This window comes from Paraburkholderia sp. SECH2 (assembly GCF_030464795.1).
GTDB classification, from domain to species: Bacteria; Pseudomonadota; Gammaproteobacteria; order Burkholderiales; family Burkholderiaceae; genus Paraburkholderia; species Paraburkholderia aspalathi.
In genome coordinates, this window is the sequence record NZ_JALPRH010000028.1 from 1 (window position 1) to 56,128 (window position 56,128).

Consider the following 56,128-nt stretch of genomic DNA (forward strand, 5'->3'; position numbering starts at 1 on the left):
CCCCGCACAGGGGGAACGCTAATAAACCACTAACAATTCAAGGAAAGGCCAAAGCCCTACGAACACTGACAATGCCGCCGCAAAAGGCAAAAAAACCTTCACTTCCCTTCGGACAACCCACGCTCCAACGCCGCCACCCCAGCCGGCAACTCAACCTTAACCCCAAGATCAACCATAGTCCTCCCAAGCGCATGCAAAGTCCTGAACAGATTATGTTCCCGGCACTGCTCGCCCATCTGCCCAATCCGCACAATCGGCAAACCAAACGACCCCGAGATTTCCACCTGATGCTGCCGCGAGATATGACCGCAAATATCAGCAGGACTCAATCGCTCCGGCACAACAATGCCAACAACCGAATTCAAACGACAAGGCGCCGGCGCATACAACTGCAAACCCAACGCAGTAATCCCCGCCTGCAGCGCCACAGAACACTTCAAATGCCGCGCAAACCGCTTCTCAAGCGTCTCCGCGCACACAAGCCGCAACGCCTCGTGTAAAGCCAACACGCCCGACACGGGCGCCGTATAGTGATACCCCGCGTTGTGCCAGAAATTCTCCGCAAGCGAAGCGTCAAGACACCAATGCGCATTCGGCGCCGTGCGCCCCTTCACCCGCGCCCATGCCTCATCCGAAAACGCGATCAGCGAAACCCCCGGGATCGACGACAAGCCCTTCTGCCCGCCCGTAATGACCGCATCAATACCCCACGCGTCCATCTCCAGGGGCATCGTGCTCAACGTACACACCGCGTCGACGATGACCAGCGCACCGGCCGCTTTCGCGAGCGCCGCAATCTCCTTCAATTGATGGTTCCACACGGTGTTGGACGTTTCGCCCTGCACGATCGTCACGATCTCGGGACGCTCGCGGCGGATCGCCTCAGCCACCGTTTCGAGACTCGCCACGGTACCGTCTTCGACGTCGAGTATCGCGACCTCCGCGCCGACGCGTCGACCCATCTCCGCCATCCGTTCGCTGAAAAAGCCGTTCTTGATGCTCAGCACTTTCGTGCCTTCCCACGCAAGGTTGGAGATCGCCATTTCCATCGCGGCAGAACCCGGACCGGCTACGCCCAGCACCCACTTCGAATTCGTCTGGAACACGTAGCGCGCCATGGTCTTCACCTGGCCGATCACCTTCACCATTGTGCTGCCCAGGTGATTGATCACCACCGTATTGGCCTTGGCCACCGCCGCGGGAATCGGCACGGGGCCGGCCCCCATCATCAGCAACGGCTCTTCGGGAAGAATGGCGTCGAGCGATTCGACAACCGGACAAGGCACAGCGTAGGAAACCGGTGCGGCAGAGGTGGATGAAGTCGGCATGATCGGTACGTGAATGTCAAAGTGCAAGGGACAAGCGGCCCCGCCAGCTATGACACTGGCGGGGCCGCTTGACTGATCATTCACTGATCCGCGCAATTGCGCAAGTTTTTTGTCCATGCTGGATCCGCGCTCGAAGCCGAGTTCGAGCGCGGATCCAGCACAAATCAACCGTGAATTAAAGCCTCAATTCACGTTCACTTCACCTTGGACTTATCCAGCTTCTTGCCAGTGGCCGCGTTATACCGCTCCACATACTCCTCGATCAGCCTGCGCATCGCGCGGCCAATCTGCCGATAGTCCGACTCGTTCAGATTAGCCAGCGACACCCGTCCCGACGGATGCTGCGTACCGAAACCGCGTCCCGGCAGCAACACGACGCGCGCTTCGCGCGCGAGGCGGAACAGCAATTCCGAAGGCTCGGTGTTCTTCAGAAGCCACTCGACGAACTCGCGCCCGAACATGCGCTCGCCGAGGAACTCGATGTCGAGAATCGTGTAGTAGTCGACCTGGTTCGGATCGTCGTCTTCGAACGAGATGCCGACCTCTTCGTACAGCGCCTGCTTGCGCTTGCGGATCAGGCGCTTCAACGCGTTCTTGTACGCGTCGGGCGTATCCATCAGCGAAAACAACGAGAACAGCACCATCTGCACCTGCTGCGGCGTCGACAAACCCGCCGTGTGATTCAGCGCGACAGTGCGGCTGTCGGCGACCAGTCGATCGATGAACTTGAGCTTGTCCGGTTCGGTCGTGATCGATTCATAACGCTCGTGCAACTGCTTCTTCGCGTCCTTCGGCAACTCGGCGATCAGCTTGTCGAGCACGTTGTCGCGATGCGTCGCGATCACGCCGAGACGCCAGCCCGTCGCGCCGAAGTATTTCGAGTACGAGTACACGAGGATGGTGTTCTTCGGCGCGAGCGCGAACAGCGAGACGAAGTCGTCAGCAAAGGTGCCGTACACGTCGTCGGTCAACAGAATCAGATCGGGACGTTCCTTGACGATGTCCGCGATGTATTGAAGGCTCTCGTCGTCGATCTTCACCGAAGGCGGGTTGCTCGGGTTCACGAGGAAGAACGCCTTCACCTTCGGATCGCGCAGCTTGTCGAGTTCCTTCTTCGAATACTGCCAACCGCTTTCAACCGTGGCTTCGAGATTGACGACGTTCAGCTGATAGTCGTTCAGGCGTGGAATTTCGATGTACGGCGTGAAAATCGGCAAGCCCAGCGCAATCGTATCGCCCGGCTTGATCAGGTGATTCTCGCGCATGGTGTTGAAGATGTACGTCATCGCCGCCGTGCCGCCTTCCACCGCGAACACGTCGAACTCGCCGACAAACGGATGGTTGCCGATCATCTCCTTGCGCAAATACTGCCCAACAATCTGTTCGGATAGCTTGAGCATCCGGTCCGGCACCGGATAGTTCGACGCGAGAATGCCCTCGCACATTTCATAGAGGAAGTCGCCCGCGGAGAGTCCGAGCTGATCGCGCACGTATGACACCGCGCCGCGCAGAAAGTCGATGCCAGGCACGCCCTTGTTTTCGCGCAGGAACAGATCGAAGCGCTCCGTCAGCCCTTCGCGTCGCGGAAAACCGCCAACGCCTTCCGGCATGAACGCAAACGAACGCTCCGACTCGCGCATCGCAAACAGGCCAAGCTGCCAGAAGCCGTGGCGCGGAATCGTCGCGAGGAAGTTCGGATTTCCACGGCCGGCATTGAGCATCGATGCGTTGGCGGCACGCTCCACCGCGCCGCCGCCGGCAGCCTTGATCAGTTCGTCCTTGAGCTCGAACGGGCTGAGCGCCGCAAAGCCGGCTTGAGCCATGTCGCCTTGTTTCTTGCCGCTTTTCTCTTTTGCCATGATGCGTTCTCCAATGTGCAAGTGAATGACGCCGGCGTCGCGAGTGACCGTTCAGTTGCCGCCGGCGTAAGAGAGATCGATAGATGCGTACGCTAAACCGGGCTAAACCAGCCCGACTACAAGCGGTCCGAGCAAGGTCAATGCGACGTTCGCAATTGCATAGGTGATCGCGAACGGCACGGTGGGTACGGCGCTTTCCGCCTTGTCGAGCACACCGCCGAATGCCGGGTTGGCACTGCGTGAACCTGTCAGCGCGCCGGCCAGGATGGCCGCGTTGTTGTAGCGCAGCACGTAGCGGCCGAACAGCATCGTCAGTATCAGCGGCAGCACCGTGACAACCACACCGAGCAGGAAGATCGTCATACCGCTCTGCTTGACGGTCACCACGGCCTGCAGGCCCGAATTCAAACCGACCACCGCGACGAACGCCGCGAGGCCGAAGTCCTTCAGCAACTGCGAAGCCGCGGAGGGCATCGCGCCGTACATCGGATGCTTGCCGCGCATCCAGCCGAACAGCAGGCCGGCCAGCAGACAGCCGCCGCCGGAACCGAGCGTGAGCGGAACGCCGCCCACGTCGATCACGATCAGACCGATCAGCAGACCCAGCACGATGCCGACACCCATATAGATGAAGTCGGTCTTGTTGCTATACGGCAGCTCGTAGCCGGCTGCATCGACGGCGCGCTTGGTATCTTTAGGTGAACCGTAGAAAGTGATCACGTCGCCGTGCTCGAGCTTGGTTTCGGGCAGGATCGGCAGCGGCTGGCCGGCACGCGAGGCGCTCTGGATATAGACGCCGTGGCGCAAGTCGCGATCCACGACTTCGCGTGCAGCGGCGATCGTCGTGTGGTTCATGCCCTTGCGTGTGAACACGCCATCGCGTGTCTGCATCACGACGCCAATGTCGTCGACGCTGGCGATCTCGTTGCCGTTCGCGCCGAATGCGACCACCGCCTCCCGGCGGCCCACCACCAGCACTTCGTCGTTGAGTTGCAAGGTCAGATCGGGCGTCGGCTCGAGGTTCTTACCTTCACGCTTGATCCGCTCGATCGTCAACATGTCCTGATGCAGGGTCTCGACGGCCTTGACCGTTTTCCCGGCGCTGACATCGATCTTGTACGCGCGCCCTACCAGTTCGGGCAACGCACGAATTTGCCCAGCGCCGAGTGAGGACGAGCCCGCAGACAGTTCGCGCTCGGCTTCGATCGAGGCGTCGCGCAGACTCTGCCCCATGAACTTAGGCAGGATGTTCACGCAGACAATGATGGCGCCGAGCGAGCCGAACACGTAGGTCACCGCATAGGCAATCGCCACGTCGGACTGCAGCGACTTGACCTGATCGGCGGGCAGACCGAGACGCGCGATGGCGTCGCCGGCCGTGCCGATGATCGCCGACTGCGTCAACGCGCCGCCCGCGAGTCCGGCTGCGAGACCCTTGTTCAGATGGAACAGCTTCGCGCAGATCACCACGGTGATCAGTGCGGTGACGGCGAGAAAGATCGCCATTGCGATCTCACGCAACGTCTTGCGATTCAACGAGTTGAAGAAGCCCGGCCCGGAGTCGTAGCCGACCGCGTAAATGAACACGGCGAACATCACCGATTTCACGCCGTTGTCGATCGTCACGCCCGCCTGACTGATCAGGACCGCGGCCAGCAATGAACCGCCTACGCCGCCTAACTGGAATTTGCCGAAGTTGATTTGCCCGATGAAATAGCCGGCTGCAAGTGACAGAAACAGCGCAATCTCGGGTGATTTCTGAAAAATATGATGTAGCCAGTCCATCATGCCCTCGCTGGATAGTTTGCGGTACTGAGTACTGGGTGCTGCATGTGCATACGAACCTGACGGCATCCGTATGCGGTCGACTGCGCGCCACGCTGCGCGCAGTCCATCTGCCCCGCCTAGCCGAACTTCCCGGCGAGGCCGACCACGACCGGCCCCATCAACGGCAGCAGAATGTTCGAGAGTGCATAGGTGATCGTGTAGCCGATCACGGGTGTCGAATTGCCGGTTACGCCGACCAGCGCGCTGATCGCAGGCGTGCTGCATTGCTGACCGGCGATGGCGCCAAGCAGCATGGGCGCTTCGAGCTTGAGAAACGCGCGGCCGATCCAGAGCGACAACAGACCGGGCACGAGCACCATCAGGATGCCGGCGACGGGCAGCGCCAGGCCGTATTCGCGCACTAGCTTGATGGCATCGGGCCCCGCCGACAGCCCGACGGCGGCAATGAAAGTGGCAAGACCGAAGTCCTTAAGAATTTGCGCGGCGGCCGAAGGCAGCGAGCCGACTAACGGATGGCGCGAACGGATCCAGCCGAATAGCAATCCTGAGAGCAGGCAGCCGCCGCCCGTACCAAGCGCGATCGACACACCGCCGATGCGGCCGCCGAGATGGCCAATCGCCATGCCAAGCAACACGCCCAGGCCGAGATAGACGAAGTCGGTTTTCTGGGTTGGGGTGAGCACGTAGCCCAGATTCCGCGCGCCACGCTCGACGTCGGCTTTCGCGCCCACCAGCGTCAGCACATCGCCGCGATTGAGCTCGGTGCCGGGTAGCGCGGGCACCGTGGTTTCAAGCCGCGTGACGGCCGCGATGTAGATGCCGCGCCCGTCCTCCGGTTTTGCCCGTTCACGCAACTGCGCGACCGTCAGACCGTGCGCGTCGCTGCGCGTCAGCACGATGTCGAGCTTCTCCGCAATGATCTGGCCGAAGCCGGCATCCGCCACTTCTTCGCCGAGGCTGGCAGCCGCGGCCACCATCGCTTCGCGCCGCCCGCCCACGAGAATCAGGTCGCCGGTGGCCAAGGTCAGTTGCGGCTCGACCGGCACGTCCGCACCGTTGCGCCGAACCTGCTCGATGGTCAGGTTGAAGCCGTGCTTCTGTTCGAGCGCCTGGATCGTCGCGCCAGCCGCCGTGCCGACCCGGAACGCGCGGCCCACGAGCGCCGGGGCCGCGGCCCGCTGCCCCTCGCCGAAGGCGCCGTCGCCGCCGAGCTTGTGCCACACGCGCTCGGCTTCTTCGCGCAGATTGATGCGCAGCAGCAGGGGCGCAAACTGACTGGTGAACAGGACGATGGTGATCAGGCCGAACAGGTAGCTCACGCTGTACGCGGTCACGATGTTGGCCTGCAGGCGCAGCGTCTCAGCATCGCTGAAACCGAGCTTGGCGATCGCCTCCGAAGCCGTGCCGATCACGGCCGACTCCGTCGCGGCACCTGCCAGCAATCCGGCCGCCGTACCGGCGTCGAGCCGCATCACGAGGACCGCGATCATGATCAGCACCAGCACCGAGACGATCTCGACCACTGACAGCAAGCCATAGCGCCAGCCCCGGCCAATGTTGGCAAAGAACTGCGGTCCGCCGGTGAATCCCAGCGCAAAGATGAACAGCGCAAAGGCGATGTTCTTCAGATCGGGAGCCAGCCGCGCGCCCGTCTGCCCCAGCAGCAAGGCGACGATCAAGGTGCCGCAGACGCCACCCAGCTGAATTGGCCCCACGCGAAACGAACCAATGAAATATCCGATTGCAAGGCTTGCGAACAGCGCGATCTCCGGTTGAGACCTCAGCAATTCACCGATCATGTTGGCTCGCCGATTTACGGTTTATTAGCAGAAAGATGAAAAAATCTTTCTGGAATTTGAAATGAATTCGATCCGAGTCACCCCGACTCAGAAATTACTCATCCAGCATGATCGCATTCCATCGAATGGAAAGTTTATGGCAATGACATGACGCTCTCGGCGCCAAAGAAGGTATGCCGCAATGCAGCGACGATAGCGATAGTGAAATACTTTTCAGCAAGTTCGACAGTCACACTTTCCTCGCGAAGTTTGCCCGACGCCTTGAAAAGGGCATGCTCTGCTGGCGGCCGGTTCTCTCGTGGCATGATTGAACATGCTTTTTTGGGACTTCTTTTTTAATAAATATTGTAGTTCGGCATCGCTGTCAATATGATTTTCAATTGCGACCGTTTTCGCTTCGCAAAAGATGATCTTTAGTAAAGATCTGAATGGATTTCGAACTGTGCATCGTAAGCGGAGGTCACTGCCATTAAGTGCCGATATACTGACTTGCCTGCATGCCGCGTCGTGAATTGGCATTCGCCGCGCCGGCACTTATCCTTCGGAGCCACTCATGCGCATGATCCTGTTCAGCAGCCGCCAATACGACAGCGACACGTTCGGCGAGGCCAACGGTACGCATCGCTATGAACTGCACTTCCAGGAATCGCACCTCGATGTCGAGACCGCGATCCTCGCGCAGGGCTATGAAGTAGTCTGCCCGTTCGTCAACGACAACGTCGACGCTGCCGTACTGGAACGTCTCCACGCCGGTGGCACGCGCATGATCGCGCTACGCTCGGCGGGCTTCAATCACGTCGACCTGGCCGCGGCTGAACGTCTCGGCATAACGGTTGCGCGGGTGCCGGCCTACTCGCCGCACGCGGTCGCTGAACATGCGGTCGGTCTGATTCTGGCGCTGAACCGGCGCTTGCCGCGCGCGGTCGCGCGCACCCGTGAAGGCGATTTCTCGCTGCATGGGCTGCTCGGCTTCGATCTGCATGGCAAGACTGTGGGCGTGATCGGCACCGGCATGATCGGCCGCGTGTTCGGACGCATCATGGCGGGCTTCGGCATGCAGGTGCTCGCGCATGACCCCGGCACGCCGGCCGACGATCTACTCGCGCTCGGCGCGCGCTACGTGCCGCTCGACACCCTGCTCGCCGAAAGCGACGTTGTCAGCCTGCATTGTCCGCTGGTGCCGGGCACGTACCATCTGATCGACGGGCCCGCGCTCGCAAAGATGAAGCGTGGCGCGATGCTGATCAACACGGGGCGCGGCGGACTTGTCGAAAGCAATGCGCTGATCGGCGCGCTGAAAGATGGCCAGCTCGGCCATCTCGGGCTCGACGTGTACGAGGAAGAAGGCGGCCTCTTTTTCGAGGACCACTCGAACCTGCCGTTGCAGGACGACGTGCTGGCGCGTCTCTTGATGTTCCCGAACGTGATCGTCACCGCGCACCAGGCATTCTTCACGCGCGAGGCGATGAACGAGATCGCGCAGACCACGCTCGAGAACGTCGCGGCATGGCACGCCGGCACGCCGCGCAACGTCGTGCAAGCGCGCGGCTAGCCAGACCTCCGCCCGCTACCCGCTACCCACACCACCGTTGATTGTGCGAGGGAGGGGACTCGAACCCCTACACCGGCCTCGCATCTGCTTTATCGGAGCGGGCTGTCGCCGGCCACCGCGTCCGAGGCGCCATCCACCGTGGTCGGGCGGATTACCGTGCGGGCGTCGTCCGCTGCGCCGCATATCTCGCGCAGCAAGGCCGCCTCGCGTTCGTGCACTTCCACCGGAAACCAGCGCGCGCCCGCATCGGCCAGATAGCGCGCGCGATGCTGTCCGTTGCGAAACGCCACCACGCCCTCGCGTTCAAGACCGAACCAGCCCAGCAGACCCGGCGCGCGACGCGTCGAGATCGTCACATACGGCATCTGCGGAATACGCGGATTCTCCGGATCGAGAAACTCGCGAATACCACGCACCTTGCCCGAATGCCATTCGGCGACCGGCTTCAACACGTAATCGGTGTTGTCGCGATCCGCGCATTCCAGCAACTTACGCGCGTCGACCATGACCACCTGATGGCGCGTGCCGTCCGTCACAAAGACGCGTTTCAGGCGCACATGGTCGTACCATGGATGTTCATGTTCATGCAGAGGGACGTTCCAGACCATCTCGGCACTGGCCGGCGCGGTTTCGGGCGATGAATTGGACAAGGGCAAAAGCAGGCTCGATAAGCTGGCAAAAAAACGCCAGCGCGTTAAAAGAGCGCTAACGCTACGAGCCGATTGTGAAAGATGCATGACAACCAACGGTATTAGTCGCACTGCATGAGCGCAGCACATGAACCTCCGGCATGAGCAGCCGGATGCGAACCTTTACGGACACTACGATGATAACCACGCAAAATCTAAATGAACATGTGTGCATCGAAGCCAATGAGGACACCGGCGTCGCCACTATCGTGCTCTCACGACCGGCGCAGCGCAATGCCGTCGACCGTCCTACTGCCGAAGCGCTCAGTGCCGCCTTCCTCCGCTTCGAAGCGGAGCCGGCATGGCGCGCGGCCGTGCTGTTCGGTGCGGGCGGCACCTTCTGCGCCGGCGCGGATCTCACTGCGCTCGCGGATGAGGCCCGCCGCAATGAACTGCACGCCGACGGAAGCGGTCCCGGTCCAATGGGACCGACGCGCATGAGCTTCAGCAAACCGGTGATTGCCGCGATTGCCGGCTATGCGGTCGCGGGTGGTCTCGAACTGGCAGCGATGTGCGATCTGCGCGTCGTCGAAGACGACGCTGTGCTCGGCGTGTTCTGCCGACGTGTCGGAATTCCGCTAATCGATGGCGGTACGATCCGCTTGCCGCAACTGATCGGTCTGTCGCGAGCACTCGATCTGATCCTGACCGGCCGCGCGGTGAATGCGCAGGAAGCGCTCAGCATCGGTCTCGCCAACCGCGTTGTGCAGAAGGGCGAGGCACGCGCCGCGGCAGAACAGTTGGCCGCTGAACTCGCGGCCTTTCCGCAAGCGGCGCTGCTGGCGGACCGCCGCTCCGCATTGGAAAACAGCACGCTCGAGGATCTCGCTCTCGCCCTGCAACGCGAAGGCGCCGGCGGCTATCAGGCAGTATTCGACGAAGGCGTTACAGGGGCCGCGCGTTTTGCCAAAGGCGCAGGCCGTCACGGCAACACTTTCAAGTCAGACGAAAGCACGCCATAAAACAGCACCATTCCACGGCGATGTGCAGTCGCGTGCATGGCCAATGCACGCTCCAAGGCGCGCTTTCAGCAAAAAACAACAGCCTGCTTGACGCTCAGCAAGCGTGTTTTGACTTAGGTAGAATCCCCTACTGTTTTCCCCTCGCATGGCGCATGCGTTCTCGCCCCGAAAAATGCGCGCCTGCCGCACGACGCTTCCCGTCGTGCTGATTCACGCTCCGTCACCATGCCTTTGCCCCTGCTCGCCCTTGCCGTTGCCGCTTTTGGAATCGGTACCACCGAATTCGTGATCATGGGGCTGCTGCCCGATGTCGCACGCGATCTGTCTGTGTCGATCCCGGCAGCCGGCATGCTGGTGTCGGCTTATGCGCTCGGCGTCACCATCGGCGCGCCGATCGTTGCGATCGCCGTGGCCAACATGCCGCGCAAGAAGGCGTTGATGAGCCTGATCGGCGTCTTCATCGTCGGTAATCTGCTGTGCGCGGTCGCGCCGGGCTACGCGGTGCTGATGGCCGCGCGCATCGTCACGGCGTTTTGCCATGGCGCGTTCTTCGGCATCGGTTCAGTGGTCGCGGCCGGTCTGGTCGCGCCGAACCGTCGCGCGCAGGCCATCGCGCTGATGTTCACCGGCTTGACGCTCGCCAACGTGCTCGGCGTCCCGCTCGGCACCGCGCTCGGCCAGGCGGTGGGCTGGCGCGCGACCTTCTGGGCCGTGACCGGCATCGGCATTCTCGCTGCGGGCGCGCTCGCCGTGTGCCTGCCGGCGAAGATCGAGATGCAGAAGGCGAGCCTGATCCATGAATTCAACGTGCTGAAGAACCCGCAAGTGCTGATGGTGCTCGGCATCAGCGTGCTCGCGTCGGCCAGCCTGTTTTCCACCTTCACCTACATCACGCCGATTCTCGAAGACGTGACCGGCTTCACGCCGCACGCGGTCACCTTCGTGCTGCTGCTGTTCGGCCTCGGCTTGACGGTGGGCAGCACGCTCGGCGGCAAGCTCGCGGACTGGCGGCTGATGCCTTCGCTGGTCGCGTTTCTGCTGGCGATCGTCGTCATCCTGACTATCTTCGCCGGCACGATGCACGCCGAGATTCCGGCCATGATCACGATCTTCGTGTGGGGCATTCTGGCCTTCGCGATCGTGCCGCCGCTGCAAATGCTGATCGTCGACCGCGCGAGCCATGCGCCGAATCTGGCGTCGACTCTGAATCAAGGCGCGTTCAACCTCGGCAATGCAACGGGAGCGTGGCTCGGTGGCATGGCGATCGGCGCGGGTGCGCCGCTTACCACGTTGCCGTGGGTCGGCGTGGCGACCTCGATCGGTGCACTGGCGCTGACGCTGTGGTCGGTGTCGATCGACCGGCGCGCACAACGGATGGCCGTAGCCGGATAACCGAGGCACGCGCGCGCAGACTGCGCGGACGGCGTCAGCCAGGACAGGTTTCGTATCGCCGCCGCCGGCGAGCGGCGGGCATCACCTCGACAGCAAGCGAACGCGGCCCTCGACCGCGTTCATGCAATCCGCACACAGGTGCGAATGACTCGTGGCCGTAGTAGCATCTGGCCCGATGAAAGTCATCTTCACTCGCGATTTCCTCGCTTTGATCCTTAGTGTTGCCGTCGTCGGACTCGGCAGCGGCGCCACGCTTCCCCTCACTGCCCTCGCGCTGACGCAAGCCGGCTATGGCACCGACGTGGTCGGTCTACTCACCGCCGCGCAAGCGGGCGGCGGCCTGCTCGTCGTGCCGGTGGCCGCCTGGATCGCCGCGCGCTGCGGCGGCCGCCAGGTGATCGTCGGCGCGGTGCTGACGGTTGGGGCCGCCACCGCGCTGATGCAATTCACCTCGAACCTGTGGCTATGGGCCGCGTTGCGCGTACTCTGCGGCGCGGCGCTGATGCTGCTCTTCACGATCAGCGAAGCATGGGTCAACCAGCTCGCCGACGACGCCACCCGCGGCCGGGTCATCGCGATCTATGCGACCAACTTCACGCTATTTCAGATGTCGGGTCCCGTGCTGGTGAGCCAGATCGCCGACTTCACGCACTGGCGCTTCCTGATTTGCGGCGCGATCTTCCTGCTGGCATTGCCCGCACTCGCCAGCATCCGCAAGACGCCGCAAGCGTCGAAGGATGAACACGCCGCGCACGGCAGCTGGCGCCATGTATTGCCGCAGATGCCGGCGCTCGTGATCGGTACGGGGTTTTTCGCGTTGTTCGATACGATCGCGCTGTCGCTGCTGCCGCTCTTCGCCATGTCGCACGGCATCACGAGCGAGGTGGCCGTGTTATTCGCGTCCGCCCTGCTGCTCGGCGACACGACGATGCAGTTTCCGATCGGCTGGCTCGCCGACCGGCTCGGCCGCGAACGCGTACATATCGGCTGCGGCGTGATCGTCGTTATATTGCTGCCGTTGCTTCCCTGGGCGATCCATATGCCGTGGCTGTGCTGGCCCTTGCTCTATGTGCTCGGCGCGGCGGCTGGGGCGATCTATACGCTGTCGCTGGTCGCGTGCGGCGAGCGGTTCCGCGGCGTCGCACTGGTGTCGGCAAGTTCGGTGGTGGGGGCGTCGTGGAGCGCGGCCAGTTTCGGTGGACCGCTTGTGGCCGGCGCGTTGATGAAGGGGGTTGGTAACGACGCGATGGTCGGTGTGCTGCTGGTTGCTGCGCTTGCGTTTCTTGCTGCGGTTTGGTGGGAAAAGCGACGTGCGCCCGCGCGTGCAATCGGCTGAGGGTACGGCTGCGCTGTTGTTGCGTTGAGGCGTCGAACCACCCTCGCCTCGGGATACGAAAACGGAGAAGCCTCGATGGCTTCCCCGTTTTGCATAGCGCTTCCTTCCGCGTGATTTCCGCGCTACCTCTGCTCTACTTCCGCGCCGGCAGAATCTCGCCAACACACGTGCCGAAGCCCACACGATACCCATCGCCCTGGCACCATCCGGCGAGCGTCAGTTCGTCGCCGTCTTCGATAAACCCTCGTGTGCCGCCTTCCTTCAACTCCAACGGATTCTTGCCGTTCCAGGTGGACTCGAGGAGGCTGCCGCATGAGTCGGCGGTCGGGCCGCTGATCGTGCCCGAACCCATCAGATCGCCAACCCGCGTGTTGCAGCCCGATACCGTGTGATGCGCGAGCTGTTGCGCCATCGTCCAGTACATGTGCTTGAAGTTGGTCCGCGAGATCGTGGTGGGCTGCTTTGCCGTCTGCGGCCGCAGTGTCACTTCCAGCGAGATGTCGAACGCGTGCTTACCTTCGTGGCGCAAGTACCCCAGCGGCTGCGGCTCCTGCACGGGCTGCTCGACACGGAACGGTTCGAGTGCGTCAAGCGTCACGATCCACGGCGAGATCGTGGTTGCGAATGTCTTCGCGTTGAACGGGCCGAGCGGCACGTATTCCCATTGCTGAATGTCGCGCGCGCTCCAGTCGTTCAGCAACACCATGCCGAAGATGTGCGCTTCGGCATCGGCACAGGCAATCGGCTCGCCCAATGTATTGCCGCTGCCGATCACGAAACCCGTCTCCAATTCGATATCCAGCTTGCGGCATGCGCCGAATACCGGACGCTCCTGGTCCGGCAGTTTCAACTGGCCGTTAGGACGCCGCACGGGCGTGCCGCTCACGACCACCGATGACGCGCGTCCGTTGTAGCCGATCGGCATTTCGGACCAGTTCGGCAACAGCGCATTCTTCGGGTCGCGGAACATCGAGCCGACATTCGTCGCGTGCTCTTTCGACGAATAGAAATCCGTGTAACCCGGAATCTGCACTGGCAGATGCAGTTGCGCATCGGACTGACGCACCAGTGCTTTCGCACGCAAGGCGGAGTCGTCGCGCAAAGTCGCAGTGTCCCGCGCCAGCAGATTGCTCAACTGGATGCGCACACTGCGCCATGCATCGCGGCCAAGCGAGATGAAATCGTTGAGTGTGTCCTGCTCGAACGCCCGGTCTTTCGTTGCAGTGAATTGATCGGCAGAGGCGAGCGGAAGCTTGAGCAAGCCGGCGGACTTGAGAACGCTCAGATCGACGATCTCATCGCCAATCGCGACTCCCACGCGGCGCGCGTCATTGTTCTTATCGCTGAAAATACCGAACGGCAGATTCTGGATCGAAAAATCGTTAGTCGAATCGTTTGCCGACTCGACCCAGCTCTTACGCGACGGATCGAGCGTCGCCTGAAGATCGCTCAATGCGCTCATCGTTGCTCCGGGTTGAAGTGTTTCTTGAGACCTTGCCAGCACTCGTAGTAATGCGCCTGCAGTTGCGCGGTTTCGAGCGCGAAACGGGTCGGCTTGATCAGCGTGCGCGTTTCGAACATGAAGGCCATCGTGTCGCCGACTTTCTTCGGCGTGGATGTATCGCCATGCGACGCTTTCTCGAAGGTGTCCGCGTCCGGCCCATGACCCGACATGCAGTTATGCAGGCTCGCGCCGCCCGGCACAAAGCCTTCGGCCTTCGCGTCGTACACGCCATGCACAAGGCCCATGAATTCGCTCGCGACGTTGCGATGGAACCAGGGTGGGCGGAACGTATCTTCGGCCGCGAGCCAGCGCGGCGGGAAGATCACGAAGTCGATCGTGTCGACGCCCGGCGTATCGCTTTGCGATTGCAGCACGAGAAAGATCGACGGGTCCGGATGGTCGAAGCTGATCGAACCGATCGTGTTGAAGCGGCGCAGATCGTATTTGTACGGCGCGTAGTTGCCGTGCCACGCCACCACGTCGAGCGGCGAATGACCGATATCCGCGCGCCACAGGTTGCCGTTCATCTTGGCGACGAGTTCGAAGTCGCCTTCGCGGTCTTCGTAAGCAGCTTGCGGCGTGAGGAAATCGCGCGGATTGGCGAGGCCGTTCGAGCCGATCGGGCCGAGGTCCGGCAGACGCAGCAGCGCGCCGAAGTTCTCGCAGATATAGCCGCGCGCGGTACCGTCCGGCAGGCTCACCGCGAAGCGCACGCCGCGCGGAATCACTACGATCTCGAACGGCTCGACATCGAGTCGGCCCATTTCGGTGGCGATATGCAGACGGCCTTCCTGCGGCACGATCAGCAATTCGCCGTCGGCGTTGTAGAAGAAACGATCCTTCATCGAGCGGTTCGCTGCATACAGATGGATCGCGCAGCCGTTCATCGCTTCGGCTGCGCCGTTGCCCGCCATCGTTATCCAGCCATCGACGAAATCGGTCGGCTCGGTGGGCATCGGCAATGCGTCCCAGCGCAACTGGTTAGGCGGCGTTGGCGGCACCTCGGCGAAGTTGGCGACGAGCCGGTCCGAGGGCAGCAGCGTGAACGGCTTGTGAACTGCTGCCGGACGAATCCGGTACAGCCATGAACGGCGGTTATGTCCGCGCGGCGCGGTGAACGCGGTGCCCGACAGTTGCTCGGTGTACAGGCCATAGGCCGCGCGTTGCGGCGAGTTGCGGCCCTCGGGCAGCGCGCCCGGCAAAGCCTCCGTAGCGAATTCGTTCGCGAATCCCGACTGATAGCCCGGCTCGATTTCGAGTCGCGAGCTGGCGGTATTCGGCGTGCGGGTTGAGGTATCCATACAAGGTTCTCCGTTGATACTTGATCTGTCGACGTGCGCTGTCTGTCTCAGGCCGCCTGGGGCTCTGACGGGTTGCCGCGTTGCCGCGTGGCGGCGGCCAGCGCGATCACCAGCAACGCGGAGCACAGCACCGGTACCGCAGCCGCATGAAACAACGATTCATTCGACCAGTTCAGCGCGATCAGTTGTCCACCAACCAGCGGCCCGATCACCGAGCCAATGCGGCCGATGCCGAGGCTCCAGCCGATCCCTGTGGAACGCAACGTGGTCGGATAAAAATGGCCGGCCAGCGCGTTGACCGCCGGCTGTCCGCCGACCACGCAGAAGCCGCCCGCGAATACGACAAGCAACAGCCACGGCAGCGCATGCGCGACCGTTCCGATGGTGCCGACCGCCAGCGCCGCGCCCGCGAAACACACGAACAGCACACGCACAAAACCAAAGCGCTCAATGAACCAGCCGAGCAACAAGGTGCCCACCACGCCGCCCGTCTGCAATACCCTGCCGACGATCACCGCCGTGCTCGGCGAGTAACCGGCATCGCGCATCACGGTGGGCAGCCAGTTCGACAGGAAGTAAAGATCGATCAGGTTCATGAAGCTGATCGCCCACAAAATCAGCGTGACCGGGCCACGACCCGCGCGGAACAGTTCGGCGACGGGCGCGCCGCCGTTGCCCTTTTCACGCACAACGATACGTGTATTCGCGTCAATCGGTAGCGCCGGATTGAACTTCGCGAGCCAGCGCAACGCGCGATCGCTGCGCCCTTTGAGGACCAGAAACTGCAGCGACTCCGGCAATGCGGCCAGCATCGCGAACGCGAGCAGCAAAGGCACGGCGCCGCCCACCCAGAACACCGCGCGCCAGCCGTACGCTGGGATCAGCGCGGCGCTGATGAAACCACCCAAAGCCGCGCCCAGCGTGAAGCCGCACGACACCAGCATCATGCGCTTGACGCGATGCGCGGGGGTCGAGAATTCGCCGACCAGCGCCATCGCATTCGGCATGATGCAGCCGAGTCCGAGGCCCGTGATGAAGCGCAGCGTGATCAATGCGGGGATCGTCTCAACGAAGGGCGTGGCCAGCATCGATAGCGCGAAGAAAAACGTCGCGCCAATCAATACCGGGCGCCGGCCAATGCGGTCAGCCAGCACCGACAAGCCCAACGCACCCAGCAACATGCCGAACAGACTGGCGCTGAACACGGGCCCGAGCGCCGCCTTCGAGACATGCCATTCACCGATCACGCTCGGCGCGACGTAGCCCATCGCTTGCGCGTCGAAGCCGTCGATCACGAGGCATAGCCCGCATAGCGCGAGCAGCATCAACTGGAATGCCGGGTGATGCGTTTCGCCGAGCACGCGCTCGACTTCGATCACATTGGCGGCGGCCACGGCCGGTTTGGCGCTCATTGGGTCGTCTCGTCCTGACTGGATTGTTTGGGTTTGGTCGCGGCGCGCGCCCGGTCGGTCCGCGGTCAGGGACCACGCCCTTTCCCGCAAAGGAGACACAAACACGCCCGCCATCGCAGCCGCGCTGCAATTTACGTATAGTAAAACGAATTACGTATAGTGAAATTAACGTATACCCTGGAAACTCGCCGCGAAATCCGCGGCGGCCTGTGCCGACAAGCGTTCGGCCGATAACGTTATGAGCATTTTGTTCAAGTGCGCGCGGCGCGGACTGCTACCATCAATGGATGCGGCAACCGAGTCGCGTTGCCGAGCGCCGAGTGCGCACCTATCGCCATCCATTCGCCTACATGATTCCGCCGACCATCCCCAACCTGATTGCACGCGCCGCCGATCACCCATTTCTCGGTGAACATCTGGTGATGGGGACCGGCGTGCATAGCGATGTCGCGCTGGCGCAGTTCGACGGCTTCGAGCTCGCCAGTGCCTATGAGCCGATCTTCGATATCAGCGTGCATGCGTTGGCGCAGTCGTTGTCGTCGGGCGCCGAGGGCGTGGATCGTTTCGGCGATGAGCTCGGGTTCCAGGCCGTCACGCAGCGCCTCGACGGCGCGCCCTTCGATGCCTTCGATCCCTTCGACCGTATTGCAGACGATCAGGAACTAGTCGCCCTCGACCGCATGTCACGCGCGCTGCACGCCATCAATTTCTTCGGCGCGCAACGGCACGGCTTGCTATTTCTGCGCGTGCACGAGCGCCTGCTCAAGAGCGTCAAGTACGACCATGGACGGCATTTTTCGAGCGTGCTGCTGTCGTTCGGACTGAACCCGTCGCGTGTGGTAATCGAGTTGCCGGCGTCCGCGGTCGCACATAAGACATTCCTCGGCTATCTGACCACGAGCTATCAGCGCTATGGCTTCAAGGTGGCGGGAAATCTTTCGAACGCGGGGCAGATTCTGTCGGTGTCGGAAACCGCGCGGCTCGACTTCATCAAGATGGATGCGGCGGTCGCATTGCGCGACGCGATGGTGAAGCCGCTGGTCGGCTATGCGAGCCGGCTGCGGGTTCCGCTGATCTTCAATCGGGTGATGGATGAGCCGCAGTTCCTCGCGCTGCAGCAGTACGACGTGCGCTTCGTGCAAGGGCCGTTATTCACGGCCCATTATCACGATCGGGCGGTGTGAGTATTTCTTGTGCTGACGCTGCGCGGGCCGGTACTTCAGCCGGTATCGCCTAATCGCCGCGCCAATGCCTTCAGCCGCGGCGCGACGCTTTCCCGGAACACCTCCTCCCCCATCGACGACGCCGGCCCGCTGCAACTGAGCACCAGCCAGCGGCCTTCGCGCGGCTCGCGAAACGGCACCGCGACCGCGTTCACGTCGTCATGCCAGGCGCGGAACGAATAGCAGCAGCGTTCCTCTGCAAAGGCTTCGATTTCCTTTTCGGCATCGGCCAGCAACGCAGCGCCCTCTTTGCCCGCCAACTTCTTGAGCTCGGCCAGCAAGGCGGCGCGCACGTCCAATGGCTGGACCGCCAGATACGCGCGCCCCATCGAACTGGTCAGCATCGACAGTTTCGAGCCCGAGGCGAGTCCGAGCGTCAGCGCGGTTTCACTGCGGATCGTCTCCAGATAAATCATGTCGAGGCCGTCACGGCATCCAAGCGACACCGCCGCGCCCACTTCGCGCGCGAAGGTGCGCATGTGCGGACGCGCGAGTTCGAGCGTGTCGGTGCCCGAGAGCAGCGCGAAACCAAGCGAGAGCACGCCGGCGTCCAGCGCATATTTGCCAAGTGTTTCGTCGAGCCGCAGATAGCCGAGCACGGTCAGCGTGTAGGCCAGACGGTTGACGGTCGCCTTCGGCAAGCCCGTGCGTTCGACGAAATCGCGATTGCCGAGCATCGTTTCGCCCGGCTTGAACGCGCGCAGCAAATCCAGCCCGCGTGCGAGGGCGACGACAAATTTGCGCTCGTCGAGCGGTTCGGAGAGAGTGGATATGGGCGTCATGTGGTGATACACTCGGGCGTGGTTTGCAAAACATTGTTTCGCATAGCGGAACTTAAGTCAAGCTCGAACACGTTTAACGAACACGTTCAAGTCAAGCAGGAAATCAGGAGATACGTCATGGCAGAGGCCGCGCAGTTTCACTGGGAAGACCCGCTGCTGCTGGATCAGCAGCTCACCGAAGACGAACGCATGGTGCGCGACGCCGCCGCCGCGTACTCGCAGGACAAGCTGCAGCCGCGCGTGCTCGAAGCGTTCCGTCACGAGAAGACCGACATCGAGATCTTCCGCGAAATGGGCGAGCTCGGCCTGCTCGGCCCGACGATTCCCGAGCAATACGGCGGCCCCGGTCTGAACTACGTGGCGTATGGTCTGATCGCGCGTGAAGTGGAGCGTGTCGATTCCGGCTACCGGTCGATGATGTCGGTGCAGTCGTCGCTCGTTATGGTCCCGATCTACGAATTCGGCTCGGAAGCGCAAAAGCAGAAGTACCTGCCGAAGCTCGCCACCGGCGAATGGATCGGCTGCTTCGGCCTGACCGAACCGAACCACGGCTCCGATCCCGGCAGCATGATTACGCGGGCGAAGAGGGTGGACGGCGGCTATTTGCTGTCGGGCGCGAAGATGTGGATCACCAATTCGCCGATCGCCGACGTGTTCGTTGTGTGGGCCAAGCTCGAAGAGGACGGCAAGGATTCGATCCGCGGCTTCATTCTCGAGAAGGGATGGAAGGGGCTGTCCGCGCCGACCATCCATAGCAAGGTGGGTCTGCGTGCGTCGATCACCGGCGAGATCGTGCTCGACGACGTGTTCGTGCCGGAGGAAAACCGCTTCCCCGAAGTCAGTGGCTTGCGCGGCCCGTTCACCTGCCTGAATTCGGCGCGCTACGGTATTGCCTGGGGCGCGCTCGGCGCGGCGGAAGCGTGCTGGCACACGGCGCGTCAGTACGTGCTGGATCGCAAACAGTTCGGCCGGCCGCTTGCCGCCAACCAGTTGATCCAGAAAAAACTCGCCGACATGCAAACCGAAATCACGCTCGGCCTGCAAGGCGTGCTGCGTCTCGGCCGCATGAAAGATGAAGGCACGGCTGCCGTCGAAATTACGTCGATTATGAAACGCAATTCGTGCGGCAAGGCGCTGGACATCGCACGGCTCGCGCGCGACATGCTCGGCGGCAACGGGATCTCGGACGAGTTCGGCATCGCGCGTCATCTGGTCAATCTGGAAGTCGTGAACACCTATGAAGGTACGCACGACATTCACGCGCTGATTCTCGGGCGCGCGCAGACGGGGATTCAGGCGTTTTTCTGAGGCACTGAGCTGAGTGCTTCGATGGCGGCGTTTCGTGCTGGCCGCTGAGTTGAAGATCGAACAGTAGAAAAGGAAAGGCCGGTTCTTTTGAACCGGCCTTTTTTTGTTGCGCCGCCTTGGTGCTAACGATGCGCTTCGTGACGCGTCAGCCGCTTACTTGTTCGGCTGCGGTGTCAGACGCAGATACGGGCGCAGGGCCTTGTAGCCCTTCGGGAATTTCTGCTTGATGACTTCTTCGTCTTTCAACGACGGCACGATCACCACGTCGTCGCCCTGCTTCCAGTTGCCGGGCGTTGCGACCGAGTGGCTGTCGGTGAGTTGCAGCGAGTCGATCACGCGCAGCACTTCGTCGAAGTTGCGCCCGGTGCTGGCCGGGTAGGTAATGGTCAAACGCACTTTCTTTTTCGGATCGATCACGAACAGCGATCGGACCGTGAAAGTTTCACTGGCGTTCGGGTGGATCATGTCGTAAAGCTCAGCGACCTTGCGATCGCCGTCGGCGAGAATCGGGAAGCCGACACTGGCGGCTTGCGTCTCGTTGATATCCTTGATCCATTCCTTGTGCGACTCGGCGCTGTCGACCGACAATGCAATCGTCTTCACATCGCGCTTCTCGAATTCGCCGGCCAGGTTCGCCGTCAGACCCAGTTCGGTCGTGCAGACCGGCGTGAAGTCAGCAGGGTGCGAAAACAGCACACCCCAACTGTCGCCCAGCCAGTCGTGGAACTTGATGCGGCCGACACTCGACTCCTGCTCGAAATCCGGTGCGATATCGCCAAGACGTAGACTCATATTGCAGCTCCTTGATTGTATTCGGACATTCCGCGCGAGCATTCGCTCGCGACGCGCAGCAAAAATACAGCATACGGGAGTGACAGTGAACAACTAACCAACATCGCGTCACTACTTTATGCGTTTTTGTAATTTTCACCGATTTAGTGGAAACTTTGCGGGACAGATCAACTCCATCTTATGCAAACTTCGCAACCCCGTGCCGCAAGGGTGGAGTTTTTAAGGTCTTGCTTCAACCAGGAACGGTTCGTGCGATTGTTCATGAATCGAGCGCTGCGCTCGCCAGCAGCCGTTTCTTTGGTTACGATTCACGCGTGGCGTGAGACGAAGGGGAGCTGTCAATGTCGGAAGTCAACAAGGAGAGATTGATGTCGGATATCAAAACCGTCCTCGCGGACGCTGAGGATTTGCTGAAACAGGCCGCGAGCGCAACTGGCGAGCGCGCTTCGGAACTGCGTGAAACGGCGCTTACGCGCCTGAAGCAGGCTAAGGAAAAGGCGGCTGACGTGCAGGTCGTGGTGGTCGAAAAAGGCAAGAAGGCCGCACGCGCCACCGACGACTACGTGCATGAGCATCCGTGGGCATCCATCGGCATCGCCGCGGGCGCCGGCGTATTGCTCGGGCTGTTGATCAACCGCAAGTAACACTGGTGAGGCTGCCGGGGCGATTCCGCCTCCGGCACATCAGCGAATCGAGTTGACCGGCGCACGTTTGGCCGGTCCGCTTCTTTTGGCGCGCTCGTTTTCACGCGCCGGTTAAGCATTCACGCGCAACGCCCAAAGCCATGACGATCGAAACACAATCGCAGCACGGCGAACATAGTCCGTTGCGCCGTATCATCGGATCCGTGTTTGCCATTTTGCAAACCCGGCTTGAGTTGGTCGGCATCGAACTCGCCGAAGAAAAAGACCGTCTGCTCGGCGTGCTGTTCCTCGGCCTCGCGGCCATGATGCTCGCGACGATGGCCTTGATCGCATTGACGGCGCTGATCGCCATCGCATTCTGGGACACCTACCGGTGGCAAGCGCTCGCCGGCATCACGGTGGTTTATGCCGTCGCGGGGATAGCCTGTGCACTGAAAGCGCGCAGTGGTTTGCGCAATGCTCCCATGGTGTTCGAAGCCACGCTTGCCGAGTTCGAAAAAGACCGCGACGTGTTCCGCAAACCGTGACGCAGCAGGCATAACAATGGGCTCGTGGGCGGATGTCAACTGCCCTGCGCCTTCGAAGAGACTTCGCCAATACCTCGAGCGATTTGCAGCACAGTTTTACTGCCCCACCTCCACTGCCGCCGACACGCCATGAGCCAAACCCATTCCGATACCGCATTCCGCAACAAACGCCACCAGGTCAGAGATCTGAGTGCGCCGCACCTGCGAGCGCTACGCAAGGAACTGCTGCTGGTACGCGCGGATGTCGAGCGCATGGAACTCGCTCAGGCAACCATCGAATTGCGGCAGGCCGTCACGCATTTCAGCTGGCTCAAATTCATTCTGCCGGGCTTCGGCGGCATGCGCGTGGGCCGCGGATCGAAGGCGGGCTTCCTCAACGCGGGGAGCATAGGCGCGCTTCTCAAACAGTATCCGCTCGTCAGTTCGATCGCTTCGCTGGTGTTGGCGAAGCCGCTGCGCGCGACCATTGCAGCAGGTGCAAAACCCGCACTCAAATGGGGCAGCCTTGCACTTGCCGGCTGGGAAGCGTATCGAATCTGGAAGCAGATAAAGAGTGATTCCGCCGCGTCTGCCGATGACAAGAAAGAGACGGTTGATAGCGGGTACTGAAGCGCGGGGATAGTCGACCGGTTCCTGCGTGGGGCTTGCAGCAGTAGCGTGTCGCTTGGCCCTAAGGTTCGCAGGTACTAGAACGCCTCGAGTCGCCAACCCTCGTTCTGCAGTAAGGGGCCCTAGCTTGTATTCCAACATTCGCGGCTTGCCGGTGCTGTGCCGTTTGTTCCGCTTCTATTGCCTCGCAGCCCTGTCGCATCCAGCGTGAAGGTACCGCAAGCGTCGTCTCGCATAGGGCTGGTTTCGATGGGCACGGCCTCTACCGAATAACCACCGTTTGCATCGTCTGCCGGCAGCACTTGCAACCGGTAGATCGGTGTGCCGAACTGGGGAGCCTGATCCAGGCCCATCGGCAATGTCGCGGGGCCATCGCTTGCCGATCCCTCGACGAATTGCGCCGCGCGATAAAGGGCTGACGCAGCGTCGACCCGATGTGCTCTCGCGACATGGCTCCGATACGAGGGCACGGCAAACGCAAGCAGCGTGGCGGCTATTGCCAGCGCGATCATCAGTTCCAGTAGCGTGAATGCGGATGTACGCGGTCTCGCCATAAACCTCCCGTCAAAATGGGTGTGCGGCAACGCGACGCCAATGGCGCTCGATCTGCTCGCCTGTGATCACGAGCTCCATCTGCAACCACACCTGCGACTCTCCGGTCCGGCCGAAGCCACGCGAAGTCAGCAAATAAGCTCGGGCATCGGCGCGAGTGCCCAGACGCCACGCTTCGATCAAACATTGCGGCGCTCGCAGCGATCCGGGCCATTGCGCGACGGGCGTGACGGCGCCGGCTTCAAAGGCGGCTTTGTGTGTCCATTGCGTCGGCTCGCCGGGTGAGAGCGATGCCACCGGTTGCGGCTCGAAAGCAGCCGCGGCGGCGACGCTCCTGGCGCATAAGGTCAGCGCCGAATCCGCGGCATGAAATGCCTGCAAATAGTCACGCACGTTGCTGGCGCCGCGCGCCGCTGCAAGCGATGTCTCAAACCAGGCCGCGGAGGTGGTCAACATCATCGCGGAAATCAGCAAAACGATCGGCAGGACAGTGCCGCTATTGAGAGCGCGTGAGCGACAACCCGTGCAGGTAAGACGCGTCAAATGTTTCGACGACGCGCGGCGGTGCGTTGGATTGCAAAGTCTTTCCGTCACAGGAGATCCTCCGCGTGATTGCGTATCGCCACCCGCCGCCAGAAAGCCTGCCGCGCACGCGTGTCGGCGCCAAGCACGCTCGCACCGTCGCAATCTATGTAGCGCATACGCCGTCCTTGCGGCGCTCCCCGGACGAGCACGCAGAGATCAACCGCGACGATCTTTGCCCATTGGCTGTCCGTCACCGCCGACGCATCTATTGCGGCCAGGCCACCGGCCAACCAGTACCTGAATCGCACGCGCTCGACGCCTTCGACCAAGGGTTGCGCGGACCCTGCCTTTCCGTTGCCTTCGCAGTAAAGCTCCGGCTCACCTGTCGACGCGCTGACTCTCGCGAAGTATCGGTTGACCACCAATACGCCCCGCTCGCCGAGTGCCGCGTTGTTGTTCGTTACAGCCTGGCCGAGACAGTCGGTCGTTTGGCCGGTCGCTGACGGCCACGTCGAAACGGCGTCCCCGACATAACGAACCACAATGCCATCCGAGCGACCCGGCAACGCCTCGCAGGCGACGCTGTCGTCCGCGCCGGTCGGGCGACCGCCAGAACAACCGAACAACGGCGGTGGACTATTGAACCTCACGACGTCCGCGGGCACGAAGCCGGCCATTTGAATTTGCTGGCCCATCAGCGTAAGCGCGCTCAGGCCGGCTTCGCGGATCCGCATCGCATCGCCCGCGCGCTCGAACACGTTACGCTGCGTTGTATAAAGCGCGACCGCGCCGGCGGTCACCACCAACCCCAACGCAATTGCGATCACGAACTCGACGAGCGTATGCCCACGCGCGGTAGCCATACGTCGTGTCATTTTGCGAACGCCAGCACAACGCATGAGGAGCCCGCTGGAACATCCACCCCACCGCACGACTCGGGCTTGTCGATGACATCGCCGGCGCGTGGCGTGTCACGCAGGGTCGCCCACGTAACGCGTGCGGCAGATACACCGCCACTCTCGCCTACCGAAGCCTCACCATGCGGTAACAAAGTCGCTGCACACGCGCTCCATTGCCTGATCGCAGAATCGCCTGCCGAAGGCTCGCGCATTGCTTCGACAACGGAATCGGCTATCCATGCTGCGTGCTCGCGCATTGCCATCGCACGGGCTTCGCGCGCAGTCCACAATTGACCGGCGATCAACCCGAGCGCCGTCACTGCCATCAAGGCAACGGCGAGCATTACTTCGATCAGCGAACTACCCCTATGTCTCGTTGAACACGTTGCTGCGCAATTGCGCACCCGTGAGTTGGACGGATATCGGCTCACGACGCCGCTCCACACGCGCCCTCGACAATCCGCACGCGCCCGCCAGCCGCGATGCGGATGCAGCGCCGCCACTTGTCGCCTTGCGTCGCTTTCGACGGCACGCGCGGCGCGATCTCAAAGCTGCGAAAGGTGCCGATCAACTGCCCCGCCGGCGGCGTAAACGTGAGATTTGTCTGCGTCCCGGTGATGCTGACCGCAGCGAGCAAAGGATGCGCGCGCAGCAGTGAGAGCGTGCCATTCCGTTCGGCCAACACAGCCCAGCCACACGACCAGTCCGTGACGCCGTTGCCACAAGCTTGCCCTGCGGCAAGACAACGACGTGCCGCGTCGATCCGGCACACAGTGACGCGGGCACCGAGGCGCAATGCCTCGCTGCGCGCATAGGCGAGCGTCGAGGCAAGCGCTTTCGCACGCGCGTCCACCTGGTCCCGCAGGTGCCACGCAACGAACGACGGTGTCGCCATCACGGCGACTATCGCCAGCAGCGCGACAACAGCCAGTGTTTCAACAAGCGTAAAGCCGTGGCGCGGCCGCAAACAGACTGCATCCCATTTCATCTGCATCCCTGATCGTTTCAAAGTATGCAGCCAATCTAGCGATTCGCAGGCGGGTCAACAATCGGCCGAATGGCCAGGTGGCGCTCGGACGCTATCCCGCGCAAAAATGCACGCGTGACGAACCATAACGGGAGCGGAGATGCAGATGCGCGAACCTACGCAGCGGAAAACAGAACCTGGCGCGCAACTTCAGGCGCGACAGAAATCAGCGCTTGCGGGACGGCTTGGGAGGAGAGGAGGCGCGGCGAAATTCCTCGATCACGTCCTCGAATTCGGAGACGTCTTCGAAGCGCCGGTAGACAGAGGCGAAACGAACATAGGCAATCGTGTCGAGCGCACGCAACTCGTTCATCACGAGTTCGCCGAGGCGCTCGCTGCGCACCTCGCGCTCGCCGCTGCCGAGCAGTTGATACTCGATGCGGGCGACTGCCGCGTCGATCGCGTCCGCTGCCACTGGCCGCTTACGCAGCGCCAGTTGCATGCTTGCGACGATCTTGCGGCGATCGAATTCCGTGCGGCTGCCGTCCTTCTTGACGACCGACGGCAACGCCAGCTCAACCCGCTCATACGTCGTGAAACGTTTGTCGCAGGCCGGGCAGCGGCGGCGCCGGCGAATCGTCGCGCCGTCTTCGGATACGCGGGAATCCACAACTTGCGTATCGGCGTGACGGCAGAAGGGGCAGTGCATGGCGGCTTAGCGGTAAACCGGGAAGCGCTGGGTCAGCTCGGCGACTTGCGCGCGCACACGTTCGATCGTGGCTGCGTCTTCCGGGTTGTCCAGCACGTCGGCGATCAGGTTACCTACCTGCTCCGCTTCCTTCACGCCAAAGCCACGCGTGGTCATGGCCGGCGAGCCGAGACGCACACCGCTCGTAACGAACGGCTTTTCCGGGTCGTTCGGAATCGCGTTCTTGTTGACCGTGATGTGTGCCGCGCCGAGCGCCGCTTCCGCTGCTTTGCCGGTGATTTTCTTCGCGCGCAGGTCGACCAGCATCACATGGCTTTCAGTGCGACCGGAGACGATGCGCAGCCCGCGCTTGACCAGCGTTTCCGCCAGCACGCGCGCGTTCTCGACGACCTGTTGCTGATACGCCTTGAACTCCGGCGACAGCGCTTCCTTGAACGCGACGGCCTTACCGGCGATCACGTGCATCAGCGGACCACCTTGAATGCCCGGGAAAATTGCCGAATTGATCTGCTTTTCGAACTCGGCCTTCATCAGGATCACGCCGCCGCGCGGGCCGCGCAGGCTCTTGTGCGTGGTGGTGGTGACGAAATCAGCGTGCGGCACCGGGTTCGGGTAGACGCCAGCGGCGACGAGGCCGGCATAGTGCGCCATGTCGACCATGAAATACGCGCCGACCGACTTGGCGATCTTCGACATCCGTTCAAAGTCGATGCGCAGCGAAAACGCCGACGCGCCGGCCACGATCAGCTTCGGCTTGTGTTCCTGAGCCAGTTTCTCAGCAGCGTCGTAGTCGATGTCTTCGGCTTCGTTGAGGCCATAGCTCACCACGTTGAACCACTTGCCCGACATGTTGACCGGCGAACCATGCGTGAGGTGACCGCCGTGCGCGAGGCTCATGCCCATGATCGTGTCACCCGGCTTGAGCATGGCGAAGAACACGCCCTGGTTCGCCTGCGAACCGGAGTTCGGCTGCACGTTGGCGGCGTCGGCGCCGAACAGTTGCTTAACGCGGTCGATCGCCAGCTGCTCGGCGACGTCCACGAACTCGCAACCGCCGTAGTAACGCTTGCCCGGATACCCTTCGGCGTACTTGTTGGTGAGTTGCGAGCCTTGCGCAGCCATCACGGCCGGACTCGTGTAGTTTTCCGACGCGATCAGTTCGATGTGCTCTTCCTGACGGCGGTTTTCCTGCTCGATGACCTTCCAGAGTTCAGGATCGACGTTGGCGATGGTGCTTTGGGCTCTATCAAACATACGGATTCCGTTGAGTGTGTGCAGGTTGACCGGATCGTGCGCCGAATCTTGCGTAGAGGGTACGCAGCGCTGCTGGCGGCTGGGCCAGCCCTGACGTGGCGGATGGAGAGTCGCCGCACACGCGAGGCAGGACAGCCACCGTCAGCGCAGATCAATGCGCGCGGATCACGGCTGCCCAGGCGAACGGCAAAACGGCTCCCTGCGCTTCACGGTGGGTTGCTCCACCTTGAACCCGATTGCTCGAATCGGTTCTATCGCCAGTCACGCAGGGATGAGCGCGTTAGTTTATTGGAAGAGGATCGAATAGGCAACCGGCTTCCTGCCGGGCCCGCGGATGCTCGCGAAGCCGGTCCTGGCGCCGCTGCGAGCGGCACACAAACGTCTGATGAAAGCGCGCCCGGAAGCCGCTCCGCGTCATTGCCGCAGCCACTCGTGCGACTGGTTCATCCTTGCCGCAGCGCCGCATTGGAAGTAGGCTTGGGGCCTTTCTCTCCTACCAACCAGGGAACTGCAATGATCGTGTTCGTCACCGGAGCGTCCGCAGGATTTGGCGCCGCTATCGCTCGTGCTTTTGTCAAGGGCGGCCATCGTGTCGTCGCCACCGCGCGCCGCAAGGACCGCCTGCAGGCACTCGCCGACGAACTCGGCGATGCCCTTCTGCCGTATGAACTCGACGTGCGCGACCGCGCCGCCGTCGAGGCCGTGCCGGCCTCGCTGCCCGCCGATTTCGCCGCACTCGACGTGCTCGTCAATAACGCCGGCCTCGCGCTCGGCATCGAACCGGCGCAAAGAGCGAGTCTGGACGAGTGGAACACCATGATCGAGACCAACTGCACAGGCCTCGTGCAGGTCACGCATGCGCTCCTGCCCGGCATGGTGGAGCGCAACCGCGGGCACATTTTCAATCTGGGCTCGGCGGCCGGCAGTTGGCCTTACGCGGGCGGCAACGTGTACGGCGCAACCAAGGCGTTCGTGCGCCAGTTCAGCCTGAATCTGCGGGCCGATCTGGCCGGCACGGCACTGCGCGTGACGGACATCGAGCCGGGCCTGTGCGGCGGCACCGAGTTCTCGAACGTGCGTTTCCGCGGCAACGACGAAAAAGCGGCCAAGATGTACGAGAACGTACAACCGCTGACACCCGAAGATATCGCCGACTCGATCTACTGGATCGCCACGCGTCCCGCTCACGTCAACATCAACACGATCGAGCTGATGCCGGTGGCCCAATCCTTCTCCGCTTTGTCCGTTCATCGCGGCTGAAATCCCGGCTGAGGCCCGCCAGACGGGGCGCACATCTTGAAACAGACCTCGGGGTGTGCGTTCCGGTAAAATGCGCCGCATGAATATGTCGACCAGCCAGCCCGGCACGGAAATCGGCTTCACGTGGCCAATCCGCGTGTACTACGAAGATACCGACGCCGGCGGCATCGTGTTTTACGCGAATTATCTGAAGTTTTTCGAACGTGCGCGCACCGAATGGCTACGCGCGTGCGGCGTCGACCAGAACCGTCTCGCCGGCGAATCGGGCGCAATTTTCATCGTGCGCAGCACCGCAGTCGACTATCGGGCACCGGCCCGGCTCGACGATGTCGTCAAAGTGGTGAGCCGAATCGAACGTCTTGGCCGCGCGTCGGTCGATTTTGCGCAGGAAGCATGGCGGGACGGCACGCTGCTTGCTACCGGTTCCATCCGGGTCGGCTGCGTCGAGCGCATTGCGCTGCGGCCGGTCGCGATTCCTCCGCCGGTTCTCGCGGCTTTGCGGCGTGGGCCGGGCGTGAACGACGGTGGCATGTCAACGGACAACGACTGAACCCCGTTGTTACGGGGCCAGTGAACTCGTATCGATCAAGCAACACAAAGCATGGTTCGGCTTGCAATATCGCCGATGCTTCCGTTTTGCTCACGGCAAGCTTCGAGTGACCTTGCAGCCGGACGCCCCCTTCCGGGACGTTAAAACGAACCTTTATGAACACTACACAAGATCTGTCGATCGTTTCTCTCGTACTCAATGCGAGCCTGCTGGCGCAGGCCGTCATGGCGCTGCTGCTTCTGCTGTCGCTGTTGTCGTGGACTTTCATCTTCCGCAAGTGGTTTGCGATCCGCCGGGCGCGCGCGCAAACTGAACGCTTCGAACGCGATTTCTGGTCGGGCGGCGACCTGCAGGCGCTCTATCAGAGCGCCGCGAACAACCGCCACACGATCGGCGCACTGGAACGGATTTTCGAGTCCGGCATGCGCGAATTCCTGAAGGGCAAGGAAAAGCGCCTGAACGATTCGGGCGCGATTCTCGACGGCGCACGCCGCGCCATGCGCGCCGCGTTCCAGCGTGAAATGGACGTGCTCGAGGCAAATCTGGCATTTCTCGCGTCGGTCGGCTCGGTCAGCCCGTATATCGGTCTGTTCGGCACGGTGTGGGGGATCATGAATGCGTTCCGCGGCCTCGCCAACGTGCAGCAGGCTACGCTTGCGAACGTAGCTCCAGGCATTGCCGAAGCGCTGACCGCCACCGCAATCGGCCTGTTCGCGGCGATTCCCGCCGTGGTCGCCTACAACCGCTACGCACACGACATCGACCGTCTGGCGATCCGCTTCGAGACCTTCATCGAAGAGTTCTCGAACATTTTGCAGCGTCAGGCACAGTAAGGAGTCCACGATGGCAGGCTCTTCCTCCAGCATGCGCGGCTCCCGTCAGCGCCGCGCGATGGCCGACATCAATGTCGTGCCGTACATCGACGTGATGCTCGTGCTACTCGTGATCTTCATGGTGACCGCGCCGCTCGTCGCCCCGTCGATCGTCAATCTGCCGACCGTCGGCGGCTCCGCGCCTCAGCAGCAGACCCCGCCGGTGATCGTCAATATTCGCGCGGACGGCAATATGAGCGTCAAATACAAGGACGACGCGGGCGCGCAGCAGCAGGAAGACATGACCAAGGCCGATCTGCACGGCTTTATCGCGGACCGCGCGCAGTCGCACCCTGACCAGCCTGTCGTGATCGCCGCCGACAAGACCGTGAAGTACGAAGTCGTGATGAACGTGATGTCCGAGTTGAAGGCTCAGGGTGTCAAGCGCGTTGGATTGCTCGTCAAATCACAATGATCCGCAAGAATTCCGAATACCCGCTTCAGCCGCCGCGTGAACGCGGCACCTGGCGAGCCTTTGTGTTCGCCCTGGTGATGCACGCGCTGCTCGGGTTCTTCCTGTATCACGGCATTCAATGGCAGAACAGCACGCCTGAAGGCGCGGAAGCAGAACTGTGGACCGAGGTGCCGGATTCGGCTATTCCGCGCCCGCCCCCACCGCCACCCGTTCCTGTCGCCCCTGCCCCGCCGCTGCCGGATGAACAGGCCGACATCGCGCTGCAGGAAAAGAAACGCCAGCAGCAGGAAGCGGCCCGTCAGGCGCAACTGGCCGAGCAACTGCGTCAGCAGAAGCTGCAAGCCCAGCAGGAAGCCGAGGCGAAGCGCCAGCAGCAACTGGCAGCCGATCAGGCTGCGCAAAAAGCCGCGGCGGCCAAGCAGAAACAGTTGCAACAACAGCAACAGCAGCAGGCCGACAAGCTGAAACAGCAGCAATTGGCCGATCAGCAAAAGCAGCAGCAGGAACAGCAGAAACAGGCCGACGCTGAGGCGCAGAAGAAGGCTGATGCGCAGAAAGCGGCGAAGGCCAAGGCGCAGGCCGATGCAGCGGCGCAAGCCAAGAAGCTGGACGCGGAACGTCGTGCACGGCTGGCCCAGATGCAAGGTTCGGCGGGCGCTCCTGGCTCGACCGGCAATGGACTTGCGAAGAGCGGCACAGGTAGCGGCTCGGGTGGCACGGCGACATCGCCGGGTTACGCGGACAAGGTGCGCCGTGTGGTGCGTCCGAACATCTCGTGGGGTGGCGAAACGGAAGGTCTGGAGACAGTCATCTCCGTGCGCTGCTCGCCGACAGGCACGCTGCTGGACGCGCAGATCGCGCACAGCAGCGGTAACTCGGCGTGGGACGATGCGGCACTGCGGGCCGTCCAGCGTTCCAATCCGATGCCTCAGGACATCGACGGGAAGACGCCGACCAGCTTCAAGATTACGTTGCGCCCAGCAGGTTGATTGCAACAGTTTGACAGTCAGTTGACAGCAGACGCCGCGCCCCGCCCAGCGCGGCGTGGCCGGGAACGAATTAGTTGTTTTCGGGTCTCTCTGCTGTCATGAAGTGTTAGTAAAACCGTTTTTGGGGAAACCATTCAGCATGAGTTTGATGACCAAGCTAGGCCTGCGGACACTTGTAGCATCGTGTTTGATCGCCGTCGGCGGCGCCGCCCACGCACAACTCAACGTCCTCGTGACAGGCGTCGGGTCCACCCAGTTTCCAATCGCAACGGCGAATTTCGCCAATGAAGCGAACTCGCCGCAGCAGGTCAGTACGATCGTGCGTCAGGATCTGCAACGCAGCGGCAAATTCACGAATATCGACGCGGGCAGCACGCCCGTCGCAGAAACCGATTCCGTCGACCTCGGCAGCTGGAAGGCCAAGGGCGCCAACGCGTTCGTGTCGGGCAGCGTGAACCGTTTGCCGAACGGCCAGTACGAAGTGCGCTTCAAGCTGTACGACACCGTCAAGGGCGAAAGCCTGGGTGGCCTCGTGCTGGTGAGCCCGGAAAGCGGCTTGCGCATGAGTGCGCACAAAGTCGCGGACTATATCTACGCGAAGCTGATGGGCGGCCGCGGTGTGTTCGCCACGCGCCTCTCGTACGTCATCAAGACCGGTGGCCGTTATCAGTTGCAGATCTCCGATTCGGACGGCCAGGACGCGCACATCGCGCTGTCGAGCCCCGAGCCGATCATCTCGCCGGCATGGTCGCCTGACGGCACCAAGGTCGCTTACGTTTCGTTCGAAAAGAAGAAGCCGATCGTCTACATCCACGACCTGCCTACGGGCCGGCGCGTGGTCGTATCGGACCAGAAGGGTAACAACAGTGCGCCGGCATGGTCGCCGGACGGCCGCACGCTAGCCGTCGCGCTCTCACGCACCGGCAACACACAGATTTTCGCCGTCAATGCAGACGGCAGCGGCCTGCGGCGCCTGACGCAAGGCAGCTCGATCGACACCGAACCGTGCTTCTCTCCTGACGGCCAGTCGATCTATTTCACCAGCGACCGCGGCGGTCAACCGCAGATCTACAAGATGTCGGCCCAAGGCGAAAACGCCGGCGCCGCGCAACGCGTGACCTTCACGGGCAGCTACAACACCAGCCCGCGCGTAAGCCCGGACGGCAAGCAGCTCGCCTATATCTCGCGCGTCGGCGGCGGCTTCAAGCTGTATATCCAGGACCTGCAAGGCAACACGGCAACGGGCCTGACGGACACCACACACGACGAATCGCCGAGCTTCGCGGCGAACGGTCAGTACATTCTTTACGCCACAGAGGTGAACGGCCGTGGCGTGTTGGCCGCAGTATCGACCGACGGTCGCACTCGGCAGGTCCTGTCCGTTCAGGGTGGCAGCGTACGCGAGCCATCCTGGGGCCCGTTTATGCAGTAACGTTCATGCAACAACACAAGGAGAGTAACAAAATGATGTCAAAACTTCGTTTCGCATTTGCCGTATTGATGGTCGGTGCGCTGGCCGCATGTCACTCGGGCGTCAAGCTCGACGAAAACGCTAACAAGGGTGGCGCAGTTTCGACGCAACCGAATCCGACCGATGTCGCTCAGGTCAACGTCGATCCGCTGAACGATCCGAACAGCCCGCTCGCCAAGCGCAGCATCTACTTCGACTTCGACAGCTACTCGGTCAAGGACGACTATCAATCGCTGCTGCAACAACACGCGCAATACCTGAAGAGCCATCCGCAACGTCACGTCCTGATCCAGGGCAACACCGACGAACGCGGCACCAGCGAATACAACCTGGCACTCGGCCAGAAGCGTGCAGAAGCGGTTCGCCGTTCGCTGTCGCTGATGGGCGTGACGGACTCGCAAATGGAAGCCGTGAGCCTCGGCAAGGAAAAGCCGCAAGCTACCGGTCATGACGAATCGTCGTGGGCACAAAATCGCCGCGCCGACCTCGTGTACCAACAGTAAGTAACAGGTGATGAGCCGAATGACGCATCGTTTCTCCTGGCTGCGGTTTGCCGCAGCGGCCTGCGTCGCGGGCACGGCCTTCGCGGCTGTGCCCGCGCATGCAGGCATCTTCGACGACGATCAGGCCCGTCAGGCCATTCTCGATCTGCGCTCGAAGACCGATAGCCTGTCGAGCCAGCTGTCGGCCGCACAACGCACGATCCTCGATCAGTCCAACCGCCTCGATCAGCTGAATCAGCAGGTCGCGACGTTGCGTGGGCAGAACGAAGATATGGGCAACCAACTCACCACGCTGCAAAAACAGCAGAAGGACTACTACACCGACCTGGACACGCGCCTGAAGAAATTCGAGCCGCAGCAACAGACGGTGGACGGCGTCCAGGGTGAGGTGCAGCCGGGTGAAACCGATTCGTTCAACGCGGCTTCACAGCAGTTCCGCAACGGCGACTTCAAGAATGCGGCGGCGTCGTTCCGCAGCTTCATCGCCAAGTTTCCGAACAGCCCCTACCAGCCGACCGCGCAGTACTGGCTCGGCAACGCGCTGTACGCGCTGCGTGACTACAAGGGCTCGACGGCGACCTGGCAAGGTGTGGTGGCCAAGTATCCGCAGCATCCACGTGCGCCGGAAGCGTTGCTCGCGATTGCGAACAATCAGCTCGAGCAAGGTCAGAAGGCTGCGGCCAAGAAGACGCTGGAGCAGATCGTTGCGCAGTACAGCGGCACGGACGTCGCGCAGTCGGCTCAGAGCAAGCTGTCGCAGATCAAGTAGTCAGTCGTACAAGGTTTGGCAGTTGATGTAACGCGCAGTGGCCACGCAGTCTTCAAATCAATAGTCACGCGCGCCTCTCGCTGGAAAGCCCAGGGTAGCGATACCTTGGGCTTTTCACTATCTGAAGTGCAGAAAATTCGACCCACCACCATGGGTTGACAACCTGCGGGTGTCATCGCTATAATCTCGCTTCTCTTTTGGGTCGTTAGCTCAGCTGGTAGAGCAGCGGACTTTTAATCCGTTGGTCACAGGTTCGAATCCCGTACGGCCTACCAAAAGATTCAAGGGCTTGCACGCGTCAGCGTCGCAAGCCCTTTTCTTTTTGCGGCTCGAATCCGCGCGAGGTCCGGGCGAATCACGCCCTCACCGTTCACACCGTATCGCTCGCATCACCCCGACCGAATGACGTCGCGAAAACGCCGTTTGAGTGATGAGCGAAATCGGTGAAATCGAAACGATATCGCCGCACCCTTTACACGCGCGCGAAGCATTCTCACAGCGTCAATCACAAAACCTCACGCAACCACGAGACCTCTCTTACATCACGCCTCTCCGATCCTGAACAGATACAACGGACTCCGAACATTGATATTTATTGAGACATAAAGACGTGCAATGATCGCCGCCGATTCTGCGAATCACGCTGCAACGCTGCGTGAGCAAACGCTTTGGCAACGCCACATACCTCTGCGCTTTCATTCCGTCAACATGACCAATTTTCTGTTCGACCTCGTCTCAAACCTCGTTTTGCTCGCTATCGTGCTGAGCGCATGTCATCTGTGCAACCGGCTCGTACCCAGCGCTGCGCTCAATGGCGCGCACATTTTCGTAGCGCTGGTTTCTGCCGCCTTGCTACTCGACGCCGCGCTGACCTTCCTCGTGTTCGCCGATGCGCAGAGCCGCTACGGCAGATTCAGCACGCCTACCGCGTTCTTCGAACGCGCCGGCGCGTATGCGCTTGCAGCCATTGCCGCATTGGCGTCGCGCTACGTGGCACGTCGCGCGCGCACCGTCAAAACTAACCACAACACGCTGGTCATTCGAACGTCCCCGTATTCCGAATCTCATCTGCCGATGTAAGCCCACGCAGCCCGCTTTCTTCCATTACGCAATCCGCATCATCAACAGGAACGGACCTTGCGGTTGCGCGCGCCGTCGCGTATAACTTTCGAAGACCGAGATTTACCGTGTGCGCCCGTCGCCGGGCATTTGCCGCTGTATTGCACTACCGCCGTTCAATCAGTCGAAGGCAACTCAACCAGCGAGGAACATCTTGGATCTCGAAACCGTACGCGTATTCATCATGACCCGAGGCATCGACCTCGGCACCAAGGTACTCGGCGCAATTGTCTTGTGGATCGTCGGCCGGTGGGTCATTGGCCTCATCACCGGCTTGCTTCGCAAACTGTTGTCGAAAAACGGCCGCGTCGATCCAACACTCGCTCATTACCTCGGTTCGATTCTCGGCGCACTGCTGAACCTGCTGCTGATCCTTGCAATCCTGCAGGTGTTCGGCGTCCAGACTACTTCGTTCGCCGCGTTGCTCGCCGGCCTCGGCCTTGCAATCGGCACGGCGTGGGGCGGCTTGCTCGCCCATTTCGCGGCAGGCATCTTCATGCAGGTGCTGCGGCCGTTCAAGGTGGGAGATTTCGTGATGGCGGGCGGCGTCACGGGCACGGTCTCGGAACTGGGGCTATTCGGCACGACCATCGTAACGCCCGACAACGTGGTAACCATTGTGGGCAACAACAAGATCTTTTCGGACACAATCTCGAACTACAGCGCATTGCCGGTGCGGCGCGTCGAGCTGACCGCGAAGATTGCGAACGGCGTCGATCCTACGGATGCGATGGTCCGGTTGAAGGCGGCTGTTACGCAGATCCCCAACGTGGCCGAGAGTCCCGCACCGGATATCGAAGTACTAAGCTTCACGCCAGAAGGACCGCTACTGTGCGTGCGGCCCTACACGCACACCGACCACTATTGGCAGGTCTACTTCGACACCAACCGCGCGATCATCCAGACCTTCAAGGATGCAGGCTATCCGACACCGGAAACACCGATTGCACCGCGCATCGTCAGTTGAGCATGATCGGGGTTTAGTAGGTCTCTAGATCCAGCCCGACGTCCGCTAAGGTGAAGCGTTCTTCGCTGTCTCAGCGCTTCAACCGATCAGACGCCAGAGCGCAAAACGAAAACGGCGTCGCGAGATTCGCGACGCCGTTTGTTCGTTCAGCTTCTTACTAGGTGAAGCGTTAGTGGCTACCCGGCTTGGCCGCGGCGTTTTTACGTGTCATCTTCCATACCGCGCCGAGCACAACCGGCACCACGGCCGCGCCGATACCCACCAGCACGATCAGGTTCAAATACTGACGGATGAACGGAATGTTGCCAAAGAAGTAACCGAGAAACACTAGCAACAACACCCAAAGCAGCGCACCCAGAATATTGAAAAGCTGGAACCGGCTAACCGTCATCTCCGACGCGCCCGCCACGAATGGCGCGAAAGTCCGCACCACCGGAATGAAACGCGCCAGCACGATGGTCTTGCCGCCGTGTTTTTCGTAGAAGTTATGAGTCTTCTGCAGCGCGCTGCGGTCGAGGAAGCGTTCAAGGAAAGGGATGTGCGAGTTGAACACCCGAGGCCCGATAGACCGCCCGACCATGTAGTTCACCGTGTTGCCGACGACCGCAGCGATGAGCAGCAGCACGATCAGCAAACCGAGATTCATCTCACCGGTCGCGCAAAAAGCGCCACCGATGAACAGCAGCGAATCGCCCGGCAAAAACGGCAGAACGACCAGCCCGGTTTCGCAGAACACGATCAGAAACAGCACCGCATAAACCCAGGCGCCGTACTCGTGAATAAAGACTCCCAGAAACTTGTCGATGTGCAAGACAAGGTTGGCGAACTGTAGCAGCGTGTCCAAAAAGCGTCCTTTATTAAGCGAATGTGAGCGTGCCGGGAGCGGCCGCGTCAGCAGCCTTGCGGGCGATGCGCAGCGAGCGCGTGCTCGCCGCCGGAAATTGACCGCGTCATGATACCGAAAGTGCCCGGCTGCGATTAAAAAACTGCCGCATGCGGGCAATTTCGGCGCCGCGCAGCGATTCGGCAGTTCTGTGGTCCCCGGCCGCAAGACCGCGGCGATTCCTACCTTCGGCCCGCATCCAGCCTGTTCGCGCCGAATCGCTATAATTTCGCCATGTCAGAATTCTCCGAAACGCCTGCCGGCACCGCCGACGCGGCCGCAGTTTCCGCCGCAGCGCCCGTCCCACGCCCGTTGCGGGCGATCCAGCCCCTGCCCGATCAGTTGATCAGCCAGATTGCCGCCGGCGAAGTGGTCGAGCGGCCGGCCTCGGTGGTCAAGGAATTGCTGGAAAATGCGCTCGACGCCGGCGCGCAGACGCTGCGCATCCTGCTCGACGAAGGCGGCGTCAAACGCATCTCTATCACCGACGACGGCTGCGGCATCCCCGAAAACGAGCTCGCGCTCGCGCTGATGCGTCACGCGACCAGCAAGATCCGCTCGCTCGCCGAACTGGAAGCGGTTGCCACGCTGGGGTTTCGCGGTGAGGCGCTGGCGTCGATTGCATCCGTCGCGCAGATGGCCATCACGAGCCGCACGGCCGACGCACCGCACGCCGTGCGCGTCGACGCGCAGACCGGAGTGCTCAGCCCCGCCGCGGGCACCCAGGGCACCACGATCGAAGTCCGCGAGCTGTACTTCAACACGCCCGCGCGCCGCAAATTCCTCAAAAGCGAGCAGACCGAACTCGGCCATTGCCTCGAACAGATTCGCCGCGCTGCGCTGGCGCGGCCGGATGTGGCGATTTCGGTCCTACACAACGGTAAGGCGGTCGAACACTGGAACGCCAGCGAACCGCCCGCGCGGGTTGCCAAGATCCTCGGCGAGACCTTTGCGACGGCTCATTTGCCGCTCGACGAATCCGCTGGACCCCTCGCCGTCTACGGCTGCGCCGGCTTGCCGACCGCGAGCCGCGGACGCGCCGATCAGCAGTATTTCTTCGTCAATGGCCGGTTCGTGCGCGACAAGCTGCTCACGCACGCCGTGCGCGCCGCCTACGAAGATGTGCTGCACGGCGACCGCTATCCGTCCTACGTGCTGTTTCTCGATCTGCCGCCAGAAGCGGTCGATGTGAACGTGCATCCGTCGAAAATCGAAGTGCGGTTTCGCGATTCACGCTCGATTCACCAGTTCGTATTCCACGCCGTGCAGCGTGCGTTGGCGCGGCACGCGGGCGCGTCGCCGGAAACGACCGCCGGTGGGCACGCGGCGCATCTGGAAGCGTCTCTGGGTGGTCCGGCTTCGTTCGGCGCTACACCGCTCGGCGGCGCGGGCGTTGGAAGCGGCGGTGGCTTTGGCACCGGTGCTGGCGCAGGCGGCTTCGGCGGCGGCTTTGGTGGCGGATCCTCGCAGCCGGGCAATACCTGGATGCGTCAGGCGCGCATGACACAAGGCACGCTACCGGTTGCCCAACCGTTGGCCTTCTACGACGCCCTTTTCGGCCGTAGAGACACGAACACCGGCACAGCGGAAGGCGCGACGCTCTTCGAAGCGCGCGACTCGGCTACGGAAGCGCCGTCCCCGTACAACGCCTCAGGGCCGTACACATCGCCTGCGTTCAATGTCTCGGACGAGCAGCCGCTGGGCTTTGCCCTCGGCCAGATTCACGGCATCTATGTGCTCGCGCAGAACGCGCATGGCCTCGTGATTGTCGACATGCACGCGGCGCACGAACGCATCCTGTACGAGCAGTTCAAGAACGCGCTAGCCGATCGCACGATTGCCGTGCAGCCGCTGCTGATCCCGCAGACCATGCAGGCCGATCCGATCGAAATCGGCACGGTCGAAGAAGAGCGTGACACGCTGGACGCACTCGGCTTCGACCTCGCCGTACTGTCGCCAACTACGCTCGCGATCCGTGCCGTCCCCGCGTTGCTGAAAGACGCCGATCTGCAGGCGCTGGCCCGTGCGGTCCTCACGGACCTGCATGCGTTCGGTGGTTCACGCGTATTGACCGAGCGTCAGCACGAACTGCTCGGCACGCTCGCCTGCCATCACGCGGTGCGCGCGAACCGGCGTCTGACTCTCGACGAAATGAACGCCCTGCTGCGCCAGATGGAGGCGACCGAGCGCGCCGACCAATGCAACCACGGGCGTCCGACGTGGTATCAGTTGACGCTGTCCGATCTCGATCGGCTGTTCATGCGTGGGCAATGACGGTGCGCCTGATTACGTTGATTTGGTGCGCGCCGTCTTGCCCATGACCTCAAGCATTTCACGCACACCCACGCCGATCCCTTGCCTGCTCGGCCCGACCGCGTCCGGCAAAACCGCTGCCGCGCTGGCGCTGGCCGCACGGCGGCCGGTGGAAATCATCAGTGTCGATTCGGCGCTGGTGTACCGCGAGATGGATATCGGCACCGCCAAGCCGACAGCGGAAGAACGCGCGGTGGCGCCGCATCATCTGATCGACATCGTCGATCCGACGGACGCATATTCGGCGGCGGAATTTCGCAGTGACGCGTTGCGCCTGATCGGCGAGATCAGCGCGCGCGGACGGCTGCCGTTGTTGGTCGGCGGAACAATGCTGTACTACAAGGCGCTCACTCAAGGGCTAAACGACCTGCCCACCGCCGATGCCGATGTTCGCGCGACACTCGACGCCGATGCCGCACGCGACGGCTGGCCGGCAATGCATGCGCGGCTTGCCGCTGTCGACCCCGTTACGGCCGCACGCCTCGCGCCGAACGATTCGCAGCGAATTCAACGCGCGCTCGAAGTTTTCATGCTGACAGGGCAAGCAATGTCCACTCTGCTAGCCGCGCCCGCACAAACGGATGACGCCGCTTTGGCTTGGCGCTTTGTGCCCATTGCGCTCGAGCCATCCGATCGGAGCTGGCTGCATGCGCGCATCGAAAAGCGCTTCGACGCCATGCTGGCTGACGGCTTTATCGACGAAGTGGTGAAATTGCGCGAGCGCGGAGATTTATTGCCCGAGATGCCGTCCATGCGCTGCGTGGGATATCGGCAGGCCTGGGAATATCTCGACGGAGCGGTCGATTACTCGACCATGCGAGACAAGGGGGTGTTTGCTACCCGGCAATTGTGCAAACGACAGCTCACATGGCTGCGCAGCATGACAGAGCGGGTTGTTGTTGATTGCTGCGACCCCAATGCTACTGGGCAGGTCGTGAGTTTGATTGAAGAGCTAACTTGAGGTTTCACCCGCGCGGCGCGTTCTTTCTGTACGCCGCGCAGGCAAACCAGCCTTGGGTCAAGCTGAGGCTGGTTACACGACTACCGTCTGCGCTTCACCGGGCGCGCTTTCGCGAATCACGCCGATTTTCCAGACCTGCTCGCCAGCCGCCGACAAAGATGCGATCGCAGCGTCAGCATCCGCAGCTGCAACCACCACCGCCATGCCGATCCCGCAGTTGAACACACGGTGCATTTCCGCATCCGCCACGCCGCCGTGCTTCTGCAGCCACGAGAACAGCGGCGGCATCGGCCAGCTATGCTGATCCAGCTCAGCCGTCAGACCTTCACGCAAAACGCGCGGAATGTTCTCGACCAAACCACCGCCGGTGATATGCGCCATACCCTTCACAGCGATCTGCTGCATCAAGGCCAACAAAGGCTTCACATAAATATGCGTGGGCGCCATCAGCGCATCGGCCAGCGAGCGGCCGTCGAAATCCGCATTCAGATCCGGCTGTGCGCGCTCGATGATCTTGCGCACCAGCGAAAAACCATTCGAATGGATGCCGCTGGAGGCCAGGCCCAGCACCACATCGCCGGGGGCGATCGTGCTGCCGTCGATAATCTTGCTCTTTTCCACCGCACCGACCGCAAAACCGGCCAGATCGTATTCACCGTCCGGATACATACCCGGCATTTCAGCCGTCTCGCCGCCAATCAGCGCGCAACCCGACAGTTCGCAACCATGCGCGATACCCTTCACGACCGTTGCCGCGGTACCGACGTCCAGCTTGCCGCAGGCGAAATAATCGAGGAAGAACAGCGGCTCAGCGCCCTGAACCAGAATGTCGTTCACGCTCATCGCCACCAGATCCTGGCCGACGGTGTCATGTTTGTTCAGTTGGAATGCGAGGCGCAGCTTGGTGCCGACACCGTCGGTGCCGGAAACCAGCACCGGTTCCTTATATTTCTTCGGCACTTCAAACAGCGCGCCAAACCCGCCGATGCCACCCAGTACGCCGTCGCGCATCGTCTTTTTGGCAAAGGGCTTGATCGCGTCGACAAGGGCGTCGCCTGCGTCGATGTCCACGCCAGCGTCGCGATACGACAAACCTTGGGCCGAATCAGTTGAATTCGGGGCGGATTTCGGTTGATTCATGGGGAAGCGCTCGAAGGTCGGTAAAATGCGATTTTACCCGATGCCGACCAGAGTTGGCGCTTCAGCGCTTACTCTGATCCCATACAGTTGCCGGCCGGCTGGCTGGAATTTGAATCATCCTGAATCCTCCGGTCACGACGACACCAGGGAAATAACTTTGCAACAGAACTCCTCGATCCTGACACCTGTGCAGCGCCGCGCCTTTATCTGGCTGGCGATCGCGCTAGTCGTCGGCATTCTGCTCTGGCTCCTGAGCCCGGTCCTCACGCCGTTCCTGCTGGGCGCCATTCTCGCGTACATTCTGCAACCGGGCGTCGCGTGGATGGTGCGCCGGCGCGTGCCGCGCGGACTCGCCGCCTTGCTCATGATGCTGCTGTTCTCGTTGCTGATGACGCTGCTCGTACTGCTGGTGCTGGCCGTCATCCAGAAAGAAGGGCCGCAACTGAAACAGCAGGTGCCCGTGCTGTTCGCCCACGTGAGCGCCTGGCTGCAACCCAAGCTGGCGCTGCTGGGCCTCGCCGACTCGCTCGATTTCGCCAGCATCCGCGATCTCGTGATGGGCCAGCTCGAAGGCAGCGCGCAGCAGGTCGCGCTCTACGTATGGACCTCTGTTCGCACCAGCGGCAACGTGATGATGACGGTGGTCGGCAATCTCGTGATGGTGCCGCTCGTGCTGTTTTATCTGCTGTACGACTGGAACCGCATGCTCGCTCGCATGCAGAGCACGGTGCCGCGCCGCTGGCTCGACAAGACGCTGCAACTCGCGCGCGACATGGACCAGATGCTGTCGCAATACCTGCGCGGCCAGCTGCTCGTGATGGGCGTACTCGCGGTCTATTATGCGATTGCGCTGACCATCGCCGGCTTCGAGATTGCGCTGCCGGTGGGTATTTTCACGGGCCTCGCCGTGTTCATCCCGTACATCGGTTTTGCAACCGGTCTGGCGCTGGCGCTCCTCGCGGCGCTGCTGCAGTTCGGCGACTGGTACGGCTTCGGCGCGGTCGCGCTGATTTACGGCGTCGGCCAGATCGTGGAGAGCTTTTATCTCACGCCGCGCCTCGTCGGCGAACGGATCGGCCTGCACCCGCTCGCGGTAATCTTCGCGTTGCTCGCGTTCGGCCAACTGTTCGGCTTTTTCGGTGTGTTGCTGGCGTTGCCGGTCAGCGCCATTCTGTCGGTAGCCATGCGCGAGTTGCGTCAAAGCTATCTGACGAGCACGCTTTACAACAACTGAGTCACTGATTGCTCATTGACTGCTCATTGACTGCTCATTGACTGCTCATTGACTGCTCATTGACTGTTTAGGGACGTTTTAGGGCCCGCGATCCGGGCCATTTGCGGCCTAAGCCTCATTTTCGGCATTAACCTACTGTGCTTCGTCAACTGACGCTCGATCTCGGCACCCCGCCGCCATCGACATTCGACAATTTCTTCGCCGGCGCCAACGCCGAGCTGGTCACGCGGCTGCGCGAGCTCGACAACGCGCTCGCGGCCGGGCCAGTGGCCGATCGCACCTTCTATGTCTGGGGCGAAGCCGGCAGCGGGCGCACGCATCTGCTGCAGGCGCTGGTCCACGAAGCGCCGCCGGGTCATGCACGTTTTGCCGGTCCACAAAGCAGCCTCGCCGCTTTCACGTTCGACCCGCGCGTCGCGCTGTATGCGATCGACGATTGCGACGGCCTGTCTGCGGCACAGCAGATTGCCGTGTTCAATCTGTTTAACGAAGTGCGTGCGCATCCCACCAGCGCGCTCGTCGCCGCGGGCAATGCAGCACCGATCGGCATGACGGTGCGTGAAGATCTGCGCACCCGTCTAGGCTGGGGCCTCGTGTTTCATCTCGCGCCGCTGCCGGACGAAGGCAAGGCCGCGGTGCTGAAACACGCGGCGCGCGAGCGCGGCATCATGCTCGCCGACGACGTCCCCGCCTACCTGCTCACGCATTTTCGCCGCGATATGCCGAGTCTGATGGCCTTGCTCGACGCGCTCGACCGCTTCTCGCTCGAACAGAAACGCGCGGTTACGCTGCCGCTCCTGCGCACCATGCTGGCCTCGCCCGACGCCGACGATCGGCGAGCCGCGCCGCCTTCATCCGCCTCATCCGCGTCCCCCGCCGCCGCTTCAAGTAAAATAGGCCCCCATGGCTAACCTCGCACTCTTCGACCTCGACCACACCCTCATTCCCACCGACAGCGACCACGAATGGGGCCGCTTCATGGTGAAACAAGGCATGGTCGACGCCGAAAACTTCGCTCGTGAAAACGACCGCTTTTTCGCCGACTACAAGGCCGGTAAGCTGGACATTCACGCTTATCTGATCGCCATGCTCACGCCGCTCGCCAAGTACACGCGCGCCGAGCTCGCCGACCTTCACGCGCAGTACATGCATGAAGTAATCAAGCCGGCGATCTTTCCGGTCGCGCTGGAGCTGGTCAGGGAGCACCGTGAAGCCGGCGATCTCTGCTGCGTGGTCACGGCAACCAACGAATTCATCACCCGTCCGATCGCGCAGGCGTTCGGCGTCGACGCGCTGATTGCCTGCGAAGCGGAAACCGTCGACGGCCAGCCGCATTCGCCGTACACCGGCCGCCCCACCGGCACGCCGAGCTACAAGGAAGGCAAGATCGTCCGTACCGAGGCGTGGCTGGCATCGCTCGGCAAGACCTGGAGCGACTTCGAGCACAGCTATTTCTATAGCGACTCGCACAACGACATCCCCCTGCTCGAAAAGGTCACCGATCCGATCGCGACCAATCCCGACGACACATTGCGCGCCCATGCGCAGGCCAAAGGCTGGCGCATCCTCGAACTCTTTCAACCCTCGTGATCAAAAAACTTATCCGCAAGCTATTCGGCCAGGACCCGGCGCCCGCTGACGACACCCCGCCCGCCGAAGCAGACGAAGCCGGCGAGGCGCCGGCACGCAACGCGTCCAGCGCCACCAAAGCGCGCCGCAAACCGGCGCGCCCGGCCGCCAAAACCGTGCGGGACCCCGACGTGCCGGTCATCATTCCGCACGACGTGCATGGCATCGATCAGTCGCTGATCTCGAGGAACGCGATTCGCGTCACCGAGGGTCTGCAGGAAGCGGGGCATCGCGCGTTTATCGTCGGCGGTGCGGTGCGCGATCTGCTGCTCGGCATCAAGCCGAAAGACTTCGACGTCGCAACCGACGCCACGCCAGAACAGGTGCAGAAGCTGTTCCGCCGCGCGCGCATCATCGGCCGCCGGTTCCAGATCGTGCACGTGCAGTTCGGCCAGGAAATCATCGAAACCTCCACGTTCCGCGCGCTGGTCGATCCGCCCGCAGCCGACGCGGCGCCGCCGCGCCGCCTGAAGCGCGACGAGCTCGACCGCCGCACGCACGCGGTGGACGCCAGCGGCCGCGTGCTGCGCGACAACGTCTGGGGCGAGCAGCACGAAGACGCCACGCGCCGCGACTTCACGATCAACGCGATGTACTACGATCCGGCCACGCAAACCGTGCTGGACTATCACAACGGCATGGCCGACATGCGCGCGCGTCTGTTGCGCATGATCGGCGACCCGGCCACGCGCTATCGCGAAGATCCAGTGCGCATGCTGCGTGTGGTGCGTTTCGCCGCCAAGCTCGAGTTCGAGATCGAAGACACGACCCGCGCACCGATCGCCAAAATGGCCGATCTGATCAACAACGTGCCGGCCGCGCGTCTGTTCGACGAGATGCTCAAGCTGATGCTGTCGGGCCACGCGCTTGCCTGTTTGAAACGTCTGCGCCAGGAAGGCCTGCATCACGGTCTGCTGCCGCTGCTCGACGTGGTCCTGGAGCAGCCGATCGGCGAGAAATTTATCACGCTCGCGCTGACCAATACGGACGCCCGCGTGCGCGCCGGCAAACCGGTTTCGCCGGGCTTCCTGTTCGCCACGCTGCTGTGGCACGACGTGCAGACGCGCTGGCAGCAATTTGAAGCGAACGGTGAATATCCGGTGCCGGCCCTGCATCGCGCGATGGACGAAGTCCTCGACATGCAAACCGAGAAACTCGCGATCCACAAGCGCTTTTCGTCGGATATGCGCGAGATCTGGGGTCTGCAGCTGCGCCTGGAGAAACGCTCGGGAAGAAGCGCGCTGAAGCTGCTGGAACACCAAAGATTTAGAGCGGGGTATGATTTCCTCCTGTTGCGCTGCGAATCGGGCGAACTCGAAGAGTCGGTCGGAGCGTGGTGGACGGAGTTCATCGAAGGAGACGTCGCTGCGCGTGAGACATTGCTCACGCAAGGCGGGAAGGACCGAAGCCCCAGAAAACGACGGCGGCGCAGCAGTGGCGCGAGGAGCCGCAAACCGGGCGACGGAATGGAGGGCGGCACGCAAGCCGAACGCACAGCCAGCGATGCGGGTCATGACGGCCCGCACGAAGACTGACACAGCGTTGGCTATTGCCGTCGAACGATAGTTGCAGGAAGTTATGCCATGACGGTTGCCTATCTCGGCCTCGGCGCGAATCTCGGGGACGCGCGCCAGACCCTGAAAGACGCGGTGGTGTGCCTGGCACAACAGCACACCATCTCCGTGCTCGCCAAGTCGAGCCTGTATCGCACTGCCCCGATCGACGCGGGCGGTGACGACTATTTCAACTGTGTCGTGAAGGTCGACACGACGCTCCCCGTGCGGCATCTGCTAGCGCTATGCCACAAAATCGAGCATCAGTTCGGCCGTGAACGGCCGTTTCGCAACGCCCCTCGCACGCTCGATCTGGACATCCTGCTATACGGCGATCAATCGATCGACGAAGCCGATCTGATCGTGCCGCATCCACGTTTGATCGAACGCGCCTTTGCACTCGTGCCGCTCATCGAGATCGACCCAACGCTGATCATCCCGCAACACGGCCGTGCCGAGGCGCTGCTGAATGGCGTGAGCGATCAACGCATCGAAAAGGTGAAGGGCCCCTGCCAGTGTCCGATGCTCAATGCATTGAGCGCCGGCGCCCCAACTGTGGACAAGGGCCGTTGCGAATGAATTCGCCGCCACTCACTGTCACTGCGCCTCAATTACGACCGCCCTTCGGCTATCTGGCGATCGAAGGGCCGATCGGCGTCGGCAAAACCTCGCTCGCGCGGCGGCTCGCCCAGCGCTGGTCGATGCAGGAACTGTTCGAGCGGCCGCAGGACAATCCCTTTCTCGAACGCTTTTATCGCGACACCACGCGTTATGCGTTGCCTACGCAATTGCACTTCGCGTTGCAGCGCGCACAGCAGGCCCAGGACGTGGCAGCCGCGCATGTGGCGGGCACACCGCTGATCGCCGATTTCATGACGCAGAAGAACGACATCTTCGCGCGTCTGACACTGCAGGAAGACGAGTGGCAGCTTTATCGCGCCCTCGCCGCGCGAATCGACGTGAGCGCACCGGCGCCGGATTTCGTGGTCTACCTGCAAGCCAGTCCCGAAGTGCTGTTCGCGCGCATCCAGAAACGCGCGGTGCCCATGGAACTGCAGATTTCCGATGCATATCTGCACGCGCTCTGCGACGCCTACAACGAGTTTTTCTATCACTACGACCGCACACCCGTGCTGACGGTCAACGCTGAACACCTGAATCCGCTCGACTCGGACGCGGACCTTGCGCTACTCGCCGAACGCATCGAAACCATGCGCGGCCGCAAGGAATTCTTTGTCAAAGGCACGTCGCTTTAAGCGACGCGCCGCTCTTCTTTCCAACGGATTTCCCCATGACCTATTTGCAGGAAGCGAGCCGGAACGCCATCACCGTGCCGAAACTGCAGGCAATGCGCGACGCCGGCGAAAAGATCGCCATGCTGACCTGTTACGACGCGAGCTTCGCCGCGCTGCTGGATCGCTCGGGCGTCGACGTGCTGTTGATCGGCGACTCGCTCGGCAATGTGCTGCAAGGCCAGACGACCACGCTGCCGGTCACGCTCAGCGAAATCGCGTATCACACGGCGAGCGTCGCGCGGGCGCGGCCCTCGGCGCTGGTGGTCGCCGATCTGCCATTCGGCACGTATGGGACGCCGGAAGACGCCTTCAGGAGTTCCGTAGAACTCATGCGCGCCGGCGCGCAGATGGTGAAACTCGAGGGTGGTGAGTGGCTCGCGGACACGGTGCGCTTTCTGGTCGAGCGGTCGATTCCGGTGTGCGCGCACGTCGGCCTTACGCCGCAATCGGTGCATGCGTTTGGTGGCTTCAAGGTGCAGGGCAAGACCGACGCCGGCGCGAGCCAGGTTCTGCGCGATTCCCTTGCCGTGCAGAATGCAGGCGCCCAACTGATCGTGATAGAAGCGATTCCCACGCTGCTCGGCAGTGAAGTCACCAAGCAATTGAGGATTCCGACGATCGGCATCGGCGCGGGTCTGGATTGCTCGGGTCAGGTGCTGGTGCTGCACGACATGCTGGGAATTTTCCCAGGCAAGCGGCCACGCTTTGTGAAAGATTTCATGCAGGGCCAGCCGAATATTCAAGCTGCAGTGGAAGCGTATGTGCGTGCCGTGAAGGACGGTTCGTTTCCGGGGCCGGAGCATACGTTCTGAACATGCGGTCCGTTCGCGCACTACATTGATCGGGCGCGGTTGCGCCTGTTTGAGACCCGTCTGATATCGCCTGAAAACGTGGTCGTCTATCTTCGTCTACCCATTAACGCGGCGCTGCCGCGAGCCGAAGAGAGATGACCATGAGCCCCTTTTGCCTGATCGACGTAGCGGGAATCCGCGAGCACGCCACCGCACCGCATGACGTGCGGGAATCGACTTGGCGCGCACGCCTGTCTGGATGGGTGATGCGCGTGCTACATGTTCGCCAGAGTTGAGCCGCCGTGGCGGCATGCGGCGCCCGAAGCCGGGAGCGCGGCTGTCGCGACGCCACGCCCCTTTCGCCTTAGCCCAGCACGCGCGCCTTTGCCGCGCCTCGCAGCGCGTTGCACACCAGAAGCGCTTCAGCATTCTGCACATCGACTCGAGTCAGCACGCGTTCAGCAGCGCGAAGGTCGGTATCCTCCAGCAACACGCCTCGCATGATCCCGGGCAGTACGCCCGACTCTAATGGCGGCGTCCACCACCGTCCCGCCAGCTTCACAAACACGTTCGACCGGCCGCCTTCGGTCAACTCACCGCGCTCGTTGAAGAACAGCGTGTCGAAAGCACCCTTCGCTTCGGCTTCACGCCAGCCGCGATCGTATGCGGCGCGGCGCGTGGTTTTGTGGCGCAGCAGCGGATCATTGGCGTCCATCGTGGGGAAATTGTGATCCGGTCCGAGCAGCACGCCGACCGTCGCGTCGGCCAACGGCGTCAGCACTGCCGTCGTTATTTGTGCGACGCCGTTTTTGCTCAACGCGAGTCGCATGCGGTGCGGAGTGTGCGTTGGCAACGCCGCACATTTCTCCGCGATTTGCGCGCGAATGTCGTCTTCGTCTTCGAGTTTGAAACCCAGCGTCGCGGCGCTCGCCGAGAGTCGCGCGAGATGACGCGACAGATGCCGCACGCCTTCTTCCCGCGTCGCATACATCGTTTCGAAGAGCTCGAAACCCGGCTCGGCGCCGGTTAGAAAGCTGGCCTTCAATTGGCACTCCGCATATTCGTCGGCAACGACGCTGTCGAGCACGATGCCTGCGCCGACCCCCATCTTGCCTTGCAGTTCGCCCGGCTGTGCGGTCGGCGTTAAGGTCAACGTGCGGATCGCGACGGATAGGCAGAAATTGCCGCAGGTGTTTTCGCTTGTGGTGGCATCGAGCCAGCCGATCGCGCCGGTGTAGAGGCCACGCGGCGTGCTTTCCAACTCCTCGATCAACTGCATCGTGCGATGCTTCGGCGCACCGGTGATCGAGCCGCATGGAAACAGCGCACGCATGATCTCGGCGAAAGACGTGCCGGCGCGCAACGTCGCGTGCACCGTCGACGTCATCTGCCAAACCGACGCATACGGCTCGACCGAAAACAGCGCCGGCACACTGACCGAGCCTGTCTGCGCCACGCGCGACAGATCGTTGCGCAACAGGTCGACGATCATCACGTTTTCGGCGCGATTCTTCGGGTCGTTCGCGAGGAAATCGGCGGCGCCGCGATCTGCGGCAGGATCTTCCGAGCGCGGCGCCGTACCTTTCATCGGACGGGCCCGCAACAGCGAGCCTTCCTTCTCGATGAACAACTCCGGCGAGCACGACAGCACCCACTCGTCGCCCGGCAACCCGATCAACGCGCCGTACGGAACCGGTTGACGCACTCGCAGCCGCCGATAAAGCGCGGTCGGCGAGCCGAATACATCGAAACCAAGCCGATACGTGTAGTTGACCTGATAAGAATCGCCCGCGCGCAGAGCGGCATGGATCGCATCGATCGCTTCGTTAAATTGCTTTGGATCGACGCTCGCACGCACGTTTGCGGTACCCGCCACCGACGCCTCAACGGTTCCGCCGTCGCGCGCCATGAGCCACGCGTCGACCTCGTCGCGTGACAGCTTCTCGCAACGTTCGAACAATAAAAAACGCAGCGTGGCATGGCCACGCTGCGTTTCTTTCAATGCCTGGTGAGAAAGGCCGCCGTCCAGAAGATGCCGGCCAAACTCATAGTCGGCTAGCACGACGGCATGCAAACCACGCCGTGTGTCCGCGGCCACGGTCTCGCACACATTTTCGAGTTGCGCGGCGTCCGCACAAACCCGTTCATGCACAAAACCCGTGTACAGACGACTCGAACGGCGCGCCGCCGTCGCGTCGCAATCGTCGAGCAACGCGAACACTGCGTCGCGCTCATCTGCCGTCATGCTTACCGCCACATCAAACCGCTATTAATCGAAGAAGCTCTTCACCCGATCGAACCAGCTCTTGCTCTGCGGGCTATGCCGCGCGCCGCCTTCCACGAGTGCCTTCTCGAATTGCTGAAGCAACTCGCGCTGCGGCTCGGTGAGCTTGACCGGCGTTTCGACTTGCACGTGCACGTAAAGATCGCCGGCAATGCTCGAACGCAGCCCCTTGATCCCCTTGCCACGCAGACGGAACGTCTTACCCGACTGCGTGCCTTCCGGCACCGTGAAGCTCGCGCGACCCGCAAGGGTCGGCACTTCGATTTCGCCGCCGAGCGCCGCCGTAGTAAACGGAATCGGCATCTGGCAATGCAGGTCATCGCCGTCACGCTCGAACACCGAGTGCTGCTTGATGTGAATCTCGACGTACAGATCGCCCGACGGACCGCCGTTGATGCCCGGCTCACCGTTGCCGGCCGAGCGGATTCGCATGCCGTCGTCGATACCTGCCGGGATCTTCACTTCCAGCGTCTTGGTTTCCTTCACCTTGCCCGCGCCGTGGCAATGGCCGCACGGCTCGGGGATATAGGTGCCGGTGCCGTGACACTTCGGGCAGGTCTGCTGGATGCTGAAGAAGCCCTGCGACATCCGCACCGAACCCGAGCCACTGCAGGTCGGGCAGGTTTCCGGCTTGGTGCCGGGCTTCGCGCCCGAGCCGTGACAGATTTCACACGACACCCAGCTCGGCACGCGAATCTGCGTGTCGTAGCCGTGCGCGGCCTGTTCCAGCGTGATTTCCATGCTGTAGCGCAGATCGGCGCCGCGATACACCTGCGGGCCTGCGCGGCCGCCACCGCCGCGCGCGGCACCGCCGGCCGCCTGGCCGAAGATGTCGCCGAAAATATCGCCGAATGCATCGGCAAAACCGCCGAAGCCCTGCGCACCCGCGCCGCCCATGTTCGGATCGACGCCCGCGTGGCCGTACTGATCGTACGCGGCACGCTTTTGCGAGTCCGACAGCATTTCATAGGCTTCCTTCACCTCTTTGAAATGCTCTTCCGCATCCTTGTTGCCGGGATTGCGGTCGGGGTGGTGCTTCATCGCAAGCTTGCGATAAGCCTTCTTGATTTCGTCGTCGCTCGCGTTCTTTGCGACGCCCAGAACCTCGTAGTAATCCCGTTTCGCCATATCGGTTCAACGCCACTCGCGCAATGCGACGCGGTGGCTCCTCTTGAATGCTGGAGTCTTGCGACTCGTCCGGCCGCTGCTCACGCCGTTTTTACGCGGCTTAAACAACGCCCTCCATAAAACAAATGTGCCCGGAGAGCCCAAAAAGGCTCACCAGGCGCGATAACCGCTTTGCAGGTTCATGCACCCGGACGGGAGCAAACCGTTTTGCAGCCAGGCCGCACACATCGCTGTGTGCGGCTTTACGGTCAGATTGCGACCCGGCTTTAGTCTTTCTTCACTTCCTTGAACTCGGCGTCGACCACGTCGTCCTGCTGCTGGTGGCTCGCGCCACCTGCCGATGCGCCCGCACCTGCCGCGCCCGCTGCCGCAGCTTCGGCACCTTGCGCAGCCTGCATGTCGGCGTACATCTTTTCGCCCATCTTCTGCGAGGCGGTGGCCACCACTTCGATCTTGGCTTCGATCGCGGCCTTGTCGCTCGAACCGCTCTTCAGCGTTTCTTCGAGGTCCTTCAGCGCGGTTTCGATCGCTTCCTTCTCAGAGGCTTCCAGCTTGTCGCCGTATTCGGTGAGCGCCTTCTTCGTGCTGTGGACCAGCGCGTCGCCCTGGTTGCGGGCATCGGCCAGCTCACGCAGCTTGTGATCTTCTTCCGCGTTCGCTTCGGCGTCCTTCACCATCTTCTCGATTTCGGCTTCGGACAGACCCGAGTTCGCCTTGATCGTGATGCGGTTTTCCTTGCCGGTCGCCTTGTCTTTCGCGCCGACGTGCAGAATGCCGTTCGCGTCGATGTCGAAGCTCACTTCGATCTGCGGCGTGCCGCGCGGTGCCGGCGGAATGCCTTCAAGGTTGAACTCGCCCAGCAGCTTGTTGCCCGCTGCCATTTCGCGCTCGCCCTGGAACACCTTGATCGTCACGGCACCCTGATTGTCGTCAGCCGTCGAGTAGACCTGTGCGTGCTTGGTCGGGATCGTGGTGTTCTTGTTGATCATCTTCGTCATCACGCCACCGAGCGTTTCGATGCCGAGCGACAACGGGGTCACGTCGAGCAGCAGAACGTCCGTGCGGTCGCCCGACAGAACCTGGCCTTGAATCGCGGCGCCAACGGCCACGGCTTCGTCCGGGTTCACGTCACGGCGCGGGTCCTTGCCGAAGAATTCCTTAACCTTTTCCTGCACCTTCGGCATGCGCGTCATACCGCCGACCAGAATCACGTCGTCGATTTCGCCGACCTTCACGCCTGCGTCCTTGATGGCCATGCGACAAGGTTCGATCGTGCGTTCGATCAGCTCTTCAACCAGTGCTTCCAGCTTGGCTCGCGTGATTTTCAGGTTCAAGTGCTTCGGACCCGACGCGTCGGCCGTGATGTACGGCAGGTTGATTTCGGTTTGCTGGCTCGACGACAGTTCGATCTTCGCCTTTTCAGCCGATTCCTTCAGGCGTTGCAGCGCGAGCACGTCTTTCGACAGGTCGACGCCTTGTTCCTTCTTGAACTCGCCGATGATGTAATCGATGATGCGTTGGTCGAAGTCTTCACCGCCGAGGAACGTATCGCCGTTCGTGGACAGCACTTCGAACTGCATTTCGCCGTCAACGTCAGCGATTTCGATGATCGACACGTCGAACGTACCGCCGCCCAGGTCATACACCGCGATCTTGCGGTCGCCCTTTTCGGCCTTGTCCAGACCGAATGCCAGCGCAGCTGCGGTCGGTTCGTTGATGATCCGCTTCACTTCCAGACCGGCGATGCGGCCTGCGTCTTTGGTAGCCTGACGCTGGCTGTCGTTGAAGTACGCGGGAACCGTAATCACAGCTTCGGTGACCGGCTCGCCGAGGTAATCTTCAGCGGTCTTCTTCATCTTGCGCAGCGTTTCCGCCGAGATTTGCGGCGGTGCGAGCTTCTGGTCGCGCACTTCGATCCATGCGTCGCCGTTATCGGCTTTCATGATCTTGTACGGCATCAGCGCGATGTCTTTCTGCACTTCCTTTTCTTCGAAGCGGCGGCCGATCAGGCGCTTAACCGCGTACAGCGTGTTCTTCGGGTTCGTGACCGACTGACGCTTCGCAGGCGCGCCGACGAGAATTTCGCCGTCTTCCATGTAAGCGATGATCGACGGCGTGGTGCGCGCGCCTTCCGAGTTCTCGATCACCTTGACCGAATTGCCTTCCATGATCGCCACGCACGAGTTGGTCGTGCCGAGGTCGATGCCGATGATTTTGCCCATTTTTACTAATCTCCTGACTTTGATCGCTGCGGGAATCGCCGTTTTTGCCCATCTGGCGGTACGGCGATCCGCTCTGAATTCCTACCTGCACTCAACATAAGTGCGTCCGCATCGTTTTCAAGACCTCTTTTTCGATGCGGTCTTTAATTTTTTTCAATCGGTCGAACTTTTGCCGCTTTTTTCACCATTTGCCGTGCTGCCGACCACATTGGCCGCACGGATCGTTTCCCGCGCGGCCACAACCGCCGCCTCGAACTGCCCGAGACTGCGCCAGCCGGCTGCCCGGCCGAGCCGCTTGCCTCGATAAAAGAAGAGCCATGTGGGCACGCTGTGAAGCATGACCGCAGTGGCGTCGACGGGAATGTTGGCCATGACGGCGCCTGTCAGGCGGACCGGCTGATAAACGGCTTCTGCTGCGGCCCGTGCCGCAGCGTGGGCTGCTTACTTCGGCGCCGCGACAGTCACGAGGGCCGGACGCAGCACGCGGTCGGCGATCACGAAGCCTTTTTGCAGCACAGCAACGACGGTGTTCGGCTCCTGGTCGGCCGGCACCATCGAAATAGCCTGGTGACGGTGCGGGTCGAATTTCTCGCCAACCGGGTTCAGGGCGACGACGCGGCCCTTCTCCAGCGCGCCGGAGAGCTGGCGCAGCGTGAGCTCGACGCCTTCGCGAACCTTCTGCAGGTCGTCGGACGAGTGGGCAACCGCTGCTTCGAGGCTGTCGACCACCGGCAGCAAATGCTCAGCGAAGCTTTCGATCGCGAACTTGTGGGCCTTGGCGACATCTTCCTGGGCGCGGCGGCGCACGTTCTCAGTCTCCGCCTTCGCCCGCAAGAAGCTCTCCTGCATCTCGGCAAGCTTCGCTTCTGCCTCGGCCAATGCGGCTTCCGCGCCGGTTGCCGGCGCTTCAGGCGCTGCGTTTGCAGCCGCGTCCTGCTGGGGTGCCGCAGCCTCGGCGGCCTGGCGCGCGGTTTCGTCGGCGGGCGTGGGATTCTGGCTCGTCGGGTTCTCTTGCGTGTTTTCCATGTCGCTGAAAGTCGTTTAAAAGTTAAAGCTATCGGTGGCGGCAACGCGTCAAAAACTGCCGCAATTTGTGCGTTGCAAAATTGCGACAGACAACTTACTACGTTAACGCGTATCGAAACGCCAGATGGGGCCGGAAAGACCCAATTCAAGCGCCTCTCCCGGAACTTTTCACACCGCGGACGTGCGGCAGAAATGCCCGGTTACAACCATTATTGCGTCGCAATCAGATTGAGATTGAGTGCGCTCAACAAGTGGCCTATGCTCCATTAAAGCGTCGGAAAAGACACGTTAACCCTAATCTAACGTAAGCCTTACCGATAATTTTCAATTCCACCTGATTCGCCTGTTTCCATCTGAATCTTCCCAAGGGGAGTACCGTGAAACTGACCTTTGCAATATCGGTGGTCGCATTGGTACTGATCGCGGGCACCACGACCATCTGCATGTCCGGGGCCGTCAACGATCACACCACCGAGTACGGCGGTGTGCACGCGACGATGGAACAATTGTTCAATCCCCACCTGAAAGTTTGTCGATAGTGCGCCGGTCGCGCTTTGTCGGTCTGCCGTGCAAAGCGGCGGCCGGTTCGCGGTATGTCTTGCGCCGCTCCTGCTCGACCTGTCGCTTCACCTTGCTCTCTTCCGTTTCCGCATAAAGCGTCTGCGCGACGCTGGCCGGGCCGCGCACGTCGCACACGCCCAGCACTTCCACCTGCCAGACAATCCGCTCGATTTCGATCTCGACCAGGTCGCCTACGCGCACCTCCTTGGCCGGTTTGACGCTCGCGCCGCCGATGCGCACGTGCGCTTTTTCGACGGCATCCGCCGCGAGCGAGCGTGTCTTGAAGAAGCGCGCCGCCCAAAGCCATTTGTCGATGCGCAGCTTCGCGCCCGGTTCGGTTGAAATCCTGTAGTTCATGAGCCTGCTTAAGCCCCAGTCGTGTGCGGCACCGGCACTGCTTGCACGGGCCAGCCCTGCAGATTCTGCGCGACGATCTCGCCAAGCGCGGCAATCCACGGCTGCGAGGCGTTCAGGCAGGGA

Annotated in this window: 54 protein-coding genes, 1 tRNA gene, 1 pseudogene and 1 riboswitch (1 of these 57 cut by a window edge); of the genes and pseudogenes, 30 read left to right on the forward strand and 26 right to left on the reverse strand. The window is 61.9% G+C overall.

Annotated elements, in window-relative coordinates:
* Positions 1–98 precede the first annotated feature (98 nt).
* The 4 genes from M0D66_RS31685 to aspT (M0D66_RS31700) all read right to left on the reverse strand — a co-directional run bounded on the left by M0D66_RS31685 (position 99) and on the right by aspT (M0D66_RS31700) (position 6,774).
* The gene (locus tag M0D66_RS31685) at positions 99–1,328 is read right to left on the reverse strand and encodes an alanine--glyoxylate aminotransferase family protein (protein ID WP_093644741.1); all 1,230 of its coding nucleotides are present in this window, start codon (positions 1,326–1,328) and stop codon (positions 99–101) included.
* Between the two features lie 194 nt (positions 1,329–1,522).
* Complete coding sequence (locus tag M0D66_RS31690; RefSeq protein WP_256456074.1) at positions 1,523–3,187, reverse strand: bifunctional aspartate transaminase/aspartate 4-decarboxylase; 1,665 nt, start codon at positions 3,185–3,187, stop codon at positions 1,523–1,525.
* Positions 3,188–3,289: 102 nt separating this feature from the next.
* The gene (gene aspT / locus M0D66_RS31695; protein WP_093644717.1) at positions 3,290–4,972 is read right to left on the reverse strand and encodes an aspartate-alanine antiporter; all 1,683 of its coding nucleotides are present in this window, start codon (positions 4,970–4,972) and stop codon (positions 3,290–3,292) included.
* Positions 4,973–5,091: 119 nt separating this feature from the next.
* Positions 5,092–6,774 (reverse strand): aspartate-alanine antiporter, encoded by a 1,683-nt coding sequence (aspT, locus tag M0D66_RS31700; protein WP_093644715.1) that lies wholly within the window; start codon positions 6,772–6,774, stop codon positions 5,092–5,094.
* Positions 6,775–7,327: 553 nt separating this feature from the next.
* Here aspT (M0D66_RS31700) and M0D66_RS31705 point away from each other — a divergent pair.
* Complete coding sequence (locus M0D66_RS31705) at positions 7,328–8,326, forward strand: 2-hydroxyacid dehydrogenase (protein ID WP_256456072.1); 999 nt, start codon at positions 7,328–7,330, stop codon at positions 8,324–8,326.
* A gap of 89 nt (positions 8,327–8,415) precedes the next feature.
* Here M0D66_RS31705 and M0D66_RS31710 read toward each other — a convergent pair whose 3' ends face one another.
* The gene (locus M0D66_RS31710) at positions 8,416–9,063 is read right to left on the reverse strand and encodes a hypothetical protein (protein ID WP_093644711.1); all 648 of its coding nucleotides are present in this window, start codon (positions 9,061–9,063) and stop codon (positions 8,416–8,418) included.
* 89 nt (positions 9,064–9,152) lie between these two features.
* Between M0D66_RS31710 and M0D66_RS31715 the strand changes: the two genes are divergently transcribed.
* The 3 genes from M0D66_RS31715 to M0D66_RS31725 all read left to right on the forward strand — a co-directional run bounded on the left by M0D66_RS31715 (position 9,153) and on the right by M0D66_RS31725 (position 12,705).
* Positions 9,153–9,977, forward strand: a complete 825-nt coding sequence (locus tag M0D66_RS31715; protein WP_266212519.1) for a crotonase/enoyl-CoA hydratase family protein — start codon at positions 9,153–9,155, stop codon at positions 9,975–9,977.
* 225 nt (positions 9,978–10,202) lie between these two features.
* Positions 10,203–11,369: an MFS transporter gene (locus tag M0D66_RS31720; RefSeq protein WP_200619318.1), complete on the forward strand. Its 1,167-nt coding sequence runs from the start codon at positions 10,203–10,205 to the stop codon at positions 11,367–11,369.
* Between the two features lie 175 nt (positions 11,370–11,544).
* Positions 11,545–12,705, forward strand: coding sequence for an MFS transporter (locus M0D66_RS31725; protein WP_266212520.1), 1,161 nt, complete (start codon positions 11,545–11,547; stop codon positions 12,703–12,705).
* Between the two features lie 133 nt (positions 12,706–12,838).
* Here M0D66_RS31725 and fahA read toward each other — a convergent pair whose 3' ends face one another.
* Genes fahA through M0D66_RS31740 form a run of 3 tightly spaced genes read right to left on the reverse strand, consistent with a single transcriptional unit; the run spans position 12,839 to position 16,922 of the window.
* Positions 12,839–14,167, reverse strand: coding sequence for a fumarylacetoacetase (gene fahA / locus M0D66_RS31730; RefSeq protein ID WP_266212521.1), 1,329 nt, complete (start codon positions 14,165–14,167; stop codon positions 12,839–12,841).
* Complete coding sequence (gene hmgA / locus M0D66_RS31735; RefSeq protein WP_266212522.1) at positions 14,164–15,510, reverse strand: homogentisate 1,2-dioxygenase; 1,347 nt, start codon at positions 15,508–15,510, stop codon at positions 14,164–14,166. The genes fahA and hmgA overlap by 4 nt, the downstream gene beginning before the upstream one ends.
* 47 nt (positions 15,511–15,557) lie before the next feature.
* Positions 15,558–16,922: an MFS transporter gene (locus M0D66_RS31740; protein ID WP_266212523.1), complete on the reverse strand. Its 1,365-nt coding sequence runs from the start codon at positions 16,920–16,922 to the stop codon at positions 15,558–15,560.
* Positions 16,923–17,272: 350 nt separating this feature from the next.
* Between M0D66_RS31740 and M0D66_RS31745 the strand changes: the two genes are divergently transcribed.
* Positions 17,273–18,106: an EAL domain-containing protein gene (locus tag M0D66_RS31745; RefSeq protein ID WP_093644739.1), complete on the forward strand. Its 834-nt coding sequence runs from the start codon at positions 17,273–17,275 to the stop codon at positions 18,104–18,106.
* A 35-nt stretch (positions 18,107–18,141) separates the two neighbouring features.
* On the opposite strand, the gene M0D66_RS31750 is transcribed toward M0D66_RS31745, so the two are convergent.
* On the reverse strand, positions 18,142–18,927 hold the full coding sequence (locus M0D66_RS31750) for an IclR family transcriptional regulator (protein WP_200651154.1): 786 nt from the start codon (positions 18,925–18,927) through the stop codon (positions 18,142–18,144).
* 117 nt (positions 18,928–19,044) lie between these two features.
* On the opposite strand from M0D66_RS31750, the gene M0D66_RS31755 reads away from it, so the two are divergent.
* Positions 19,045–20,235 carry an acyl-CoA dehydrogenase gene (locus M0D66_RS31755; protein WP_266212524.1) on the forward strand — a complete coding sequence of 397 codons (1,191 nt, stop codon included), beginning with the start codon at positions 19,045–19,047 and terminating at the stop codon, positions 20,233–20,235.
* Between the two features lie 153 nt (positions 20,236–20,388).
* On the opposite strand, the gene M0D66_RS31760 is transcribed toward M0D66_RS31755, so the two are convergent.
* Entirely contained in the window at positions 20,389–21,027 is a 639-nt protein-coding gene (locus M0D66_RS31760) for a peroxiredoxin (protein WP_266212525.1), read from the reverse strand.
* Between the two features lie 341 nt (positions 21,028–21,368).
* On the opposite strand from M0D66_RS31760, the gene M0D66_RS31765 reads away from it, so the two are divergent.
* From M0D66_RS31765 to M0D66_RS31775, 3 genes are all read left to right on the forward strand, one after another.
* Positions 21,369–21,671, forward strand: a complete 303-nt coding sequence (locus M0D66_RS31765) for a YqjD family protein (protein ID WP_028198798.1) — start codon at positions 21,369–21,371, stop codon at positions 21,669–21,671.
* Positions 21,672–21,811: 140 nt separating this feature from the next.
* Complete coding sequence (locus tag M0D66_RS31770; RefSeq protein ID WP_211702959.1) at positions 21,812–22,198, forward strand: phage holin family protein; 387 nt, start codon at positions 21,812–21,814, stop codon at positions 22,196–22,198.
* Between the two features lie 129 nt (positions 22,199–22,327).
* Positions 22,328–22,807 carry a DUF3318 domain-containing protein gene (locus tag M0D66_RS31775; protein WP_093644689.1) on the forward strand — a complete coding sequence of 160 codons (480 nt, stop codon included), beginning with the start codon at positions 22,328–22,330 and terminating at the stop codon, positions 22,805–22,807.
* A gap of 122 nt (positions 22,808–22,929) precedes the next feature.
* Here the strand turns inward: M0D66_RS31775 and M0D66_RS31780 are convergent, their stop codons facing one another.
* The 7 genes from M0D66_RS31780 to glyA all read right to left on the reverse strand — a co-directional run bounded on the left by M0D66_RS31780 (position 22,930) and on the right by glyA (position 27,713).
* Complete coding sequence (locus tag M0D66_RS31780; protein ID WP_266212526.1) at positions 22,930–23,361, reverse strand: type IV pilin protein; 432 nt, start codon at positions 23,359–23,361, stop codon at positions 22,930–22,932.
* A gap of 10 nt (positions 23,362–23,371) precedes the next feature.
* The gene (locus M0D66_RS31785) at positions 23,372–23,902 is read right to left on the reverse strand and encodes a PilX N-terminal domain-containing pilus assembly protein (RefSeq protein WP_323137101.1); all 531 of its coding nucleotides are present in this window, start codon (positions 23,900–23,902) and stop codon (positions 23,372–23,374) included.
* A 47-nt stretch (positions 23,903–23,949) separates the two neighbouring features.
* The gene (locus M0D66_RS31790; protein ID WP_266212528.1) at positions 23,950–24,759 is read right to left on the reverse strand and encodes a PilW family protein; all 810 of its coding nucleotides are present in this window, start codon (positions 24,757–24,759) and stop codon (positions 23,950–23,952) included.
* Positions 24,756–25,187: a prepilin-type N-terminal cleavage/methylation domain-containing protein gene (locus M0D66_RS31795; protein WP_266212545.1), complete on the reverse strand. Its 432-nt coding sequence runs from the start codon at positions 25,185–25,187 to the stop codon at positions 24,756–24,758. The genes M0D66_RS31790 and M0D66_RS31795 overlap by 4 nt, the downstream gene beginning before the upstream one ends.
* Before the next feature lie 23 nt (positions 25,188–25,210).
* Positions 25,211–25,771 (reverse strand): GspH/FimT family pseudopilin, encoded by a 561-nt coding sequence (locus M0D66_RS31800; RefSeq protein ID WP_266212529.1) that lies wholly within the window; start codon positions 25,769–25,771, stop codon positions 25,211–25,213.
* A 205-nt stretch (positions 25,772–25,976) separates the two neighbouring features.
* The gene (gene nrdR, locus M0D66_RS31805) at positions 25,977–26,459 is read right to left on the reverse strand and encodes a transcriptional regulator NrdR (RefSeq protein ID WP_027799387.1); all 483 of its coding nucleotides are present in this window, start codon (positions 26,457–26,459) and stop codon (positions 25,977–25,979) included.
* Positions 26,460–26,465: 6 nt separating this feature from the next.
* A complete protein-coding gene (gene glyA / locus M0D66_RS31810; RefSeq protein WP_093644683.1) occupies positions 26,466–27,713 on the reverse strand; it encodes a serine hydroxymethyltransferase in 1,248 nt (415 codons plus the stop codon).
* Positions 27,714–27,879: 166 nt separating this feature from the next.
* Positions 27,880–27,988, reverse strand: a riboswitch (ZMP/ZTP riboswitch).
* A gap of 238 nt (positions 27,989–28,226) precedes the next feature.
* On the opposite strand from glyA, the gene ydfG reads away from it, so the two are divergent.
* The 11 genes from ydfG (at position 28,227) to M0D66_RS31865 (ending at position 36,628) form a co-directional block, all read left to right on the forward strand.
* Positions 28,227–28,973 (forward strand): bifunctional NADP-dependent 3-hydroxy acid dehydrogenase/3-hydroxypropionate dehydrogenase YdfG, encoded by a 747-nt coding sequence (gene ydfG / locus M0D66_RS31815; RefSeq protein WP_093644681.1) that lies wholly within the window; start codon positions 28,227–28,229, stop codon positions 28,971–28,973.
* A 70-nt stretch (positions 28,974–29,043) separates the two neighbouring features.
* Positions 29,044–29,523: a tol-pal system-associated acyl-CoA thioesterase gene (ybgC, locus tag M0D66_RS31820; RefSeq protein ID WP_093644679.1), complete on the forward strand. Its 480-nt coding sequence runs from the start codon at positions 29,044–29,046 to the stop codon at positions 29,521–29,523.
* Between the two features lie 155 nt (positions 29,524–29,678).
* Positions 29,679–30,356 carry a protein TolQ gene (tolQ, locus tag M0D66_RS31825; protein ID WP_012431821.1) on the forward strand — a complete coding sequence of 226 codons (678 nt, stop codon included), beginning with the start codon at positions 29,679–29,681 and terminating at the stop codon, positions 30,354–30,356.
* A 10-nt stretch (positions 30,357–30,366) separates the two neighbouring features.
* The gene (gene tolR / locus M0D66_RS31830) at positions 30,367–30,810 is read left to right on the forward strand and encodes a protein TolR (RefSeq protein ID WP_093644677.1); all 444 of its coding nucleotides are present in this window, start codon (positions 30,367–30,369) and stop codon (positions 30,808–30,810) included.
* Entirely contained in the window at positions 30,807–31,799 is a 993-nt protein-coding gene (tolA, locus tag M0D66_RS31835) for a cell envelope integrity protein TolA (protein ID WP_093644675.1), read from the forward strand. Before tolR ends, tolA begins: the two co-directional genes overlap by 4 nt.
* A 139-nt stretch (positions 31,800–31,938) precedes the next feature.
* A complete protein-coding gene (gene tolB / locus M0D66_RS31840) occupies positions 31,939–33,231 on the forward strand; it encodes a Tol-Pal system beta propeller repeat protein TolB (RefSeq protein WP_093644673.1) in 1,293 nt (430 codons plus the stop codon).
* Between the two features lie 32 nt (positions 33,232–33,263).
* Positions 33,264–33,773 (forward strand): peptidoglycan-associated lipoprotein Pal, encoded by a 510-nt coding sequence (pal, locus tag M0D66_RS31845; protein WP_035552920.1) that lies wholly within the window; start codon positions 33,264–33,266, stop codon positions 33,771–33,773.
* Positions 33,774–33,792: 19 nt separating this feature from the next.
* Positions 33,793–34,542, forward strand: coding sequence for a tol-pal system protein YbgF (ybgF, locus tag M0D66_RS31850; protein WP_093644671.1), 750 nt, complete (start codon positions 33,793–33,795; stop codon positions 34,540–34,542).
* Positions 34,543–34,741: 199 nt separating this feature from the next.
* Positions 34,742–34,817, forward strand: a tRNA-Lys gene (locus tag M0D66_RS31855).
* A gap of 433 nt (positions 34,818–35,250) precedes the next feature.
* A complete protein-coding gene (locus M0D66_RS31860) occupies positions 35,251–35,622 on the forward strand; it encodes a hypothetical protein (RefSeq protein ID WP_200619347.1) in 372 nt (123 codons plus the stop codon).
* A 193-nt stretch (positions 35,623–35,815) separates the two neighbouring features.
* Positions 35,816–36,628, forward strand: coding sequence for a mechanosensitive ion channel family protein (locus M0D66_RS31865; protein WP_211702955.1), 813 nt, complete (start codon positions 35,816–35,818; stop codon positions 36,626–36,628).
* 169 nt (positions 36,629–36,797) lie between these two features.
* Here the strand turns inward: M0D66_RS31865 and M0D66_RS31870 are convergent, their stop codons facing one another.
* The gene (locus tag M0D66_RS31870) at positions 36,798–37,472 is read right to left on the reverse strand and encodes a DedA family protein (RefSeq protein ID WP_093644667.1); all 675 of its coding nucleotides are present in this window, start codon (positions 37,470–37,472) and stop codon (positions 36,798–36,800) included.
* 273 nt (positions 37,473–37,745) lie between these two features.
* Between M0D66_RS31870 and mutL the strand changes: the two genes are divergently transcribed.
* Positions 37,746–39,785: a DNA mismatch repair endonuclease MutL gene (gene mutL / locus M0D66_RS31875; protein WP_266212532.1), complete on the forward strand. Its 2,040-nt coding sequence runs from the start codon at positions 37,746–37,748 to the stop codon at positions 39,783–39,785.
* A gap of 43 nt (positions 39,786–39,828) precedes the next feature.
* The gene (gene miaA / locus M0D66_RS31880; protein WP_211707047.1) at positions 39,829–40,785 is read left to right on the forward strand and encodes a tRNA (adenosine(37)-N6)-dimethylallyltransferase MiaA; all 957 of its coding nucleotides are present in this window, start codon (positions 39,829–39,831) and stop codon (positions 40,783–40,785) included.
* A 72-nt stretch (positions 40,786–40,857) separates the two neighbouring features.
* On the opposite strand, the gene purM is transcribed toward miaA, so the two are convergent.
* The gene (gene purM / locus M0D66_RS31885; protein WP_200651163.1) at positions 40,858–41,925 is read right to left on the reverse strand and encodes a phosphoribosylformylglycinamidine cyclo-ligase; all 1,068 of its coding nucleotides are present in this window, start codon (positions 41,923–41,925) and stop codon (positions 40,858–40,860) included.
* A gap of 157 nt (positions 41,926–42,082) precedes the next feature.
* Here purM and M0D66_RS31890 point away from each other — a divergent pair, with 157 nt between their 5' ends.
* From M0D66_RS31890 to panB, 7 genes are all read left to right on the forward strand, one after another.
* Positions 42,083–43,159, forward strand: a complete 1,077-nt coding sequence (locus M0D66_RS31890) for an AI-2E family transporter (protein WP_093644661.1) — start codon at positions 42,083–42,085, stop codon at positions 43,157–43,159.
* Positions 43,160–43,296: 137 nt separating this feature from the next.
* A complete protein-coding gene (gene hda, locus M0D66_RS31895; protein WP_054040965.1) occupies positions 43,297–44,070 on the forward strand; it encodes a DnaA regulatory inactivator Hda in 774 nt (257 codons plus the stop codon).
* Positions 44,063–44,749, forward strand: coding sequence for an HAD family phosphatase (locus M0D66_RS31900; protein ID WP_093644659.1), 687 nt, complete (start codon positions 44,063–44,065; stop codon positions 44,747–44,749). Before hda ends, M0D66_RS31900 begins: the two co-directional genes overlap by 8 nt.
* A complete protein-coding gene (gene pcnB / locus M0D66_RS31905; protein ID WP_093644657.1) occupies positions 44,746–46,323 on the forward strand; it encodes a polynucleotide adenylyltransferase PcnB in 1,578 nt (525 codons plus the stop codon). The genes M0D66_RS31900 and pcnB overlap by 4 nt, the downstream gene beginning before the upstream one ends.
* A 48-nt stretch (positions 46,324–46,371) precedes the next feature.
* On the forward strand, positions 46,372–46,920 hold the full coding sequence (gene folK / locus M0D66_RS31910) for a 2-amino-4-hydroxy-6-hydroxymethyldihydropteridine diphosphokinase (RefSeq protein WP_266212533.1): 549 nt from the start codon (positions 46,372–46,374) through the stop codon (positions 46,918–46,920).
* Positions 46,917–47,597, forward strand: coding sequence for a deoxynucleoside kinase (locus tag M0D66_RS31915; RefSeq protein WP_200619332.1), 681 nt, complete (start codon positions 46,917–46,919; stop codon positions 47,595–47,597). The genes folK and M0D66_RS31915 overlap by 4 nt, the downstream gene beginning before the upstream one ends.
* Before the next feature lie 35 nt (positions 47,598–47,632).
* Positions 47,633–48,448: a 3-methyl-2-oxobutanoate hydroxymethyltransferase gene (gene panB / locus M0D66_RS31920; RefSeq protein ID WP_200619333.1), complete on the forward strand. Its 816-nt coding sequence runs from the start codon at positions 47,633–47,635 to the stop codon at positions 48,446–48,448.
* A gap of 343 nt (positions 48,449–48,791) precedes the next feature.
* Here panB and pabB read toward each other — a convergent pair whose 3' ends face one another.
* The 5 genes and pseudogenes from pabB to grpE form a co-directional block, all read right to left on the reverse strand.
* Positions 48,792–50,672: an aminodeoxychorismate synthase component I gene (gene pabB / locus M0D66_RS31925; protein WP_266212534.1), complete on the reverse strand. Its 1,881-nt coding sequence runs from the start codon at positions 50,670–50,672 to the stop codon at positions 48,792–48,794.
* A 24-nt stretch (positions 50,673–50,696) separates the two neighbouring features.
* On the reverse strand, positions 50,697–51,839 hold the full coding sequence (gene dnaJ / locus M0D66_RS31930) for a molecular chaperone DnaJ (protein WP_054040973.1): 1,143 nt from the start codon (positions 51,837–51,839) through the stop codon (positions 50,697–50,699).
* Between the two features lie 266 nt (positions 51,840–52,105).
* Positions 52,106–54,061: a molecular chaperone DnaK gene (dnaK, locus tag M0D66_RS31935; protein ID WP_093644647.1), complete on the reverse strand. Its 1,956-nt coding sequence runs from the start codon at positions 54,059–54,061 to the stop codon at positions 52,106–52,108.
* 153 nt (positions 54,062–54,214) lie between these two features.
* A pseudogene (locus M0D66_RS31940) lies at positions 54,215–54,400 on the reverse strand (thioredoxin); the annotation flags it as partial.
* A 102-nt stretch (positions 54,401–54,502) separates the two neighbouring features.
* Positions 54,503–55,087: a nucleotide exchange factor GrpE gene (gene grpE, locus M0D66_RS31945; RefSeq protein ID WP_054040977.1), complete on the reverse strand. Its 585-nt coding sequence runs from the start codon at positions 55,085–55,087 to the stop codon at positions 54,503–54,505.
* Positions 55,088–55,464: 377 nt separating this feature from the next.
* Here grpE and M0D66_RS31950 point away from each other — a divergent pair, with 377 nt between their 5' ends.
* On the forward strand, positions 55,465–55,626 hold the full coding sequence (locus M0D66_RS31950) for a hypothetical protein (protein ID WP_012431795.1): 162 nt from the start codon (positions 55,465–55,467) through the stop codon (positions 55,624–55,626).
* Here the strand turns inward: M0D66_RS31950 and M0D66_RS31955 are convergent.
* Both M0D66_RS31955 and hemH read right to left on the reverse strand, forming a co-directional pair.
* Complete coding sequence (locus tag M0D66_RS31955) at positions 55,598–56,005, reverse strand: RNA-binding S4 domain-containing protein (RefSeq protein WP_054040979.1); 408 nt, start codon at positions 56,003–56,005, stop codon at positions 55,598–55,600. The two genes, M0D66_RS31950 and M0D66_RS31955, sit on opposite strands and share 29 nt — an antisense overlap.
* An 8-nt stretch (positions 56,006–56,013) precedes the next feature.
* Positions 56,014–56,128 carry the 3' end of a ferrochelatase gene (gene hemH / locus M0D66_RS31960; RefSeq protein ID WP_093644645.1) on the reverse strand. It continues 956 nt past the right edge of the window, so the window shows 115 of its 1,071 coding nt (coding positions 957–1,071); the start codon falls outside the window, past its right edge — the gene reads right to left on this strand; it ends in the stop codon at positions 56,014–56,016.

What these genes read in the sequence shown, in the direction of transcription:
- pal (WP_035552920.1), top strand. Translation starts at nt 33,264, where the DNA reads ATGATGTCAAAACTTCGTTTCGCATTTGCCGTATTGATGGTCGGTGCG.
- tolA (WP_093644675.1), top strand. Translation starts at nt 30,807, where the DNA reads ATGATCCGCAAGAATTCCGAATACCCGCTTCAGCCGCCGCGTGAACGC.
- fahA (WP_266212521.1), bottom strand. Translation starts at nt 14,167, where the DNA reads ATGAGCGCATTGAGCGATCTTCAGGCGACGCTCGATCCGTCGCGTAAG.
- M0D66_RS31715 (WP_266212519.1), top strand. Translation starts at nt 9,153, where the DNA reads ATGATAACCACGCAAAATCTAAATGAACATGTGTGCATCGAAGCCAAT.
- M0D66_RS31760 (WP_266212525.1), bottom strand. Translation starts at nt 21,027, where the DNA reads ATGAGTCTACGTCTTGGCGATATCGCACCGGATTTCGAGCAGGAGTCG.
- M0D66_RS31775 (WP_093644689.1), top strand. Translation starts at nt 22,328, where the DNA reads ATGAGCCAAACCCATTCCGATACCGCATTCCGCAACAAACGCCACCAG.
- grpE (WP_054040977.1), bottom strand. Translation starts at nt 55,087, where the DNA reads ATGGAAAACACGCAAGAGAACCCGACGAGCCAGAATCCCACGCCCGCC.
- dnaJ (WP_054040973.1), bottom strand. Translation starts at nt 51,839, where the DNA reads ATGGCGAAACGGGATTACTACGAGGTTCTGGGCGTCGCAAAGAACGCG.
- M0D66_RS31900 (WP_093644659.1), top strand. Translation starts at nt 44,063, where the DNA reads ATGGCTAACCTCGCACTCTTCGACCTCGACCACACCCTCATTCCCACC.
- ybgC (WP_093644679.1), top strand. Translation starts at nt 29,044, where the DNA reads ATGCGCCGCATGAATATGTCGACCAGCCAGCCCGGCACGGAAATCGGC.
- tolR (WP_093644677.1), top strand. Translation starts at nt 30,367, where the DNA reads ATGGCAGGCTCTTCCTCCAGCATGCGCGGCTCCCGTCAGCGCCGCGCG.
- M0D66_RS31685 (WP_093644741.1), bottom strand. Translation starts at nt 1,328, where the DNA reads ATGCCGACTTCATCCACCTCTGCCGCACCGGTTTCCTACGCTGTGCCT.
- M0D66_RS31790 (WP_266212528.1), bottom strand. Translation starts at nt 24,759, where the DNA reads ATGACACGACGTATGGCTACCGCGCGTGGGCATACGCTCGTCGAGTTC.
- M0D66_RS31725 (WP_266212520.1), top strand. Translation starts at nt 11,545, where the DNA reads ATGAAAGTCATCTTCACTCGCGATTTCCTCGCTTTGATCCTTAGTGTT.
- M0D66_RS31770 (WP_211702959.1), top strand. Translation starts at nt 21,812, where the DNA reads ATGACGATCGAAACACAATCGCAGCACGGCGAACATAGTCCGTTGCGC.
- aspT (WP_093644715.1), bottom strand. Translation starts at nt 6,774, where the DNA reads ATGATCGGTGAATTGCTGAGGTCTCAACCGGAGATCGCGCTGTTCGCA.
- pabB (WP_266212534.1), bottom strand. Translation starts at nt 50,672, where the DNA reads ATGACGGCAGATGAGCGCGACGCAGTGTTCGCGTTGCTCGACGATTGC.
- folK (WP_266212533.1), top strand. Translation starts at nt 46,372, where the DNA reads ATGACGGTTGCCTATCTCGGCCTCGGCGCGAATCTCGGGGACGCGCGC.
- M0D66_RS31755 (WP_266212524.1), top strand. Translation starts at nt 19,045, where the DNA reads ATGGCAGAGGCCGCGCAGTTTCACTGGGAAGACCCGCTGCTGCTGGAT.
- M0D66_RS31705 (WP_256456072.1), top strand. Translation starts at nt 7,328, where the DNA reads ATGCGCATGATCCTGTTCAGCAGCCGCCAATACGACAGCGACACGTTC.
- M0D66_RS31765 (WP_028198798.1), top strand. Translation starts at nt 21,369, where the DNA reads ATGTCGGAAGTCAACAAGGAGAGATTGATGTCGGATATCAAAACCGTC.
- tolB (WP_093644673.1), top strand. Translation starts at nt 31,939, where the DNA reads ATGAGTTTGATGACCAAGCTAGGCCTGCGGACACTTGTAGCATCGTGT.
- M0D66_RS31745 (WP_093644739.1), top strand. Translation starts at nt 17,273, where the DNA reads ATGATTCCGCCGACCATCCCCAACCTGATTGCACGCGCCGCCGATCAC.
- hmgA (WP_266212522.1), bottom strand. Translation starts at nt 15,510, where the DNA reads ATGGATACCTCAACCCGCACGCCGAATACCGCCAGCTCGCGACTCGAA.
- mutL (WP_266212532.1), top strand. Translation starts at nt 37,746, where the DNA reads ATGTCAGAATTCTCCGAAACGCCTGCCGGCACCGCCGACGCGGCCGCA.
- aspT (WP_093644717.1), bottom strand. Translation starts at nt 4,972, where the DNA reads ATGGACTGGCTACATCATATTTTTCAGAAATCACCCGAGATTGCGCTG.
- ybgF (WP_093644671.1), top strand. Translation starts at nt 33,793, where the DNA reads ATGACGCATCGTTTCTCCTGGCTGCGGTTTGCCGCAGCGGCCTGCGTC.
- dnaK (WP_093644647.1), bottom strand. Translation starts at nt 54,061, where the DNA reads ATGGGCAAAATCATCGGCATCGACCTCGGCACGACCAACTCGTGCGTG.
- M0D66_RS31915 (WP_200619332.1), top strand. Translation starts at nt 46,917, where the DNA reads ATGAATTCGCCGCCACTCACTGTCACTGCGCCTCAATTACGACCGCCC.
- M0D66_RS31740 (WP_266212523.1), bottom strand. Translation starts at nt 16,922, where the DNA reads ATGAGCGCCAAACCGGCCGTGGCCGCCGCCAATGTGATCGAAGTCGAG.
- purM (WP_200651163.1), bottom strand. Translation starts at nt 41,925, where the DNA reads ATGAATCAACCGAAATCCGCCCCGAATTCAACTGATTCGGCCCAAGGT.
- ydfG (WP_093644681.1), top strand. Translation starts at nt 28,227, where the DNA reads ATGATCGTGTTCGTCACCGGAGCGTCCGCAGGATTTGGCGCCGCTATC.
- M0D66_RS31780 (WP_266212526.1), bottom strand. Translation starts at nt 23,361, where the DNA reads ATGGCGAGACCGCGTACATCCGCATTCACGCTACTGGAACTGATGATC.
- M0D66_RS31955 (WP_054040979.1), bottom strand. Translation starts at nt 56,005, where the DNA reads ATGAACTACAGGATTTCAACCGAACCGGGCGCGAAGCTGCGCATCGAC.
- M0D66_RS31720 (WP_200619318.1), top strand. Translation starts at nt 10,203, where the DNA reads ATGCCTTTGCCCCTGCTCGCCCTTGCCGTTGCCGCTTTTGGAATCGGT.
- M0D66_RS31750 (WP_200651154.1), bottom strand. Translation starts at nt 18,927, where the DNA reads ATGACGCCCATATCCACTCTCTCCGAACCGCTCGACGAGCGCAAATTT.
- glyA (WP_093644683.1), bottom strand. Translation starts at nt 27,713, where the DNA reads ATGTTTGATAGAGCCCAAAGCACCATCGCCAACGTCGATCCTGAACTC.
- M0D66_RS31690 (WP_256456074.1), bottom strand. Translation starts at nt 3,187, where the DNA reads ATGGCAAAAGAGAAAAGCGGCAAGAAACAAGGCGACATGGCTCAAGCC.
- tolQ (WP_012431821.1), top strand. Translation starts at nt 29,679, where the DNA reads ATGAACACTACACAAGATCTGTCGATCGTTTCTCTCGTACTCAATGCG.
- M0D66_RS31710 (WP_093644711.1), bottom strand. Translation starts at nt 9,063, where the DNA reads ATGCATCTTTCACAATCGGCTCGTAGCGTTAGCGCTCTTTTAACGCGC.
- nrdR (WP_027799387.1), bottom strand. Translation starts at nt 26,459, where the DNA reads ATGCACTGCCCCTTCTGCCGTCACGCCGATACGCAAGTTGTGGATTCC.
- M0D66_RS31860 (WP_200619347.1), top strand. Translation starts at nt 35,251, where the DNA reads ATGACCAATTTTCTGTTCGACCTCGTCTCAAACCTCGTTTTGCTCGCT.
- miaA (WP_211707047.1), top strand. Translation starts at nt 39,829, where the DNA reads ATGACCTCAAGCATTTCACGCACACCCACGCCGATCCCTTGCCTGCTC.
- panB (WP_200619333.1), top strand. Translation starts at nt 47,633, where the DNA reads ATGACCTATTTGCAGGAAGCGAGCCGGAACGCCATCACCGTGCCGAAA.
- M0D66_RS31800 (WP_266212529.1), bottom strand. Translation starts at nt 25,771, where the DNA reads ATGAAATGGGATGCAGTCTGTTTGCGGCCGCGCCACGGCTTTACGCTT.